This window comes from Mammaliicoccus sciuri, assembly GCF_002901825.1.
GTDB lineage: Bacteria > Bacillota > Bacilli > Staphylococcales > Staphylococcaceae > Mammaliicoccus > Mammaliicoccus sciuri.
In genome coordinates, this window is the sequence record NZ_PPQD01000018.1 from 240,894 (window position 1) to 298,564 (window position 57,671).

General features: G+C 32.8%; 55 protein-coding genes (1 of these 55 only partly in view). 15 read left to right on the forward strand and 40 right to left on the reverse strand.

What is annotated here, in order from left to right; translation table 11 throughout:
- Window position 1 precedes the first annotated feature (1 nt).
- From CD035_RS05690 to CD035_RS05710, 5 genes are all read right to left on the reverse strand, one after another.
- Window positions 2-1,021: a DUF418 domain-containing protein gene (locus CD035_RS05690; protein WP_048541705.1), complete on the reverse strand. Its 1,020-nt coding sequence runs from the start codon at window positions 1,019-1,021 to the stop codon at window positions 2-4.
- A 135-nt stretch (window positions 1,022-1,156) separates the two neighbouring features.
- Complete coding sequence (locus CD035_RS05695) at window positions 1,157-1,840, reverse strand: hypothetical protein (RefSeq protein ID WP_048541704.1); 684 nt, start codon at window positions 1,838-1,840, stop codon at window positions 1,157-1,159.
- The gene (locus tag CD035_RS05700) at window positions 1,833-2,714 is read right to left on the reverse strand and encodes an ATP-binding cassette domain-containing protein (RefSeq protein WP_048541702.1); all 882 of its coding nucleotides are present in this window, start codon (window positions 2,712-2,714) and stop codon (window positions 1,833-1,835) included. Before CD035_RS05700 ends, CD035_RS05695 begins: the two co-directional genes overlap by 8 nt.
- The gene (locus CD035_RS05705) at window positions 2,701-3,072 is read right to left on the reverse strand and encodes a GntR family transcriptional regulator (RefSeq protein ID WP_025905784.1); all 372 of its coding nucleotides are present in this window, start codon (window positions 3,070-3,072) and stop codon (window positions 2,701-2,703) included. Before CD035_RS05705 ends, CD035_RS05700 begins: the two co-directional genes overlap by 14 nt.
- 221 nt (window positions 3,073-3,293) lie before the next feature.
- Complete coding sequence (locus tag CD035_RS05710; RefSeq protein ID WP_048541700.1) at window positions 3,294-3,995, reverse strand: alpha/beta hydrolase; 702 nt, start codon at window positions 3,993-3,995, stop codon at window positions 3,294-3,296.
- Between the two features lie 157 nt (window positions 3,996-4,152).
- Here CD035_RS05710 and CD035_RS05715 point away from each other — a divergent pair, with 157 nt between their 5' ends.
- Window positions 4,153-4,755 carry a DJ-1/PfpI family protein gene (locus CD035_RS05715; RefSeq protein WP_048541698.1) on the forward strand — a complete coding sequence of 201 codons (603 nt, stop codon included), beginning with the start codon at window positions 4,153-4,155 and terminating at the stop codon, window positions 4,753-4,755.
- Window positions 4,756-4,797: 42 nt separating this feature from the next.
- Window positions 4,798-5,697, forward strand: a complete 900-nt coding sequence (locus CD035_RS05720) for a macrolide 2'-phosphotransferase (RefSeq protein WP_048541696.1) — start codon at window positions 4,798-4,800, stop codon at window positions 5,695-5,697.
- 223 nt (window positions 5,698-5,920) lie between these two features.
- On the opposite strand, the gene CD035_RS05725 is transcribed toward CD035_RS05720, so the two are convergent.
- The 5 genes from CD035_RS05725 to CD035_RS05745 all read right to left on the reverse strand — a co-directional run bounded on the left by CD035_RS05725 (window position 5,921) and on the right by CD035_RS05745 (window position 12,906).
- Entirely contained in the window at window positions 5,921-8,527 is a 2,607-nt protein-coding gene (locus CD035_RS05725; protein WP_053076877.1) for a CDP-glycerol glycerophosphotransferase family protein, read from the reverse strand.
- Between the two features lie 222 nt (window positions 8,528-8,749).
- A complete protein-coding gene (locus tag CD035_RS05730; RefSeq protein ID WP_048541694.1) occupies window positions 8,750-9,100 on the reverse strand; it encodes a hypothetical protein in 351 nt (116 codons plus the stop codon).
- A 241-nt stretch (window positions 9,101-9,341) separates the two neighbouring features.
- Window positions 9,342-10,988: a phospho-sugar mutase gene (locus tag CD035_RS05735; protein WP_048541692.1), complete on the reverse strand. Its 1,647-nt coding sequence runs from the start codon at window positions 10,986-10,988 to the stop codon at window positions 9,342-9,344.
- Between the two features lie 16 nt (window positions 10,989-11,004).
- A complete protein-coding gene (gene galU, locus CD035_RS05740) occupies window positions 11,005-11,877 on the reverse strand; it encodes a UTP--glucose-1-phosphate uridylyltransferase GalU (protein WP_048541690.1) in 873 nt (290 codons plus the stop codon).
- A gap of 156 nt (window positions 11,878-12,033) precedes the next feature.
- Window positions 12,034-12,906 carry a MurR/RpiR family transcriptional regulator gene (locus CD035_RS05745; protein ID WP_048541689.1) on the reverse strand — a complete coding sequence of 291 codons (873 nt, stop codon included), beginning with the start codon at window positions 12,904-12,906 and terminating at the stop codon, window positions 12,034-12,036.
- A 157-nt stretch (window positions 12,907-13,063) separates the two neighbouring features.
- On the opposite strand from CD035_RS05745, the gene CD035_RS05750 reads away from it, so the two are divergent.
- The gene (locus CD035_RS05750) at window positions 13,064-14,470 is read left to right on the forward strand and encodes a 6-phospho-beta-glucosidase (protein WP_048541685.1); all 1,407 of its coding nucleotides are present in this window, start codon (window positions 13,064-13,066) and stop codon (window positions 14,468-14,470) included.
- A gap of 329 nt (window positions 14,471-14,799) precedes the next feature.
- On the opposite strand, the gene panC is transcribed toward CD035_RS05750, so the two are convergent.
- Together panC and panB are read right to left on the reverse strand one after the other, a co-directional pair.
- A complete protein-coding gene (gene panC, locus CD035_RS05755) occupies window positions 14,800-15,642 on the reverse strand; it encodes a pantoate--beta-alanine ligase (RefSeq protein WP_048541683.1) in 843 nt (280 codons plus the stop codon).
- Window positions 15,642-16,448, reverse strand: a complete 807-nt coding sequence (gene panB / locus CD035_RS05760) for a 3-methyl-2-oxobutanoate hydroxymethyltransferase (protein WP_048541681.1) — start codon at window positions 16,446-16,448, stop codon at window positions 15,642-15,644. The genes panC and panB overlap by 1 nt, the downstream gene beginning before the upstream one ends.
- Window positions 16,449-16,509: 61 nt before the next feature.
- On the opposite strand from panB, the gene CD035_RS05765 reads away from it, so the two are divergent.
- The 5 genes from CD035_RS05765 to CD035_RS05785 all read left to right on the forward strand — a co-directional run bounded on the left by CD035_RS05765 (window position 16,510) and on the right by CD035_RS05785 (window position 21,366).
- On the forward strand, window positions 16,510-17,358 hold the full coding sequence (locus CD035_RS05765; RefSeq protein WP_048541680.1) for an oxidoreductase: 849 nt from the start codon (window positions 16,510-16,512) through the stop codon (window positions 17,356-17,358).
- 84 nt (window positions 17,359-17,442) lie between these two features.
- On the forward strand, window positions 17,443-18,315 hold the full coding sequence (locus tag CD035_RS05770) for an SDR family oxidoreductase (RefSeq protein ID WP_048541679.1): 873 nt from the start codon (window positions 17,443-17,445) through the stop codon (window positions 18,313-18,315).
- A gap of 288 nt (window positions 18,316-18,603) precedes the next feature.
- The gene (locus CD035_RS05775; protein WP_048541678.1) at window positions 18,604-19,641 is read left to right on the forward strand and encodes a quaternary amine ABC transporter ATP-binding protein; all 1,038 of its coding nucleotides are present in this window, start codon (window positions 18,604-18,606) and stop codon (window positions 19,639-19,641) included.
- Window positions 19,634-20,470, forward strand: a complete 837-nt coding sequence (locus CD035_RS05780; RefSeq protein ID WP_048541676.1) for an ABC transporter permease — start codon at window positions 19,634-19,636, stop codon at window positions 20,468-20,470. Before CD035_RS05775 ends, CD035_RS05780 begins: the two co-directional genes overlap by 8 nt.
- Window positions 20,471-20,487: 17 nt before the next feature.
- The gene (locus tag CD035_RS05785) at window positions 20,488-21,366 is read left to right on the forward strand and encodes a glycine betaine ABC transporter substrate-binding protein (protein WP_048541674.1); all 879 of its coding nucleotides are present in this window, start codon (window positions 20,488-20,490) and stop codon (window positions 21,364-21,366) included.
- Window positions 21,367-21,421: 55 nt separating this feature from the next.
- Here the strand turns inward: CD035_RS05785 and CD035_RS05790 are convergent, their stop codons facing one another.
- The gene (locus tag CD035_RS05790) at window positions 21,422-21,976 is read right to left on the reverse strand and encodes a GNAT family N-acetyltransferase (protein WP_048541672.1); all 555 of its coding nucleotides are present in this window, start codon (window positions 21,974-21,976) and stop codon (window positions 21,422-21,424) included.
- Window positions 21,977-22,188: 212 nt separating this feature from the next.
- Between CD035_RS05790 and CD035_RS05795 the strand changes: the two genes are divergently transcribed.
- The 3 genes from CD035_RS05795 to CD035_RS05805 all read left to right on the forward strand — a co-directional run bounded on the left by CD035_RS05795 (window position 22,189) and on the right by CD035_RS05805 (window position 23,874).
- The gene (locus tag CD035_RS05795; protein ID WP_048541671.1) at window positions 22,189-22,629 is read left to right on the forward strand and encodes an aggregation-promoting factor C-terminal-like domain-containing protein; all 441 of its coding nucleotides are present in this window, start codon (window positions 22,189-22,191) and stop codon (window positions 22,627-22,629) included.
- A gap of 132 nt (window positions 22,630-22,761) precedes the next feature.
- Window positions 22,762-23,391: an NAD(P)-dependent oxidoreductase gene (locus CD035_RS05800; RefSeq protein WP_048541669.1), complete on the forward strand. Its 630-nt coding sequence runs from the start codon at window positions 22,762-22,764 to the stop codon at window positions 23,389-23,391.
- Window positions 23,392-23,460: 69 nt separating this feature from the next.
- The gene (locus CD035_RS05805) at window positions 23,461-23,874 is read left to right on the forward strand and encodes an Rrf2 family transcriptional regulator (RefSeq protein ID WP_048541667.1); all 414 of its coding nucleotides are present in this window, start codon (window positions 23,461-23,463) and stop codon (window positions 23,872-23,874) included.
- 190 nt (window positions 23,875-24,064) lie between these two features.
- On the opposite strand, the gene CD035_RS05810 is transcribed toward CD035_RS05805, so the two are convergent.
- On the reverse strand, window positions 24,065-24,718 hold the full coding sequence (locus tag CD035_RS05810) for a CPBP family intramembrane glutamic endopeptidase (RefSeq protein WP_048541665.1): 654 nt from the start codon (window positions 24,716-24,718) through the stop codon (window positions 24,065-24,067).
- Between the two features lie 208 nt (window positions 24,719-24,926).
- Here CD035_RS05810 and CD035_RS05815 point away from each other — a divergent pair, with 208 nt between their 5' ends.
- Window positions 24,927-26,429: a glycosyltransferase gene (locus CD035_RS05815; protein WP_048541663.1), complete on the forward strand. Its 1,503-nt coding sequence runs from the start codon at window positions 24,927-24,929 to the stop codon at window positions 26,427-26,429.
- 53 nt (window positions 26,430-26,482) lie between these two features.
- Here the strand turns inward: CD035_RS05815 and CD035_RS05820 are convergent, their stop codons facing one another.
- From CD035_RS05820 to CD035_RS05925, 22 genes are all read right to left on the reverse strand, one after another.
- A complete protein-coding gene (locus CD035_RS05820; RefSeq protein WP_048541661.1) occupies window positions 26,483-27,523 on the reverse strand; it encodes a HAMP domain-containing sensor histidine kinase in 1,041 nt (346 codons plus the stop codon).
- Window positions 27,524-28,204, reverse strand: a complete 681-nt coding sequence (locus tag CD035_RS05825; protein WP_048541659.1) for a response regulator transcription factor — start codon at window positions 28,202-28,204, stop codon at window positions 27,524-27,526. It lies immediately after the preceding gene.
- 5 nt (window positions 28,205-28,209) lie between these two features.
- Window positions 28,210-28,647 (reverse strand): DoxX family protein, encoded by a 438-nt coding sequence (locus CD035_RS05830; RefSeq protein ID WP_048541657.1) that lies wholly within the window; start codon window positions 28,645-28,647, stop codon window positions 28,210-28,212.
- 71 nt (window positions 28,648-28,718) lie between these two features.
- Window positions 28,719-29,165 carry a DM13 domain-containing protein gene (locus tag CD035_RS05835; RefSeq protein ID WP_048541656.1) on the reverse strand — a complete coding sequence of 149 codons (447 nt, stop codon included), beginning with the start codon at window positions 29,163-29,165 and terminating at the stop codon, window positions 28,719-28,721.
- A gap of 92 nt (window positions 29,166-29,257) precedes the next feature.
- Window positions 29,258-29,938: a ribose-5-phosphate isomerase RpiA gene (gene rpiA, locus CD035_RS05840; RefSeq protein ID WP_080964679.1), complete on the reverse strand. Its 681-nt coding sequence runs from the start codon at window positions 29,936-29,938 to the stop codon at window positions 29,258-29,260.
- Between the two features lie 131 nt (window positions 29,939-30,069).
- Entirely contained in the window at window positions 30,070-31,212 is a 1,143-nt protein-coding gene (locus CD035_RS05845; RefSeq protein WP_048541654.1) for an NADH-dependent flavin oxidoreductase, read from the reverse strand.
- A gap of 197 nt (window positions 31,213-31,409) precedes the next feature.
- Window positions 31,410-32,768 carry a PTS ascorbate transporter subunit IIC gene (locus CD035_RS05850; RefSeq protein ID WP_048541652.1) on the reverse strand — a complete coding sequence of 453 codons (1,359 nt, stop codon included), beginning with the start codon at window positions 32,766-32,768 and terminating at the stop codon, window positions 31,410-31,412.
- 19 nt (window positions 32,769-32,787) lie between these two features.
- Entirely contained in the window at window positions 32,788-33,072 is a 285-nt protein-coding gene (locus CD035_RS05855; RefSeq protein WP_025906341.1) for a PTS sugar transporter subunit IIB, read from the reverse strand.
- Window position 33,073: 1 nt separating this feature from the next.
- The gene (locus CD035_RS05860; protein ID WP_048541650.1) at window positions 33,074-33,514 is read right to left on the reverse strand and encodes a PTS sugar transporter subunit IIA; all 441 of its coding nucleotides are present in this window, start codon (window positions 33,512-33,514) and stop codon (window positions 33,074-33,076) included.
- Window positions 33,515-33,516: 2 nt separating this feature from the next.
- Complete coding sequence (locus CD035_RS05865) at window positions 33,517-35,460, reverse strand: BglG family transcription antiterminator (protein WP_048541648.1); 1,944 nt, start codon at window positions 35,458-35,460, stop codon at window positions 33,517-33,519.
- Between the two features lie 193 nt (window positions 35,461-35,653).
- Window positions 35,654-37,108 (reverse strand): glycoside hydrolase family 1 protein, encoded by a 1,455-nt coding sequence (locus CD035_RS05870; RefSeq protein WP_048541646.1) that lies wholly within the window; start codon window positions 37,106-37,108, stop codon window positions 35,654-35,656.
- 27 nt (window positions 37,109-37,135) lie between these two features.
- Window positions 37,136-38,563 (reverse strand): 6-phospho-beta-glucosidase, encoded by a 1,428-nt coding sequence (locus CD035_RS05875; protein ID WP_048541644.1) that lies wholly within the window; start codon window positions 38,561-38,563, stop codon window positions 37,136-37,138.
- 13 nt (window positions 38,564-38,576) lie between these two features.
- A complete protein-coding gene (locus CD035_RS05880; protein WP_048541642.1) occupies window positions 38,577-40,487 on the reverse strand; it encodes a beta-glucoside-specific PTS transporter subunit IIABC in 1,911 nt (636 codons plus the stop codon).
- 188 nt (window positions 40,488-40,675) lie between these two features.
- A complete protein-coding gene (licT, locus tag CD035_RS05885; protein ID WP_048541640.1) occupies window positions 40,676-41,506 on the reverse strand; it encodes a BglG family transcription antiterminator LicT in 831 nt (276 codons plus the stop codon).
- Between the two features lie 511 nt (window positions 41,507-42,017).
- Complete coding sequence (desA, locus tag CD035_RS05890) at window positions 42,018-42,995, reverse strand: Delta(5) desaturase DesA (RefSeq protein ID WP_153653649.1); 978 nt, start codon at window positions 42,993-42,995, stop codon at window positions 42,018-42,020.
- A 244-nt stretch (window positions 42,996-43,239) separates the two neighbouring features.
- Window positions 43,240-43,797 carry a histidine phosphatase family protein gene (locus CD035_RS05895; RefSeq protein ID WP_048541638.1) on the reverse strand — a complete coding sequence of 186 codons (558 nt, stop codon included), beginning with the start codon at window positions 43,795-43,797 and terminating at the stop codon, window positions 43,240-43,242.
- Between the two features lie 104 nt (window positions 43,798-43,901).
- On the reverse strand, window positions 43,902-44,978 hold the full coding sequence (locus CD035_RS05900; protein WP_048541635.1) for a M42 family metallopeptidase: 1,077 nt from the start codon (window positions 44,976-44,978) through the stop codon (window positions 43,902-43,904).
- 72 nt (window positions 44,979-45,050) lie between these two features.
- Window positions 45,051-45,716 carry a uridine kinase family protein gene (locus CD035_RS05905; RefSeq protein ID WP_229412523.1) on the reverse strand — a complete coding sequence of 222 codons (666 nt, stop codon included), beginning with the start codon at window positions 45,714-45,716 and terminating at the stop codon, window positions 45,051-45,053.
- Window positions 45,709-46,296, reverse strand: a complete 588-nt coding sequence (locus CD035_RS05910; RefSeq protein ID WP_048541632.1) for a YdeI/OmpD-associated family protein — start codon at window positions 46,294-46,296, stop codon at window positions 45,709-45,711. The genes CD035_RS05905 and CD035_RS05910 overlap by 8 nt, the downstream gene beginning before the upstream one ends.
- A 117-nt stretch (window positions 46,297-46,413) precedes the next feature.
- Window positions 46,414-47,154 (reverse strand): GTP pyrophosphokinase, encoded by a 741-nt coding sequence (locus tag CD035_RS05915; RefSeq protein ID WP_048541628.1) that lies wholly within the window; start codon window positions 47,152-47,154, stop codon window positions 46,414-46,416.
- 184 nt (window positions 47,155-47,338) lie between these two features.
- A complete protein-coding gene (locus tag CD035_RS05920) occupies window positions 47,339-48,664 on the reverse strand; it encodes a 6-phospho-alpha-glucosidase (protein WP_048541626.1) in 1,326 nt (441 codons plus the stop codon).
- A gap of 20 nt (window positions 48,665-48,684) precedes the next feature.
- Entirely contained in the window at window positions 48,685-50,262 is a 1,578-nt protein-coding gene (locus CD035_RS05925) for an alpha-glucoside-specific PTS transporter subunit IIBC (protein ID WP_048541624.1), read from the reverse strand.
- A gap of 150 nt (window positions 50,263-50,412) precedes the next feature.
- On the opposite strand from CD035_RS05925, the gene CD035_RS05930 reads away from it, so the two are divergent.
- A complete protein-coding gene (locus tag CD035_RS05930) occupies window positions 50,413-51,162 on the forward strand; it encodes a MurR/RpiR family transcriptional regulator (protein ID WP_048541622.1) in 750 nt (249 codons plus the stop codon).
- Between the two features lie 48 nt (window positions 51,163-51,210).
- A complete protein-coding gene (locus CD035_RS05935) occupies window positions 51,211-52,167 on the forward strand; it encodes a 2-hydroxyacid dehydrogenase family protein (protein ID WP_048541621.1) in 957 nt (318 codons plus the stop codon).
- 23 nt (window positions 52,168-52,190) lie between these two features.
- Here CD035_RS05935 and CD035_RS05940 read toward each other — a convergent pair whose 3' ends face one another.
- The gene (locus CD035_RS05940; protein ID WP_048541618.1) at window positions 52,191-53,630 is read right to left on the reverse strand and encodes an aminotransferase-like domain-containing protein; all 1,440 of its coding nucleotides are present in this window, start codon (window positions 53,628-53,630) and stop codon (window positions 52,191-52,193) included.
- A gap of 96 nt (window positions 53,631-53,726) precedes the next feature.
- On the opposite strand from CD035_RS05940, the gene CD035_RS05945 reads away from it, so the two are divergent.
- A complete protein-coding gene (locus tag CD035_RS05945; RefSeq protein ID WP_048541616.1) occupies window positions 53,727-54,338 on the forward strand; it encodes a LysE/ArgO family amino acid transporter in 612 nt (203 codons plus the stop codon).
- Window positions 54,339-54,519: 181 nt separating this feature from the next.
- Here CD035_RS05945 and fba read toward each other — a convergent pair whose 3' ends face one another.
- The 3 genes in view from fba to CD035_RS05960 are tightly spaced (at most 24 nt apart) and all read right to left on the reverse strand, a layout consistent with a single transcriptional unit that may run on beyond the window.
- Window positions 54,520-55,359, reverse strand: coding sequence for a class II fructose-1,6-bisphosphate aldolase (fba, locus tag CD035_RS05950; protein WP_048541615.1), 840 nt, complete (start codon window positions 55,357-55,359; stop codon window positions 54,520-54,522).
- Window positions 55,360-55,383: 24 nt separating this feature from the next.
- The gene (gene iolG / locus CD035_RS05955; RefSeq protein ID WP_048541614.1) at window positions 55,384-56,403 is read right to left on the reverse strand and encodes an inositol 2-dehydrogenase; all 1,020 of its coding nucleotides are present in this window, start codon (window positions 56,401-56,403) and stop codon (window positions 55,384-55,386) included.
- A gap of 13 nt (window positions 56,404-56,416) precedes the next feature.
- Window positions 56,417-57,671, reverse strand: the 3' portion of a protein-coding gene (locus CD035_RS05960; RefSeq protein WP_048541613.1) for a solute:sodium symporter family transporter. The gene runs 335 nt beyond the window's last position; 1,255 of the gene's 1,590 nt are visible here — the last part of the coding sequence; its start codon lies off the right edge, out of view; it ends in the stop codon at window positions 56,417-56,419.

The following is a 57,671-nucleotide window of genomic DNA, read 5'->3' on the forward strand; positions in this document are numbered from 1 at the left end:
ATTATTTTATCGGAAACATCTTGAAATAAGTACCGATTTTCCACAAGTATTCTAACGGACCATATTTAAAGTAACTTAGCCATAAACTTGAGAATATTAACTGTATCACAAGAATGATTAAACAAAGATTCGCCGTATGGATTAAACGACAATTTGATAATCCTAATCCATAGCTAAATAATAATATCAATAACGTCTGCCCGATATAATTCGTAAGTGCCATTTGCCCATACGTTCTTAACGGTTTCAATAATTGTTGCACGACTTTATATTGTAACAACGTGACGAGTACACTAAAGTAACATATCGTCATAATTGGACTCAAAATTAAAATCAATTGATTCGTTAAAGCATATTGTTTCAAATATTGTGCTTCAGTAATACCTGTATATTTAATCGCTTGGTAAGAAGCGCCAACGTAGATTTGATTTAAGTAATAGATGCCGATTACCGAAATGATCATCGTCAATAGCGCAATAATGGCATAATACTGTCTATGTTGGTACATTTTTTGATGTAGACCAAATTGGGCAAATGTTAAACCTAAAGTGAACAGTGGAAGCGGCATTAATATTTTACCGCCCAATCCAATCGCTACAGATAAGAGTATCATACCGATTGCGAAATTCACCCATTTATTCACTTTAAACAGTGGTAGCAATACTAAACCAAATATAGCGTAAACAAGCAATACCTCTCCCGGTTGGAGTTGCATATGTCCTAAACCTAACAGTGCCAATATTACAATTCTTCTCAAATAAATTACATATGGTTGCTCACTTTTTTCTTTCGCACGATTGATAAAAATATAAAAACCAACACCAAACAAAAATGAAAAAATCGACATAAACTTTGATTCAATAAATATATCTAAAAACTTCTGATAACGAACTTCTAATAATGAAAAATCAAATGGTACTTGTATAATGCTCGAAACATTAAGAAAAATAATACCTAATAAAGCAAATCCTCTAATATAATCTAATTCATAAATACGATGATTCGATGCAGTTGGATTCATAACAAATGCCTCCCTTAATTCCTTGTTATAATTTATCATTTATACAAAGAAATACAACGAACAATATTGTCACATGCCCTGTCACATCGCATTATAAAAGGCTAGGACAATTCAAGTTGTCCTAGCCTTTTACTCCTATGCCTTCAATCTTGCTTGAATCATAATTGGATATATACATAATGCTGATATGATTCCAATTGCGCCTAATATATGAAACATTTCATAAATATGTTGATATACCCATTTGAAGAATGGCGTGAAATCACCGAGTACAAACCAGATAAATACGATGACACCTAGAAATAGTACACCGATCATTGTTGGGATAACACCTATGCGATAAATAATCGCACCGAGTAAGAAACAAATTCCTGCGATAAACAATATAGCTAAGAAATCCACCCACATACTATCCAATCCACTAGCGTTAGGCAGTATATCCGATATTCTCATAAGTGTTACGTCGCTATTTGTCACACTTGCTACACGTTCTAATATAAAGCTAATCACTTCTTGAATGATAAGCATCATAACTATAAATATAATGTAACTTAGCCATAAACTTACGATATACTGTCTTCTTGTCGCACCAAGTTCAATTGATGATTTAAGTGGATCACCAAACATGAATAATGGTAAGAAACCTAATATACCGTATACCGGTCCAGATAATAAAGGATTAAATGAATCTGATGGTTCAATATAAAATCCAATTACAAAGTATATCGCGGCTAAAACGACAAGTACGATACTAAACGTATATAATTGTACTTTTAGTTCTTTAAAGATAATCGAGAAAGACCCTTTTAAATCACCCATGATTAGCCTCCTTTGTCATTGTCATATTTACTAAATAATCTTGAATACTTGCTTTATCAACTTTCACATTCAACGCTCTACACTGTTCTTGTAATGCTGCATCATAAGGGATATCCGCCATCACTTTATGCTGACTCATAATCGTTGATTGCTCGATAATAGCATCCTTAGAAGTAATTTGATGGATATCCTCTAATTTACCAACTAATATCGCACCTCTAGATTGAAAGTATTCAATCGGTTCATGTAACTTCACACGATGATCAGATATAACAATGAGCTTTTCACATATCTTCTCAATTTCTTTAATATGATGAGAAGCTATCATAATATATCTCGGATCCGCTTCGAACGATTCTCTCAACGCTTGTGTAAACAACTTTCTCATATAAGCATCTAATCCGTTTGTCGGTTCATCTAACATTGTCACAGGTGCATGACTTGCAAGCCCAATTACACTTTGAACCATTGACTTCATACCTTTAGAAAAGTTTCGAATCTTCTTCTTTCGTGGTAGTTCAAATAAATCTATTAAATAATCCGCTTCTTCTTGATCCCAATTGTCATTGAACATCGCTGCAAATTTCATCGCGTCATTTACATTCCATGACTTTCCAAAGAAGTGATTCTCTCTTAAATACGTAATTTGCTTTGAAGCTTCTGCATTGTTATAAGGTTTATAGTTTAATATCGCTATGTCACCTGAATTTTGTTTTTCTTGACCTGACATGAGTTTCATTAACGTCGTCTTACCAGAACCATTTCGTCCCCATAAACCAATAATCATTGGTTCATCATCTTGAAGTGTTAAATCTTGAAGTACATATTCATCTTTATACTTAAACGACATGTTCTGAATATCAATGATTGTCATAGTCTTGTTCCACCCTTCTTATGAGTTCTTCCTTACTTATATTAAGTCTCTTAGCTTCTTTAACCATGTTTTGGATATAAGAGTTTGAGAAGTCTTGCATTCTTGTATTTACGAGCTTGTCGCGCGCATCTTCAGCTATAAATACACCAATCCCTCTCTTCTTAGCTACAATGCCTTCATCCATCAACAGTGCAATACCTTTTTGAGCCGTCGCTCTATTAATATTGTAAAAGTTTGAAAGTTCCGTTGTGGAAGGTATTTGTTCGCCTTCTGACAAAAGTCCTTCAACTAAATCATCTTTAATCATATCTGCAATTTGCAAAAATATAGGTGTATCTTCATTTAAAGTAGGTTTCATTTTTATTCTCCTTATCCTATAACATGATTGGTTGATTAGTTGTGTAATCAACTATAATATCATTCACGTTATTTGTCAAACATTCTTCATTTATTTCATTCGTCCTAAACGATGTTAACCCTTATTATATCAGCAATTCACGTACGTTAAATTTAATTATTTAAACAATAAAAAAGACTTAGACACCCCATCATGTCTAAGTCCCATATAGTTATATACATCTAAAACAACGTATGAATCGCTTTGTCGAAATATTTTTCAAAGTATTCATGTCTATGGATGCCTTCTTTATCTGTTATAAACGTTAAAGTTGACGCATCATTAACCAGCTTCTCTTTCACTAACTCAACCGCTTCATACGTATTCGGTACCATCCATTTTAAAATATTAGGATATTCTACCCCTTCTTGCTCACCTACATACCAATAAATATGACGTGGATACTCTATAGATTTACTATTTTTAATGAAATCTAAAAAGTTCGGATACCACATAGAAGCAGACATTAAGATATAGCTACCAAATAAGTGTGGACGTGTTAATAAAGCATATAATGACACTAACGCGCCGAAAGAGCCACCACCGATTGCTAAATATTCCGCTTCATCAAAGATATGATAATGTTCTTTAAGAAATGGTATTAATTCAAATTCCAACATATCTAAATATTGATTAGCATTTCCCGCATAATGTGCTTGATCAACTTTCTCTTCCCATGGTGTATACTCCCTATTTCTATCAACCGGTTCAATACCAACATACATAATATTTCTTGGCTTGTCTTCAATCAGTTTATTAAATATATATTCCCCATCTTGAACGATTACTGTCTTAAATGGTTTAGGATTTTGTTCATCATAACCAACTGGCATTGCCACCGTTACGAATCGATCATTCCATAAAAATTTTTGTACAACTTGCATAACTTTTCACTCCCGTTATATTCCCTTTTACAATTGAGAAACGTTATCATTTATTACATCATACCATAAATACCGTTAGTTATCATTTGCATATAAGATGTCTTTGTATCATGATAAAAATAATCTATAAATAAATTTAACAAGGGGTGTTATTTTTATGAAAAAAGCGCTAATCGTTCTTACAGAAGCATATGCAGATTGGGAAGTCAGTTACGTTGCTGCAGAACTCGCTATGTCGCACGGATTTGAAATCGATACAGTATCATTAGGTGAATCAACTGTGACATCTATCGGCCAATTGAAGACAATTGTTGACTATACAATAGATGACATTAAAGAGCCTTACGATGCTTTAATTATCATTGGCGGTAACAATTGGTCACAAATTGAAAATGAACAACTCGTACAACTCATTAAGACGTCATTAGACAACAATATTGTTGTAGGCGCAATATGTGCGGCCGTTGACTTTTTTGCACGAAATAGTTTACTTACGGGATATAAACATACAGGAAATGATTTAAACCGATGGACGACAGAAGAGAACTACAAAGCCTATACAAACGCATTAGACTTTATGAATGAAGATAGTGTTATTGATAAGAACCTCGTCACAGCAAACGGATCCAGTGCAGTAGACTTTGCTTTTAATGTGATTCTTGCATTAGGACTTGTGGATTACAAAGAAGCTGAAAAACAAAAATACTTTTATAAATCAGGTTATGTATCTTATAAGATGAAATACGGAGAAATTGGATAAGAAACGAAGAAATATAAAAATAACCTTTAAGGAGCGCTCAATATGACACAACATGAAAACATTGTCACGATTGCCGCAGAATGTGGTTTAGATATTCAACCTGAATCCATTACAATAAACGAATCAGGACTTGATTTTCAAGTAGCATTTGCTGAAGATAGACATGGTGTTGAATGGGTATTACGTATACCTAGAAGACCAGAAGTGTATGAGCGAACAGATTCAGAAAAAGAAACCGTAGACTTCATACAACAACATGTATCATTTGAAGTACCTAATTGGCAAATTCATAAAGAAACTTTAATTGCGTATCCTAAACTAACAGGCGTACCTGCAGCTACAATTGATCCTGAATTACAACAATACGTATGGGAAATAGAACATAAACCCGTGCCTCAGAACTTTGTTGATACCTTGGCAGAAGTACTTGTTGATTTGCATCGAATAACAGACGAAGAACTCGTTTCAAGTGAAATTAAGACGACAACGATTCAACAAATTAAACAAGATTATCAAGAGCGTATGCATAAAGTGAAAGAAACGTTCGGAGTCTCCCCTGATTTATGGAATAGATGGCAAAAATGGTTAGATAGAGATGAGCTCTGGCCAAATCATGTCACGATGATACACGGAGACTTGCACCCAGGACATATTATGGTGGATAAAGAAGCAAATGTGACAGGTCTTATAGATTGGACAGAAGCCAGTCACGCAGACCCCTCCAATGATTTCATGGGACATCACCGTGTATTTGGCGATGAAGGACTAGATGATTTAATAGAAGCTTATGATAAAGCAGGCGGTAAGACATGGCCACATATGAAAGAACATATTATTGAATTAAATGCAGTATTCCCAATGTTTATCGCTGAATTTGCAATTGTCTCAGGAGAAGCGGCATATGAGAAGATGGCTAAGAAAGAATTAGGTGTTGAGGAATAAAATAGAAAAGATTTATCCCGATTCTTCTTAATAAACCTCCCTTTATCAAACAATTAATCCATAAATATCCCACTCCTAAATTTAGTATTAAGCGCTACTTCCTTCACGTCGAGCTAAAAAAGAAATGTTTGTTATTGGGGATATCTTATAAAAAGAATTACAATTTTATAACGTGAAATAAAAAAGGTTAGGACAAAAATGATGTCCTAACCTTTGAATTATTTTATTTGAAATTTTTAATAATACTATTATAAATTCTTTCATTATTAGATTTATCAATATGTTTAAAGATACTGTCTTTTTCTAATTCTATATTTTTAAATGAATCATTAATAACATAGTCATATATCTGATTTACTAGTTTCTTTTCATCATAGAAGATGTCACCTAAGAAAGTCTCATGAATAGGTCTTAAAATACCTTTTCTAAAGAATCTTTCGACATCAAAATGATAAAATATAACCGGTTTATTCATATAAGTAAAATCAAAACTTACACTACTATAGTCAGTTATTAATAAATCATGTTCTATAAGTAAAGATTGAACCGTTTTTTCGCCTAGTTCTATATATTGAACTTTTATTTCATTATTCATTAAGAATAACTTAAAGTAACTTTGCGCTCTATAGTGTGGATAGAAATTAATTTCAATATTATTTTCAATTATCTGATTAAGTTTTTTATTCTTAATTAAACTTAAATATCGTTCTAAATATTCACTATTTTCAAATGCAAAATCACTGTTCAACCAATCTCGCCATGTAGGCATTATCAATATTTTTTTAATCTTTTTGTTGTCATTTGCAATTGGTAAGTTATCAAAGCGAGACAATCCAGAAATATAGACATTTTCTTTGTCATATCCCATTTCATTAACGACGACATCATATTTTTCACTCATACTACTCACATTAAAAATATCAAATGGTAAATCATAGTAATTTTTGTGATATTCTACACTCTTTCTACCAAGAACCCCATGCTGTAAGAAGACTTTCAATGTGTCCTCATATCCAAAGAATCCTTTTGCTGGTTTATAAGGAAGTATATTTTCAAAATCGTGTGTACTGGCAAGGACCTTTGCTTTACTAGCAATTTTAAAATGCTCTAAAGACCCAAATTTCAAAACCTTTTTATTATGTTTTATATTTTGATAATCTAATGCATTTTCATCTATAACATAATAAGCATCGATTGAAGTATTTTCCCTTAACCAATTAAAGAAGACGATTCCATTATCTTGAGCTGTATCGAATCTCTCACCAATTAACCAGATATTAGGATCCTTTTCATTATTACTCATAACTTTCAATTGATTTCCAGTTATAGAAAATCTCTCGAGTTTAATATTTTTAAATGGTGTAATTGTGCTAAGATAGTATATTTTTTGATTACTTTCTTCAATAATTTTACTAGAAAAATACGTGTCTTTTTTATATTTAGCAGTTCTATATCTGATTTTTTCTCTTCTTACAATATCATTTTGTTCTCTTATCGTTATAAATAAATCTACTACAGTTTTTGGTTTAGATATTATTTTTCCAATTTCATCATAATTTATATCAAATAATGTTTCGCCAGGATTAATGTAATATTCTAAAGTTTCCTTACTATAACGTTCTTCAAAAGCTAAAGTAAAGGTACAATGATTATAAATTTCATCAACTTTAACAAAGAAATTGATTTTATTATCATTTATATAATTAACACCATTCTTAAAAAATGGCTTCCTATATTTAATGAAAATACCGTTATTTGATGTAAAGCTCATATAAAAATATTGATTATTGATGCTTACAGGAACTTCATGAATTAATCGTTCTTTTTCTTGTTCTTTAATACTATAGATAACTTTACGATCAGTATCTTTTTCTATAGCTTCAATATATAGATTTTTATTAGCTCTTGTTTCTGTAAAAACGCCATACGGTATCTTAGAAATTATTTTATTACCATATTTTTTAATAGGAAACTTACCGATAATTTCATTATCATCATTTATTAAAACAAAGTTATTATATTCCTTAATTTGATCATTACCTTTATTCTTCAAATTAAGAATGAAGCCATACTTATCCGGAGTCTCTCTTATTATAATATCTGTTGCCTTAAAAATTTTATGGAATACAAAAAAGTTATTTCTATTAATTTCTATATAATAATGGTATAAATTAAAGCTATACTTATTATCAAACTTCGCTCTATAAGCAAAGTTATTACTCACTAAATACATGGCCTTATACTTTTCCATAGCCAATGATTCTATTTCATTTATTGGAATTGTGTAGTTTGACTTACCTACAGCTTGTAGAGGAATTTCTGTCTTATTAGACCCATTTATTAATAGCAGTTTAGTATAATTCTCATTACTATCAGTTTGAAAATTGAAATTTGATTCATTAAGGAAAGGTGTTAACTGAACTTTTTCATTCACAAATGAATATTCATCATTTAAACTTTTTATATACATATTTTTTGTACATTCAAATTCACACAATTGATTATTTAATGTTAGATAGATAGTTCCTTTAGTTTTGTTTCTAATCCATAATTTCTTACCATTATAAAAGCAATTGATTTTAATAAATGGCTCGTTAGACTCAAAATTTAATAACGCTTTGTCAATTTCAACTCTAACTCGATTAGTACCTATTTTCTTAACTACAGTTGGAACAGTTTTATTTTGAATACGCAACGAAAAGAGATCAATATTAAACATTAAATAGTTCTTGTATTTAAATTCAACAAAAACTTTATCTGTCTTATCCTTTGCAGAAATACAGTCAAATCTCCTTACAAGCATGTTTTTCAATCTATATAAAGCACTCATATATTTACCTCATTTTTATTTAAATTTCTACTTAATCACTTAATACAAAAAATAAAATTACACTACTAAACATTTTATATTTGTTTAGTAGACAATTACAAGATATACATAATTATATAAAATTATGTATTTTAATTAAATATCAATAATAACAAACAAGAATTAAATGTCTATATTATATTTAAACCATATTATATAAATAACATCTTGAAACTTAGAAATTTAATTTCCATCATTTCTAGAAAGTAACACTGACTCTTCATATGCATAAACTGCTTCTTGATAATTATGACTACGTGGCAATATGCCTTTTTTAATTGCTTCATTATATGCGTTCATCTTTGTTTGCTCGTCTTGTTTGCTATACATAATCTCAGCCAAATCTTCTTTTGTCTTTATATTGAACTCTTTTTCATGTTTCTTTTGAGTTTTTTCTTTTTTCTTAGCTACTTGATGTGTATTTTCTTGTTTATTATCTTTACCATCATTTGAATCATTATCTGTTGTAATCATTAGTATTGCTGACATAATAGTTAAACAAAATATAATAATTACGAGAATTATATTTTTCAATCTTTTGTCTCTCCCCTGTAAAACATCAATATTATTATTAAACTACAAATTATTACATTTGTAAATTTGATTTTTATATTCTTAATTTTAATTTTATATTCCTACATCATTATATCAATTACACTATACATTTTAACTATATTACCAGTATATTTATTACCAATCTACTTTTACCAAATTTAATCGCACACAAAAAAAGCAACCTTTCATTATCTTGAAAGGTTGCTTTTTGCTATACTTCTTATTTCAAATTAAACTTTCCTTCAAACTCCTCAATTACATCGTCTAAATTCTCTACATTTAATGAGAAGTACAGTTTCATTTTAGGTTCTGTCCCTGATGGTCGGACTGCTATAAATCCTTCTTCAAATATGAACTTAATGAGATCTGTTTGTGGTAAGTGAATGGTTTGTGTCTTACCTGTTTTAACATTAAGTGATTCTTTTGTAATATAATTTTCTATAAACAATGTTGTTAAATGCTCTATATCAATTGTTTCTAACTGTTTAAAGTCATTCATAATTTGTTTTATTTTCTCTCGCCCTTCTGCACCTTCAAATGTTGGTGAGAGGGTCTTATCTTTATAATGACCGAGTTCTTGATAAATATTATTTAATACGTCTTTGAAAGTCTTGTTTTCTTGTGCCAGTTTTTCTTTATATTTAATCAATAATGCTGCTGTTTGTATGGCGTCTTTATCTCTTGAGAAGTCGTCTACTAAATAGCCGTGACTTTCTTCATATGCTAAGACTAGTTGTAATGCGTTATCTTCTAAATTCTTTAATTGCTCTGATATATATTTGAAACCTGTTAGCACATTAATGACACCAATATTTAATGATTTAGCTAGTTTCTCACTTAGTGCACTTGTCACAACTGATTTAATGATATATTTATGTTGGTCACCTGATAATTGTTGATTTCTCAGTTTCATCAACAATAACCCTATCTCATTACCATTGAAATATCTTGTTGATCCGTCTTGATATCTTTCAACAATACCTATTCTATCTGCATCTGGATCTGTCGCTAATATAAGTTGTGCTTGCTCTTGTTCAGCGAGTTGTTTACCTAAGTCAAATGTATCTTCCGCTTCTGGATTCGCAATATTAACAGTTGGAAAGTCTCCATTCGGCTTTGATTGTGCTTCTTCTACTACATAGTTTCTATACGACAAATCTTCAAGTACATCTGACAATAGAGGCAAACTTGTTCCGTGTAAACTTGTTAACACTGTTTTTGTTTGCGATGTTTCAAATGAACCGACAAGTTCTTTAACCGCATCTTTATATGCTTTAGTTGTTTCTTCTTTAAATGGCAGAATCAATCCACGTTCCTGCAATGTTTCCAAGTCATCTGTTTGTATATTTAATGGATCTTCCACTGTATCAATATAATGACTTAACTCTAATGAAGGCTCTGTTAATAACTGACCTCCATCAGGACCGTATACTTTAATGCCGTTATAGTTCTTAGGATTATGACTTGCTGTAATCATAATACCTGCTGTTGTTTTTAAGTTTCTCACTGCAAATGACAGTTCTGGTGTCGATTTATATGTTTCTGGCAAGATAACTTCAATACCATTTGTACCAAGTACTTTTGCGATTTCCATCGCAAATTCTTGAGATAAGTGTCTTGTATCAAAATGAATTACAATTTTAGGGTCATTCGTTATGTTTCTTAAATATTTAGTTAGTCCTAAAGCAAACTTTTGAATCGTGAATTTATTTAATCGACCTGGACCGATTCCGAATGTACTTCTTATGCCTGCTGTTCCAAATGATAATACATCCGTAAATCCCGCTTCAATCTCTTCTTCTGTTTGAACGTTATGAAACTGTTCAACTAAACTTTCAGATATTCTTTGTTCCCATTGTGCTCTCAAAGTTCTAGCTCCTTTACTAAATATCTAATGATTGTAGATAACGTATAATTTCGTCACGCATTTCTTGATCTTTCAATGCATATTCTATCGTCGTCTTCACAAATCCTATTTTCTCTCCGACGTCATAACGTTGACCTTCAAAGTCATATGCGTAAACTTTATCATCTTTATTTAAACGTTCGATGGCATCTGTTAATTGAATCTCTCCACCGCTTCCTTCTGTTTGTGTTTCTAAATAATCAAAGATTCTTGGAGATAACACGTATCTACCCATAATTGCTAGGTTTGATGGTGCAGTACCTTGTTCTGGTTTCTCAACAAATCGATTTACTTCATATAAGCGTTCGTCTTGTGATTTAGGTTCGATAATACCGTAACGATGTGTTTCTGTTTCAGGCACTGTCTGCACGCCAATTACAGATTTGCCTGTCGTTTCATATTGTTCCATTAATTGTTTAATGGCCGGATTATCAGATTCCACGATATCATCACCTAAAAGTACGGCAAATGGTTCATTCCCGATGAATTGTTTCGCTGTGTAAATCGCATGTCCTAATCCCTTTTGTTCTTTCTGTCTGACATAGAAGATATTCGCTAATTCTGTTGAATATTGAACTCTATCGAGCAGTTCAAGCTTACCCTTTTCGTACAATGTTGTTTCAAGTTCTTTTTGAATATCGAAATGATCTTCAATCGCACGTTTATGTTTACCCGTCACAATAATAATATCTTCAATTCCAGCACGTGCTGCTTCTTCGACAATATATTGAATCGTCGGTTTATCTAATATTGGTAACATTTCTTTAGGCATTGCTTTAGTAGCAGGTAAGAATCTTGTTCCTAATCCTGCTGCAGGTATAATTGCTTTTTTTATTTTATTGTTATCCATTTTAAGTTCCCTCACTAACAAGCTTTTTAAACTATCTATATTAATCGTCACTTTTTATTACATCATTACACATTATAAATTACATTTACATAATTCGCGAGTAATGACATAAATAATGACGCTTTTAAATCCCATATTATTCAATATTATCGTCAATCACTTATTCTCCTGTATCATCTTATTATACGTCACACGATTATCAAAATTCTTAGCGATATTAATCTTATAATCTGTATGTTTGTCATAATCGGTTCCATACACGCAAGCATACAAGATATCCATTAAGAAACTGATGGAATCTCGTGTTGTGAAGTTACTGATTTTGGAATACAACTTTTCTCTTGTTGAAATGCGTAATGTACTGTCTGCGTATTTGGTTACTGTATTTTCACCAATACTTGTCAGTCCGATAATTGGAATATGCTTTTTCTTTAACATCGGTAATAATTTCAAGATGCTTTGATTTTCACCACTATATGAAATGAAGATGGCACATGTATGTTTCGACGACTTTTCTATTTCAAAATGGGGTTCGAGTGCGCAGAGCTTAACGGTCTTGCCAATTTGATTCATTCTCATTTCAAAGTCTTCGCATATCATTAAATTATGATACAGTCCAAAGATTTTGATGGTTTCCGCTTCGTTTAAATACGCGACTGCTTTATCCAATTCTTGATGATCGATCAAATGCACGGTGTCGTCTATCGTTGTTTGATTGAGTCGTGCTAATTTATGGCTAATGGACATGTTATTATCTGATGCATCAAATGGGAAGTTTGCGTCTATTGATTCATAATGTCGGTTTAAGTATTCTACTTCTTCTAAATAATGATCCTTTAACTCTAACCAACCGTCATATCCTAACTTTTTAGCTATGCGAATACCAGTAGAAGGATGTGTATATGTTTCTTTAGAAATTTGATTTAACGTCTTGGACTTAATCTTCTCTCTTTCTTCAAACAAATATTGAATGATACTTTGTTCTGCTTGCGAAAATATATCTTCTTTCATTCTTTCTGTTAAAAGCATATAAATATCTCCTTTTGTAAAAAGTCATTACAAAAATCCCATTTATTTTCAGGAAATTTGTAAATGTCATTTGATAATGCCCGATTTGCCTTTTTAATGATTACTTCTATTTTATACTTAACGTGCATAAGAAAGAAAATATTAGGAGGTCATTATAATGGAAAAAGGGATAAAAATTGTAACTATCGGTGGCGGCAGCAGTTATACGCCTGAATTGATGGAAGGTTTTATTAAACGTTATGAATCTTTACCTTTAAGTGAAATTTGGTTGGTAGACATTCCTGAAGGTAAAGAGAAATTAGAAACTGTCGGCAAAATGGCGCAAAGAATGTGGGATGCTTCTCCATATGATGTCACAGTACATTTATCATTAGATAGACGTGAAGCTTTAAAAGATGCTGATTTCGTTACGACTCAATTTAGAGTGGGTTTATTAGATGCTAGAATTAAAGATGAACGCATTCCTTTATCGCATGGCTTCTTAGGTCAAGAAACGAATGGTCCAGGTGGTATTTTCAAAGCGTTAAGAACAATTCCTATCTTATTAGATATTGTCGAAGATATGAAAGAACTTTGTCCAAATGCATGGTTAATTAATTTTACAAACCCAAGTGGTATGGTTACAGATGCTATCGTACGATACGGCAAATGGGAAAAAGTACTTGGTCTATGTAATGTACCTGTGAATAGTTTAATTAATGAGCCGGAAATGCTGAATGTTGGTGATGGAGAACTTACGCATCACTTTGCAGGGTTAAACCATTTTCACTGGCATCGAGTTAAAGACGCAAACGGTCATGACGTGACTGATCAATTAAATAAACAATTATTTGAAGATGCATCATCGTTACCTTCTAATATCTTTGATGTACCATTTTTCGAAGAACAATTACAACAAATGCAGCTCATTCCATGTGGTTACCATAGATATTACTACCGTGCAGAAGAAATGCTTGAACATGCACTTAAAGAATACAATGATCCAGAAATCGGTACGCGTGCTGAACAAGTTAGACAAACTGAAAAAGAATTATTTGAACTTTATAAAGATGAACATCTCGATCATAAACCAGAACAATTAAGCGAGCGTGGCGGCACACATTATTCAGATGTCGCATGTGAGACAATTGCATCTATCGCTTCAAATAAAAATACACATGTAGTTGTATCTACTGTTAATAAAGGGGCAGTACCAGATTTAGCACCTGATGATGTTGTAGAAGTGTCAGCATATATCAACTCGACAGGTGCTCAACCAATCGCATTCGGTTCCCTACATCCAGCAGAACGCGGATGGTTACAAGTGATGAAGAATATGGAATTATGTGTAGAAGAAGCAGCCGTTACAGGAGATTACGGATTACTATTACAAGCATTTATTATCAATCCATTAATTCAAAGTGGAGAATCTGCGAAACAAGTGATGAATGAATTACTTATTGCTCATAAAGCATACTTACCACAATTTGCAGAAACAATCGCTCAATTAGAAGCACAAGGTGTCACAATTAAAGATGACAAAGCAAGAGCATTGAGCGCTGAAGCAACATTGAAGGAAGTGTAAATATGAAGATAGGAGTCGTGGATGAAGCGTGAGGCAGAATGATGTCTCACGTTTTTTGTGTATGTGTGTGAGTGTGAATGTCGTGCGCTAACGATCTTGTTTGCGATTCTTGAACGTTAGAATTTCTAATGATCTTGTTTTTCAGTCTTGAGCGTTAGCGTCTCGGTTCCTCTCATTTTTTAAAATTTATTTCCCACTAACAATCTTGTTTATGTTTCTTGGACGTTAGAATTTCTAACGATCTTGTTTTGCACTCTTGATCGTTAGCGACCACCCTCTATATACAAAAAAGCCGATTGTACTCGTGCACAATCGGCTTCAATACTTTCTTATATAATAATATTATCTATTAATCTTGCTTGGCTAAATTTAACGGCTAGTGAGATAAAGATTTGTCCTTCTATTGTATGTTGTTCTTCTAATTCTGGATAACTATAAATTGCGACTTCTACGATATCTCCGCTCACGTTACTTTCTAAATATTGCGTGATGGTTTGTATTAAGACATCACTATTTCTTTCACCTTCGTCATATTTCTTCTTAGCTAATGCTAAACTTTTAGATAAATGTACGGCTTCTTTTCTTTCTTCTTCTGTTAAATAGATATTTCTTGAACTTTTTGCTAATCCGTCTGCTTCTCGCACGATATCTATTGGTACAATTTGAATTGAGTGGTTAAAGTCTTCTACCATTTTTTCTATTATAGCGAGTTGTTGTGCGTCTTTTTTACCAAAGTACGCGTGTGTTGGTTGAATAATATTAAACAGCTTGTTAACGACTGTTACAACGCCATCAAAGTGACCTGGTCTCTTCTTACCTTCAAGCACTTGTGCTAAACGACCTACTGTAATCGTCATCTCTAGTTCTCCTGGATACATTTCTTCAACTGTTGGATGAAATACATAATCTACGCCAATTTGTTTAAGCTTCTCTAAATCAGATTCAAATGGTCTTGGGTAATCATCAAAGTCTTCATTAGGTCCAAATTGTAATGGATTTACAAAAATACTCACTGTAGTTACATCATTTTCTTCTATTGATTGTTTCATCATTTTTAAATGGCCATCATGCAATGCACCCATGGTTGGTACGAGTCCTATTGTTTTACCTTGAGATTTAAATTGAGATACGATTGAATTCATATCTTTAATTCGTTCTACTACTTGCGTCACTACTCTGTCTCCCCCATCACTTTCTTCTTATATGTGTGTGCTTCTGAAGGGAATGCACCACTTTTAACTTCTTCATGATATGCTTTTAGTGCGTCTATACCATTTGAAAAATCACCGTATTGTTTCACAAATTTAGCAATATGTTCTGAACCGTAATTTAATAAATCATGATATACGAGTACTTGACCATCTGTACCTTTTCCTGCGCCTATACCGATAACTGGAATTGTCAGTTGTTCTGTAATCACTTCTGCTAAATCACTTGGAATCGCTTCTAATACGAGCATCACTGCACCTGCTTGTTCAACTGCTTTCGCATCTTCTATGAGTTGTTCAGCTTCTCTTTTTGAACTTGCTTGTAATTTATAACCTGTAATGCCGACGCTTTGAGGTGTTAAGCCTAAATGAGATACGACTGGCACACCAATTTGAGTACAACCTTGAATCAATGTCGTATGCATACCTTCGATTTTTACAGCGTTTGCTTTAGTATCTTTATATAATTGAATCGCGTTTTTCATATCGGTTGTATGGTCGATACCGACTGCTCCAAAAGGTACATCAACGATTACGTAACTATCTGGTGCACCTCTTCTAACAGCTTTCGCATGATGTGTCATATCTTCCATAGTCACTTCGACTGTACTATCGTAGCCCAACACAACCATTCCTAAAGAATCACCTACTAAAATAGTGTCTATACCTGCTGCTTCTGCTTGTTTAGCACTTGGATAATCGTATGCTGTAATCATGGATATTTTTTCTTTTTGTTCTTTCATGGTCAACAATTGTTTAATGGTTTTCATCCCGTACCACCCTCTTATATTTGTTATTATGTATATATTAACATTGAAAGGAAAATAATAAATGAAAAAGTTTGGAATAATCGGTCCTGGTGCTGTGGGTACAGCCATTACATTTGCTTTAACACAATCAAACCTTGATGTTACGCTGTTTGGAAGATCAAACGCTACAGTCTATTTCCAAGAATACAATCAAGATGTGCAACATTCATTTCCCGTTCACTCTTTAGAAGATGCACATGAAAAAGTAGATATTTTATTTATCGCTGTTAAAGCAACGCAACTCGACGCAATCATCCCATATCTTCATCATATCCTCCATGCTAATAGCGTTATTATTTTAACTCAAAATGGCTATGGACAGTTAGAAAAAATTGATCACCCGCACAAATTTCATGCTGTCGTATATATAAGCGGACAAAAAGAAGGCAACGTCGTAACGCATTTTAGAGATTGGACTTTAAGATTACCTATTCATGCGTACACATTAGACATTAAAAATTTAACTAAAGATAGTTTACTCAATATTGAATGCCTCCAAAATTACGATCAACACGTTTGGTATAAATTAATCGTCAATTTAGGTATTAATACGGTAACTGCACTAACGAGACAACCTGCTCGTGTACTTAAGCATGATCAAATACATGCACTTTGTTACAACTTATTAGTTGAAGGTAATCGTGTTGCTAAAGCTGAAGGTATTTATTTTGATGATGATTTTGAAAAAAGCATTATGAAAATTTATGAAGGATATCCAGATGATATGGGTACAAGTATGTATTACGACATAATAAGTGAAAAACCTTTAGAAACGGCGTTTATACAAGGCTATATCTACAAAATTAGCAAAAAACATCATTTAACAACACCTTATATAGATAGTACTTATGCAGTTTTAAGTACATTTTAATGCATAAATTTGCAATCCAATTCGTTTCATTTTACTTTTTTAGGGTAAAGTATATTATCATTTTAACAAGAGGTGATTAACTTTATGAAAGATAAATTCGAACAAAAGCACGAAGAAATAGAAGGATACACTCAAGACGTACAACCTGGTATAGAGCACGAGATGGAACCAAAGCCTATTATTGAAGATGAAGATTATAAAGCTGGTGGTAAATTGAAAGGAAAAGTTGCACTGATTACTGGTGGTGATTCTGGTATAGGTGAAGCAACTGCCATCTTATTTGCTAAAGAAGGTGCAAATGTAGCTATCGCTTATTATGATGAAGACAAAGATGCTAAATATGCATTAACAAGACTTGAAGAACTAGGTATCAAAGCAAAGGCATATAAACACGACTTAAAAATAGAAAATCACGCCAAAGAACTTGTAAACAAAGTCATTGATGACTTCGGGCAAATCAATATATTAGTTAATAATGGTGGTATCCAACATCCACAAGATAATTTCGAAGATATTACTAAGGAACAATTACAAGAAACTTTTGAAACCAATTTCTTTGGAATGTTTTACTTATGCCAAGCTGTATTACCTCACTTAAGTAAAGGAGACACAATTATTAATACGACTAGTGTAACAGCTTATCGTGGTTCAGCCCATTTAATTGATTATTCATCTACTAAAGGCGCCATTGTATCATTCACGCGTTCTCTTGCGGCTTCGTTAGCTAGTAAAGGGATTCGTGTTAATGCAGTTGCACCAGGACCGATATATACACCATTAATCCCCGCAACTTTCGATAAAGACAAAGTAGAAAATGCTGGATCAGATACACCACTAGGTAGACGAGGGCAACCAAGTGAAAATGCACCTGCTTTTGTTTATTTAGCTTCCCAAGATTCTACTTATGTTACCGGACAAGTCATTCACATCAATGGCGGAGACTTTATGACAACTTAATATGATATTAAAAAAGATTTTAAAAATTTTTTCTGTAATTCTAGAAATTTTAAAGCGCTAATTTAAATATGAAGATTCTCGATATTTTCTATTTAAGTAAGCGCTTACTTTGTATTCATTATAGGAACAATTGTTATTATTTATTTTTTAAAATTAAATGCAAAACTGTAAAATTTAATCATAAGAATTATACCCTTAATGTTAAAATATTGTGCGATATCAATTTGACTATTAAAATTTCGTATGATAGCGTTATAGAAGTCAATAAATCGATAAGGACTGGTTATTTTGAGTAATATACAAATCAAAGACGTTACTAAAGTATTCGGCAATTACAATGACCAGGTTAAGTCACTTTTACAGGATGATAAAACGAAAGAAGAAATCCTTAAGGAAACTGGTTCGACAGTAGCTGTCAAAAATGCAAATTTCACAATTGAAGATGGAGAGATATTTGTTGTAATGGGTCTTTCCGGGAGCGGTAAATCAACACTGATTCGTTTGATTAATCGTTTAATTGATCCAACTGATGGAGATATCTTAATTAACGATAAGAACATTTCTTCGTTAAATAAAGAAGACTTACGTAACTTTAGACGTGAGAATTTAAGTATGGTATTCCAAAGTTTCGCATTATTTCCCTTCAAAACAGTTGTTGAGAATGTCGCATTTGGCTTAGAAATTAAAAACGTTTCAAAAAAAGAGCGTTTAAAAAAAGCAGAAGATGCTTTAAATTTAGTTGGTCTAGCGGGATATAAAGATCAATTACCAAAACAATTATCTGGTGGTATGCAGCAACGTGTAGGTTTAGCAAGAGCACTTGCTAATGACACAGATATTTTATTAATGGATGAAGCCTTCTCAGCATTAGATCCACTGATTCGTAAAGAAATGCAGAATGAGCTTTTACAACTACAACAAGACATGCAAAAAACAATCATATTTATTACACATGATTTAGATGAAGCCCTTCATATTGGTGATAGAATTGCTTTAATGAAAGATGGCGAAATCGCTCAAGTTGGTACACCGGAAGAGATTGTTATTAATCCTGGTGACGACTACGTTAAAGACTTTGTTAAAGATATTGATCGTTCTAAAGTATTAAAAGTTAAACATATTATGGAGAAAGTTGAGAATGTTGAATTAGTAGATGGCATGTCATTTATAGATGCCGAGTCGCTACTTTATCAAACATTCCCTCACTTCAAATCTGGCACACACGAACTTTGGATTAAGAAAGACAATAAAATTGTCGGGAAACTTAATTTCCAAGATGTATTCGATGTATTAGCACAGGGAAATGAGGTGATGAATCATGCTTAATATGTTGCCTATTTTACCTGTTTCAGATTGGGCTAACGCATTTGTAGAATGGTTAACAGAAACTTTTAGTTTTATTTTTGAACCGATTAAGACGTATCTTGGTGACTTTATGCAACTTATCATTTCATTACTAGAGTTGTTACATCCGTTTGTCTTTATCATTATCATCATGGTTCTTGCTTACTTTGTTATGAATAAGAAAATTGTTGCCCCTATTTTAGTAGGTATTGGTTTATTCTTCATTTATAACCAAGATTTATGGGATCAATTACTGAACACGATGACACTTGTTATTATCAGTAGTTTGCTATCTGTTATTATCGGTGTTCCGCTCGGTATTTTAATGTCTAGAAGCGATCGTTTCCAAGCAGTTATGAAACCTATTTTAGACTTTATGCAAACAATGCCAGCATTCGTATATTTAATTCCAGCAGTCGCATTCTTCGGAATTGGTATGGTTCCAGGTGTATTCGCATCTATTATATTTGCAACTCCACCAACAATACGTTTAACAAACTTAGGTATTAGACAAATATCTGCTGAATTAATAGAAGCAAGTGATTCATTTGGTACAACATCCATGCAAAAATTAATTAAAGTACAACTCCCTCTTGCTAAAGCATCTATCATGGCAGGTGTAAACCAAACTGTAATGTTAGCTTTATCAATGGTTGTAATAGCATCAATGATTGGTGCACCGGGATTAGGTAGAGATGTGTTAAGTTCTCTACAACGTGCAGAAGTCGGTTCAGGTTTCGTAGCAGGTTTAAGTATCGTTATCCTTGCTATTATCATCGACCGCTTTACACAATCATCTAAAAACAAATAATCTAGGAGGAATTACTTATGAAGAACAAATGGCGTGTACTCGTACTTATGCTTTCTTTAGCACTAGTGTTAGCAGCATGTGGCAATGGTGGCTCAAGTGAAGATGGAGACTTAGGTAAAAAAGATATTAACTTATCTTACGTTGAATGGGATTCAGAAATTGCTTCAACACATGTTATGCAAAAAGTTTTAGAAGATGAAGGTTACAATGTTGAAATCACACCTTTAGATAATGCCGTAATGTGGGAATCAGTTGCTTCTGGTGAAACAGATGCAATGGTTAGTGCTTGGTTACCAGGTACACACGGAGATTTATACAAAAAACATAAGAAAAATCTTGATGACTTAGGTCCAAACCTTAAAGGGGCTAAAATCGGACTTGTTGTAAATAAAGATTTCGATGGCGATTCAATTTCTGACTTGAAAGACCAAGCTGGTAAGAAAATCGTTGGTATCGAACCAGGTGCTGGTGTTGTAAAAGCATCTGAAAAAGCAGTTAAAGATTATAACTTAGATGGATGGAAAGTTGAAACTTCTTCATCAGGTGCAATGGCTACAACATTAGGTCAAGCTATGAAAAAAGGTGACGACATCGTTGTAACTGGTTGGTCACCACACTGGAAATTCCAAAAATATGACTTGAAATACTTGAAAGACCCTAAAGGCTCATTTGGTAAAGCTGAGCACATTAATACAATGGCTCGTAAAGACTTGAAAAAAGACAGCCCTAAAGCATATGAAACTTTAGATAACTTCAATTGGACTACTAAAGACATGGAATCTGTTATGTTAGATATCCAAGAAGGTACATCTCCTAAGAAAGCTGCAGAAAAATGGGTAGATGATAACCAAGATAAAGTAAAAGAATGGACGAAAGATTCTAAGAAAGATAAATAATCCATCTTTTATAAAATGCCCCTATACCATGGGAATAATGGTATAGGGGCATTTTTTATACGTTTAACTTCCTATTTAATATATCTTCCATCATCAACCAACCTTTTTGATCCGAGTTGTCTGGGTCATATGGTTCGAAACCATAATTTAAATACATATTAATAGCTGGATAACTGGTTGTTTGTGTCGTTAAATACACTTCTTTATGACCAAGCTCAATTATTTTGTTAAGTGCTACACTTAATAATGGCTTTGATAATTTCTTACCTTGATATTCCGGTTTAATGGCTACGAAATGTATTCTACCTATATGTGAGTCTGTTAAAGGTAATTGACCGAACCATGCTGTTGTCGTCCCTATTACGTCACCTGAATTATTCTCAATAAATAAACATCTATATTTCATTTCTTCTATATGAGAGCCAAATTCTTTATGAAACCTTTGCAATGCTTCATCTATATTTGAAAATTCCCCTGCAGCAGTTTCAACTTCTGCCCAAAGACGTTCGTCCCCTTCTTCAAACATTCTAATTGAGTAGCCTTCTGGTAATTCATATTCAGGTATGTTATCTAAATGATTTCTAATCATCTTAAGCTTAATTCTTTCCATAATAATACACCTCTATTTCTATAAAGTTACTGTAAACGTTTCAAATTACAACTTGTCATATACCTATTATCTTTTTAATCTGACTGTCATAAAAGAAATTTTATTTTTATTCTCCTGTAACCTATGATATCAAAAATGATGTTAGAGTGTATGAAGTAATAAAGATACAAAATATATAAATGCTTTATATAGCTCATGGAGGAAATTTATTTATGAAGAAATTATTATTTGCAACAACAGCTGCAGCAGGGATTATTGCTTCAGGATTTGGCGCTCAAGCAGATGCAAGTGAATATACAAACTACTCTAATCAAAATACAAACTATAACTATACAACTACACAAGTCGCTCAACCGACTCAAGCAACTCAAACTACAGAATCAACTGATTCATCTAATACAAGTGAAGTATATAAAGAGTTTATCGCTGCTGGCGGTACAAAAGCATTATGGGATAACATCGTAATGCCTGAATCTAGTGGTAACCCAAATGCCGTAAATGAACTTGGCTACAGAGGTCTTGGTCAAACTAAAGAATCTTGGGGTACAGGTAGTGTCGCTGAACAAACTAAAGGCATGATAAACTATGCTAAAGAACGTTACGGTTCAATCGAAGCTGCAATTGCTTTCCGTCAAGCTAACAACTGGTGGTAAGATATAAATAAACATCTGCTATGTGGATTTCCACATAGCAGTTTTTTTATACACAAAACCTTTGACAAAACCAGATATACATATTATACTCAACTTGTATCTAAAATAAATACAAGAAAGAGGTTATGTAAAATGAAAATAGGTGTTATAGCAGCAAACGGTAAAGCAGGTAAACTCATTACAGAAGAAGCCATTAACAGAGGATTAGATGTAACAGCCATCGTTCGTAACGAAAATAAAACAGTGGCAACACAATCTATTATTAAAGATATTTTTGATTTAACAACTGAAGACTTAACACAATTCGATGTTGTTGTAGATGCTTTCGGTGAAATTAGAGAAGATAAACTTCATTTACACCAAGACTCTATTCAACATTTAAGTGATATTTTATCAAACACAAACACACGATTAATCATTATCGGAGGCGCTGGTAGTTTATTCGTTGATGATCAATTAGAAAATCAACTATTCGATACACCTGATTTTCCAGAAGTATTTAAACCACTTGCAAAAGCTCAAGGAAAAGCACTTGTAGACCTTCGTAAAAGAGATGACGTACGCTGGACATTTATAAGTCCTGCAGCAGAATTCATAGCTGATGGAGAAAGAACTGGAGAATACATTTTAGCTGGGGAAGTCTTCACTTTAAATGATAAAGGTGAAAGTAAAATAAGCTATGCTGATTACGCCATTGCCTTAGTAGATGAAGCAACTGAAGGTAACCATATCCAAGAAAGAATTTCAGTATTATCAAAATAATTCGCATTTACTATCGCAATTCTCATCTCTCAAAGTTATAATAAATAAGGAATCTAAGAGGTGAAAAGCGTGAATACACAAATATCAGTAGCAATTCATATATTATCATTATTATCTGTTAATAAAGAACCTATATCCAGTAAATTTATAGCAGGTAGCATTAATAGTAACCCTACACTTGTAAGAAAAATATGTAAATATTTAAGAAATGGTAACTTAATCGAAAGCCAACAAGGTAAATCTGGCTATCGACTCGCTCAATCAGCAGATCAAATCTTATTAGGCGAAGTTTATAAACTTATTCAAGATGAAGAGCATTTCGCTAAAATTCATCAAGACACAAATCCAGATTGTATCATCGGTCAAAATATACAGTCTGCATTAGATGATGTTTACAAACAAGTGGATCAACAAATTATTGATACACTCAATCAAACATCCATATTAGATTTAACATCTAAAATGACCGAAACCGTACAGTAAATTTAATCATATAGAAAAAGCTGGAGACATCTTTAACAACAGATGTCTCCAGCTTTATTTTTTGTATAAAATGAGGAGCGCACGATATCTCTCAGTCTTCGTGCGATACACCCTTATTTTGTGCCTTAGCGCACGATATCTCTCAGTCTTCGTGCGATACACCCCTATTTTGTGCCTTAGCGCACGATATCTAATTAAAAAACACCAAATATATAAGAATATGTATGAAATTATTTAATCCATGCGCTACTATGGTTACTTCTAATCGGTTGGTCTTTAAATAAAGTGCACCAAATAATAATCCTAATCCAAAGTAAATGATAAACTCACCTATACTTGATGGTCCATGTAACAATCCAAATAGTACGCTAGATATGATATATCCTATTAATAGATGTCCTTTAAACACCCCTTTTAGAATGAAACCTCGAAATATAAGTTCTTCGAAAAATGGTCCTAGTATCACAAATATAATAATAGAGATGTATAGAGGTAATGTGTTTAAATCTTTATATACTTCCATTTGATTTTGTGGTTGTCCTATTACTGCTGATACAGACCAATACATGATAAGTGCGATACCTAATGTACTAATGGTATAAATGATGTCTGTTTTCTTTAAAGGTTCCAATTTAATGAGTTGTAATTGGAATCTATGTATTAAATAAAATAACAGGCTAAATAATAAACATCCTATAAATACAATGAACCAATTGCTAGCTAACGCAATCGATGTATATGTACCCATACATATTATAATGAGCAAACATGACTTCAAGGTCACATACTTCGCTTGATTTTGAAAAATCGGCTCATTATCTTCGAATATTTGTTTCATACTCATTTATTTATCCTCATTTCAATAAATTAACAGATTATTTTTATAAATAAATGTATTTCATTTATTATAACAAAAATTTCGAACTAATAGCGGTTTATAGTTTCTTTAAAATCGAACTGTTTGTAAATTTTTAACAAACTATACTAACATTACCAAGAAAAATGACGTATATTATATGTATATAAAATTTTATTTTGTAGGTGATTTCAAAGTGAACTATTTTATTGTAAATAATATCAATCATAAAATAACAGGTATTGAAAAGTCTGTCATGAACAGGCTAAAATTATTTAATGATTTCAACTTGGAAGCTAAAATTATCACGTTAGCTTGGAATTCAAGTTTACATAAAAATGCCCATACATTCGGCGTAAGTAAACAAGTCTTTTCAATGTATGATTTTTTCCAGGAATCGATCAACGTTCAAATTAATACGGTTAGAGACTGGATAGCATTTTGGGAAGATGACCTTAATTATGAGATTAAATATGTACCTAATACAAATGATTTAAGAGTTTATCAAAATGGTATAAGAATTATATATGCAAGTTTCCGTGATTCGGACTATAAATTATTAGACTATGTTAACTACTTTGATACGAGAAATGTAAAAATGAAACGAGAATATTATGATTCTAGAGGCTTCTTAAGTCGGGTTAGATATATGCGTACTAAAGAAATGCCTGTATGTGATACGTATTTAACACCGAGTGGAAAAATAAAGCTTGAAGTTTACTTCGATCCATATCAAGAAAAAGAAGTTGTCACTCGAATAATGCTCTTTGATTATAACGCTAAAGATTATACATTTGATAATACAAATGAACTAACAGCATTCTTCTATGAACAGTTATACAAAGACGGTGACTTGTTCTTTAGCGATAAGACAGCCATCACTTCTCCACCATTTTTAATCACAGACAAAAAAGTGCCGGTTATTTCTGTATTACATAGTACACATGTGAAAAACAACAATGATATTGAAGGTTCAGATATTAAAAATATTTATAACTGTGTCTTTAATCATTTAGACCGTTTTTCTGGTATTTTAGTATCAACTGTTCAACAAAAGAAAGATGTAGAGAAACGTATTCAATCGAAAATACCTGTCTTCAATATTCCAGTTGGATATGCTCAACAAAAAGAACCGAATTTTACACCTGTTGTGCCTGATGGTCCTCTGAAATTAATGTCCATTGCACGATATGCTCCTGAGAAACAACTTGATCATCAAATTCGACTCGTCAATAAACTGAAAGACGATTTCGACGAAATTGAACTGCATTTATTTGGATTTGGTGGCGAATTGAAAAAACTAAAAGAATTAACTGATTCATTAAATTTAGAAAAACATATTAAATTCCGTGGATTTATACCTAACATTACTAATGAAATGCATCATTTTCATGCAAGCATGATTACAAGTAATATGGAAGGATTTTCGTTGGCATTACTAGAATCTTTATCAAATGGGTTACCTGCAATCAGTTATGATATTCCCTATGGACCTAGCGAACTGATAGTTAATGGTAAAAATGGTTATCTTGTGCCTAGAAATGATGAAGACAAACTTTATGAAACCGTTAAGTCTTATTTAAATAATCCTGACCTGCAAAAAACATTCCGAGACAACTGTATGACAGAATCACAAAAATATGCACAAAGTGAAATTATTAAGAAATGGCTTCATTTATTAGGTGAAGTGACATCATAAATTCAAATAAGAACCCCCAATTCAGAATGATGAATTGGGGATTCTTGTTTAAGTTATTTCATAGGTACTGTTAAATAAAATGTTGTACCGACGTCCTCTTTACTTTCTACCTTTAGCTGACCATCCATTTGTTCAGCCAAATTCTTCGCAATATATAAACCTAAACCTGATCCACCCGTATCTTTGTTTCTAGATGCTTCAACACGATAAGTTCGGTCAAATATACGATGTAAATGTTGCTCGGCGATACCTGGACCATCATCGGAAACAGCAATGCATATATCACTGTCTTCTTTCGTAACTTTAATTTCAATCCTCGAGCCAAGTTGTGTATATTTAAATGCATTATCTAAAATATTCATGAGTATACGTTCTAATGGTACTTTATATTGTTTGAAGTAAGTAATATCTTCACATAAATTAACGTCTATCGTGCGATTTTCACTAACTATTTGTTGTTCATAAGATTGTAAAAGTGTCACAAAGAGTTTATCTAAATAAATCGTTTCTAATGGATAATTATGTTTGTGATCATGACTAATTTCCATCACACTAGTCAGCTCATCAAACATCATAGAAATTCTTTGAGATTGTTTAATTAGGACACTATATGCTTTTTGTTGTTCATCTGATTGATTGATAATCCCCTCTTTTAAACCTTCTGCATAGGACGCAATACTCGATAATGGTGTCTTTAAGTCATGTGTTAAATTTTGTACCATTTCACTTTTTTCTTGTTGTTCATATTGAACTTGTTGTATTTGCGCTTCAATATTACGAGCCATAGTCTTAAAGGCTTCACTTAACTCTTTCATTTCTTTCGGACTATCTATTTTTATAGCTGTTTCACTATATTGTCTATTGGCTATTAATTTTGTTTGCTTATTCAACAGTCTAATCCGTTTAACTAATGGATTAATAAACAACATACAAATAACTGTCGTTAAACAACTTGAAATGATCGCGCTAATCGTCAAAAGTAATGTTGTATGTGCATCAAACCACATCCATTTATATGCAATTGCTAGAATAATTGTCGTTAATACAATGCTACTGATAAATGCAGTGATAATTTGTGTTCGAATTGTAAGCATTTATTTCGCCCTTTCAAATTTATAACCTAATCCCCAAACGGTTTTAATAACATATTCATCATATTGATGCTGTTCTAACTTTTCTCTTATACGACGTATATGTACATTTACTGTGTTGGCATCTTCGTAATAGTCGTATCCCCATACTTTTTCGAGTAGTTCTGATTTAGAAATAACCATTTTCTCGTGATCTGCTAAATACCAAAGTAAATCAAATTCTTTTACTCTCAATGATACTTCTTGATCATTTACTTTAATGATTTTTTCTTGTTTACATAATTGTAAAGATCCGAATGTTAAGTAATCTTGTTTATGATACTTTTGTGTACGATTTAATAAGTTATGCGCTCTTAGCACGAGTTCACGTGGGCTGAATGGTTTCTTTATATAATCGTCTGCACCTAACGTCAATGCATAAAGCGTATCGTGTTCTTGCGTCTTAGCTGTTAAATAGATAAACGGAATGTCTAGTTCTTGTGTTTTCATTTCTTTTACGACATCATAACCGTTTTTTTTAGGCATCATAATATCTAATATCATTAAATCAATTGTGTCATTCAACTGATGAATGGCTTGTTGTCCATCAGATGCTGTCACAACTTGATGCCCTTCATATTCAAAGTAAGTCTTACAAATATCTAGAATATCTTGTTCGTCATCTACAATTAATATATGCGCCATAATCTCTATCCCGCTTCCTTCTTCATAAACTTCTTAACAATAGCAGCTGCTGATAATTTACGTAAACTTCTGATATTTAATACAATTAATATAAAACCAACAAGTTGCAGTGGATACGTAAAAATCATATCTGCTAAAATGTAATTTATCATTATAAATATACCAAAAAGTGCTGCGTAATACTCCAGAAATCCGATAATTAAAGCTAATCCTAAAAATATTTCACCTAAAGGAATAACCCATTCCCATAAAGTAGTATAAGGTGCAATAATATGCTCAAAGAACCACTTGTACCACATTGGAGAATCTTGATTCTGAGCGATTACTTGCGTTAATCCTTGTAAACTGAAACCACCAGTTAATTTTTCATAACCTTGCATATAGATTAAATAGCCACTATAAACGCGTATGATTAAACATATGAATGTACATATCTTTGTCATGACATGCTTTCTCCTTCTATAAAGTTTAAGGGAAACTCAGAATTACTGAATTCCCCCTTAGTGAAACGTATTTATTTTAATTTAGCACTACCAAATTCAACATGTGCTTTATCACAATAAATTGTCACTTCATTATATTTAGACGTGTCCATGTCTTTTAAATCAAATGTTTGTTCCATCTTATCGTAGTCTACTTTATCAATTTTCATACCGTTTTTAACATCGCCATCTTTAGTTAAATAAACATGTAAGTCAGGTCCTTTTGATGATTTGAAATCTGATAGCATTAATTTACCATCTTTAATCATTGCTTTACCTTCTACTTTTTCACCATTCATAGATTCAAACATACCAGACATCTCCATGTCTTTCATGTTTTCTTTACTCATGTCTTTATCTTTCATTTCAGTTTTAGTATCCATCTTATCATCTTTATGCATGTCATTATTACCACATGCACCTAATAATATTGTTGTTGTTAATGCAAATGCTCCAAATGTTGTTTTAGTTAAGTTCATTTAACACATCTCCTCTTTAGTTGATATGTTAAGTTTATGCCCTATGACATCAATAAACCATTAACTGTTTATTAACTTCTATGAACTCATTATTAATTCTCGATTTTAATGACACTTTGCGTTTCAGAACGACTCATGAATACTTTTTTCGTCATATTGATAAATAATCCGGTCTCTACAACGCCAATAATAGAAATTAAATCTTGATTTAATTGTTCTGGTTTATGAATCTCTTCAAACTCACAATCTAATATGTAATGATCGTTGTCCGTCATATATACATTTGAATCTTTCATTCGTAATGTCGCTTGGCAACCTAAACTTTCTATTGCACGTGCTGTGATTTCCCATCCAAAAGGCACAACTTCTACTGGTAACTTAAACTTACCTAATGTCTTAACGTATTTCGTTTCATCTACAATCACAATGAATTTATCCGTTGCATTCGCAACAATCTTTTCACGTAGTAGTGCACCACCACCACCTTTAATCAATTGAAGATTTTCATCAACTTCATCAGCACCATCTATAACCAAATCTAAATGAGTCACTTCTGAAAAATCAGTAAGCGGAATATGATGAATACGTGCTAATTCAGCAGTATCTTCAGATGTTGGTACACCTTTAATTTGAAGACCATTTTTAACACGCTCACCTATCTTCTCTATTGCATAACGCATAGTTGAACCTGTACCAATTCCTATCGTCATACCATCTTGTATATCGTTAACCGCTTCATAAGCAACTTGTCTCTTAAGACCATCTTGATTCACATTGAACACCTCATTCGATTTTTTCAATTATTGTTTCAAGTTTAACACACCAAAAATATATGTTCAGAATACATAAAAAGCTGAGGCAAATTAATGCCCCAGCTTATCAAAACTATATATATAATTATGGATTATATAGTTTGAGAAGTTTCTTGATCAGTTCTTGGTAATGGGTAGAAACCTGCTACAAACTGTTTCCATAATGGGTCTGGTAAATCATGTTTATCTTCTCTTTCAGGATCGAACACAGAAACGATTTCGTCTTCTTTTCCTTGTTCGATTTTTGATACGAATTGGTAATCAAGTAATAATTCTCTACCAAGTGCAATGAGTGGTGCACCCGTTTCAAATGCTGATAATGCATCATCAGCAGTAAAGATTGAACCAATTCCTATTAATGGCACGCGACCATTTATCCATTCTAATAATAATTTAATACGTTCTTCACCTTTATATTGACCTTCTCTTGTTGTTGAATGAATATCCATTAATGACACATGTAAGTAATCAAGTGGTTTTTCAGATAAAGTCTTAACAAGTTGTTCTGTTAATTCCATAGAAATACCTGGAGATTCTACTTCTTCAGGAGAGAAGCGATAGCCTACGATAAAGTCAGGTGTTGCATGTTCACGTACAACTTTAAGCACAGCATCAATAACTGCTAAAGGATATTTCAGATGTTCGCCCCATTCATCATCTCTTCTGTTGTAATAAGGTGAGAAGAATTGATGAATTAAATAATGGTTAGCACCATGAATTTCAACACCGTCAAAGCCAGCATCGATTGCTATTTTAGTAGCGTTAGCAAAAGATTCAATAGTATGTTCAATTTCTTCTACAGTTAATGCTCTCGCAACATGTGTTTCTTGTTGTCCGAAGCCCTTCACTTCAACTTCACTAGGAGCAGCTGCTTCACCAGTTGGCGTTAATCCAGGTAATGACATCGCACCACCATGATGGATTTGAATTAAAGCTTTCGCACCATTTTTCTTCATAACTTCAGCTTGTTTCTTAAGCCCAGCAAGATCCGCTTCTTTAGATACAGAAGGCTGTCCAGGAAAAGCTTGGCCAAGCGGTTCAACATAACTCGCAGCAGTAATAGAAATACCTACATCTTGAGAACGTTTTTCTATATATGGGATTTCAATATCAGAAATTGTACCATCTTCATTTGATGAAATATGTGTTAATGGCGCAAGCACAAATCTATTCTTAACTTCCACACCATTCGGCAATTTTAAAGATTTAAATAAAGGTTCATATTTTTTGTTCATTTTCAATAACTCCTCCTTATGAAATAACACTATACCACCATCAGAAAATAACATGCCAATTTAATGCTTATAGAAATGGTATGAAATAGAAATTTTTTGTTAGCTGTGAGTTTATCCCCCCTTTAACTCCCAGTACACGAAAAAACTGAACTTAATTTAATAAGTTCAGTTTTTCCTAATATATCCTAAGCCTTTTTCTACTTTTCTTCGGATAGTTTTTTATTTGAACGTTGTTGTAATAATACAGCAACTGCTCCAATGATAACAATGATTGCAATAACACCTGCGATTCCTAGGAATTTCGCGATATAACCGACTACAATTCCGACTGCTAAGAAGTCTGTGTCTGAGAATGTAGTGGATGCTGCGCCTAAATCACCCATGAATGGTAATAGTAATAATGGTAAGAATGTTACTAAGATACCATTTAACGCTGAACCTGCGATTGCACCTTTAATACCACCTCTTGCATTACCGAACACACCTGCTGTTGCACCTAAGAAGAAGTGTGGGACAACGCCTGGTAATATAACGACGCCACCAATTAAGAACATAATAAACATACCGATGACACCTGTAATGAAACTTACAAAGAATCCAATTAATACTGCATTTTGTGCATAAGGAAATACGATAGGACAGTCTAATGCTGGTTTCGTATTTGGTACAAGCTTTTCAGAAATACCTTTAAATGCTGGTACAATTTCAGCTAAGATCAGTCTAACACCTGTTAAAATGATAAACACACCTGCAGCAAATGTCACGCCTTGAATAACAGAGAAGACAATAAAGTTAGTGCCATCACTTAATTCAGAATGAACGAAACTTGGACCTGCAAATAAAGCTGCTATGATATATAGAACAATCATTGTTAGTGAGATACTAATTGTACTTTCTCTTAAGAAACTCAATCCTTTAGGGAAGTTAATATCTTCTGTTGATTTTGATTTCCCAGAAAATAATTTACCAACTTCTCCTGCTGCCCAATAACTAACTGTTCCAAAGTGACCAATTGCTACTTGATCAGAACCTGTAATTTTCTTCATTGTAGATTGACCAAGTGCAGGTAATACAGCCATAATCAATCCTAAAATAATGGATCCAATGACAACTGTCATCGTACCTGTAATGTTACCAACAGTTAGAAGAATCGCTAGAAACGCTGCCATGTAAAATGTATGATGCCCTGTTAAGAAAATGTATTTCAAGTTTGTAAATCTTGCTATAAAGATATTAACTAGCATACCGAACATCATAATTAATGCTGCTGTTGTACCATAATCTTTCAGCGCAATTGATATAATGGCTTCGTTATTTGGCACGACGCCTTGAACACCAAATGCTTCTTGAAACATTTTCCCAAATGGTTCTAGTGAATTTGTTACGACGCCTGCCCCAGCACTTAAGACTAGGAAGCCGAGTATCGTTTTAATTGTGCCTGACGTAATGTCTGCTGCTGATTTCTTTTGTACAATTAAACCGATTAACGCGATAAGCGCTACGAGTATAGCTGGTTGACTAAATACATCTACAAAAAATCCTAAAATTGAATTCATGTTGGTGTCTCCCCTTTGCTTATAATATGTTCAATCCTTTTAATTTTTCTTCTAGTTTGTTTTGTAATTCTTCTTTGTCTAAAATGTTATCTAACACGACTACTTCACCTAAACGTTGCGCATTCTCTTCTAAGTCTCTTCCACAAATAAATATATCTGCCATATCTGGACTAGCTGTCATAATATCACTGTGTTCTACTTCTATATCAGATGGTGCTTGTAAATTCTTCAAAGCTTCTTGTGCATTCATTTCTACCATGAAACTACTTCCTAAACCGTGTCCACATACTACTAAAATTTTCATATTAATCATTCTCCTTAAATATATTGATAATTTCTGATTTACTGTTTGCGTCAATCAATGATTGAACTGTTTCTTTGTCGCTTAAAATAGTTGCTAATTTCCTTAAAATTTCAAGATGTGCTTCGTTATCAATTGCGCTTAAGACAAATATTAACGATGCATAATGGCTATTATCCGAGAAATTAATATGTTCATTTAATTTAAGTAAGCTTAATCCTACTTTATGAACATCATCATTCGGTCTTGCATGTGCAATCGCAATCTCTGGCGCAATAACAATGTATGGTCCCATATCATGCACACTTTGAATCATTGAATTGATATAAGCTTGATTAAAATAACCCACTTCCAATAACGGCTGAGCTGCAATTTGAATACTCTCTTCCCAATTGGATACTTTTTCTTTAATTTGAATGTGTTCTTCTTTTATAATCAAGGTCAAATTTAGACACTCTCCTCACTTTGGCTTGCTTTTTTTATGAGTTGTCGTATTACTGCTTTTTCGCCTTTCATTAATTCTGCCCTTGCGTCTTCATCCATAATGATTTGACTCAACTGACCAAGTGCATTCAAATGTATTTGTGGTTGGCTCGTCGCAAGTGTAATCACAACTTTTACAGGATCAAATCTATCATGTCCGAAGTCTATACCATCCTCGAAATGTGTAATAGCCATGCTGACCGGTACATTTACATTTTCAAAATTCGAATGCAGTAAAGCAATATTCGGACCAATGACCATATACGGTCCAAATTTATCTAAATGCTTCATAATATCGGTACCATATTGAGCATTTACATGTTTTGAATTCACCAGCACTTCAACACTCTTTTGGATGGCTTTATTTCTACTTCCAGCTTTCACGTGTGTTTCGATATGTTCTTTTGGAATGACGTCTTCTAAACTCGGACCGACCGTTTTGAAACTGGATATATATCGTTCTCTATAATCATTAATCATTTCATTGATTTTGTTTCTATCATCTTTATTTAAGAATGGTGACACTTCTATCGTAGGCACTGAAAAACCTTCTACTGGAACAGTTGACAGTATATAATCTACACCGTGAGATTTCAAAAAGCTTTCTGAAATGTCATATATTGAAAAAGCATCTAATATTTCTAACTCTGGGTAAATATTTTTTATTCGACTTTTCAACAATTGTGATGTCCCAACGCCAGAACCACATAATAAGATGACTTTAATATGTGTCGTTTCCTCGTTAGACATGCGTTCTATTGAAGATGCAATATGAAGTGCTAAATATGCAATTTCATCTTCGTTAAATTTAACGTGATAGGCTTCTTCAAATATCCAAACTTGTTGTTTAATCGCTAAAACGACTTCATAATACTCTCGTAATATCTCTTGCTTTAGTGGGTTTTCATGTTGCATATTGAATGACATACGATGAATTGCCGGTTGTAAATGTGTGACGAGGCCAGTGATCAATTTATGATCATGCATTAGTGGAACACCTATTTGAGCACTGACCTTTTGAATAAATAATTTAGATAGTTCCGTAATATTCTGTTGTGATTGTTCTTGATGATACTTGTTTACACGTGCACCTAATAAATGCAAAGTTATAAATGCCGCTTCACTTTTAGGAAATACGATATCAAATAACTTTTCTAACTCGGCAGTTATTTGAATGGCAATTTCAAATGCCTCTGTCTTACGTAGCCGCTTATACTCTTCATCAGGGATTTCAAATACAAATTCTGCTTTGGCACGATGAATGGCGATAATAATGTGATATATTAAGCCATCAATACCAACTTGAACTAATTGAAAATCTTGATTATTAATGGTCGTAATCACAGCTCGTCGTATTTTCTCAAGCTCTTCTTTCGAGAATACTTCAATACCAATTTGTGCAGTAGATTTCTTAAAGTATTCATTCACCACATGCGCATACGCTTCTCTGAGTTGCTTTTCATTACCTTCTATTACAAATCCTTTATTCTTTTTATATTCAAGCATAAGGGCATACGTTTCTAACCAAGCTTGAACACTTTTCAAATCATCTACAACCGTTCGGCGTGATACATTTAACAAATCTGCTAAACTTTGAGAACTGATTGGATGTGTTGATTCAAATAATCTTAGAATAATCTGTTCTTTTCTTTCATTCTTGGAATAATGAATATCTAACTCAACATCATTTGATGCCATGTAGCTTTCTTTATGTGACAATTTGACGCCTAAACTTTTATTTCTTTCAACATCAATATTCAATTTGTCTTTAAACGATTCGATATACTCTAAATCATATTGAATCGTACGTTCACTCACTTGAAATAAAGATGCCAATTCAGAAATCGTGACGAAGTTGTTCTCAGATGATAAATAAGACAATATATTTCTCTGTCGTTTACTAAGCAATCAAATAACCTCCCTGCATTTATTGTAAGCGTTTACTGATTGTTATAGATGTGTAATCTACTTCGTTATATAATCCGAAACATTTCACATCAATGCAACTGATTGCATTATTGCATAAAAAAAACACATAATCTGATTGTGGCCAGATTATGCGAATTTTTATTAAATCATCTATTTAGTTGTTCACACAATTCTATAATTGCGCGCCGTTTGTTAAGATAACCTCTTTGTACCATTCGAAAGAATCTTTTTTAGATCTATTACCCGTTCCGTTACCATCATCATCTTTATCGACATATATAAATCCGTAACGCTTACTCATCTCACTAGTAGACATTGATACTAAATCGATTGGGCCCCATGCTAAGTATCCCATTAAATCTACACCGTCTTGTACGGCTTTTTTCATTTCTTGTATATGTTTTTGTAAATAATCTATTCTATAAGTATCGTGAATGCTTCCATCTTCTTCTACGACGTCTTTCGCACCTAATCCATTTTCTACAATGAATAATGGTTTATGATATCTATCCCAGAATTCATTTAGCACGATACGGAGTCCTATTGGATCTATTTGCCAACCCCAATCTGATGCTTCTAAGTATGGATTTTTCAAACTATTCATCAAGTTTCCTTCTGTTACTTCTCCTTCTTCACTGTTTGCGGATAGTAACGACATATAATAACTAAATGAAATATAATCAACTGTATATGCTTTAAGTATTTCTAAGTCACCATCTTCAATTTTTAATGAAAAATCATTTTCTTTTAAAAATTGTTTATAGTAGTTCGGATATTCTCCTAACGCGTGAACATCTGTATAAAGTAGATTCATTTGATCTTCTTGCATAGCTTTTAATACATCTTCTGGATTACATGTATATGGATAATGTTTCATTCTCGCTAACATACAACCAATTTGTGCATCTGCATCAATTTCTCTAAGAGCTTTTGTTGCTAAACTAGATGCTAATAATTGATGATGTAGCGCTTGATAAGATGCTTCTGTCGGATTCTCTAATTTATCTGAAATGATACCGCCACCTGTAAATGGTGAAATATTAATAATATTGATTTCGTTAAATGTCATCCAATATTTAACTAAACCTTTATATCGATTAAACACAGTCTTAGCATAATGCTCGAAGTGTCCAACAACTGCGCGATCTACCCATCCATTATATCGCTCCGTTAAACCATATGGCGTTTCATAGTGACTCAAAGTGACAACAGGTTCGATATTATATGATTTTAATGTTTTGAACACTTTCTCATAAAATGCTAATCCCGCTTCATTTGGTTCTGCTTCATATCCTTTAGGGAAAATTCTAGACCAATGAATAGATAATCTAAATGCTTTAAATCCCATTTCAGCTAATAATTGAATATCTTCTTCATAACGGTGATAAAAATCAATACCTTCTCTTTTAGGGAATCGACCGGTATGTTCACCACTCAACACTTTCTGAATATGTTCAGTTGTCACTTCCATATGATTATCTTTCGTTCTTTGATCTTTCGGAATATACTCTACAAAGTCCGCGCTTGATAAACCTTTACCATCTTCATCAAATGCACCTTCTATTTGATTGGCTGCAGTTGCGCCACCCCATAAAAAGCCATCTTTAAATCCAGTGTTCGTCTCCATATTCATTACTCCTTTGATAGTTAATATTTAATAACTTAAGTCTTCACCATTTGTTTGAATCACTTTTTGATACCAATAGAATGAATCTTTAGGTGTACGGTCTAAAGTACCGTTACCTCGATTATCACGATCAACATAGATAAAGCCATAACGTTTCTTCATTTCTCCGCTACCTGCTGAAACAAGGTCAATACAACCCCAAGATGTATAGCCTAATAATTCAACACCGTCTTTAACGGCTTCAATCATTTGATCTAAATGTTCACTTAAATATTTAATTCGATATTCATCGTGAATTTTACCGTCTTCAGTTACTTCGTCTTTCGCACCAAGTCCATTTTCTACAATAAATAATGGTTTTTGGTAGCGATCATATATTTGATTCATTGTAACGCGTAAACCTACTGGGTCAATTTGCCAGCCCCAATCAGAAGCTTCTAAGTAAGGATTCTTTAATGATGCAAATGCGTTACCGGCACCTTTTTGTTTATTAACTTCTTCATCTCCACTTTCTAATCTGCTTGAATAGTACGAGAATGAAATAAAATCGACAGTATGTGCTTTTAATATTTCTGCATCGCCTTGTTTTTGTTGAATCTCTACACCTAATTCTTCAAACATGCGTTTACTATAACTTGGATATTCACCTCTTGATTGCACATCAATAAAGATATATTGTTCCCTATTTTTCTGAAGTGCTGCTAACATATCTTGAGGATGACAAGTATTTGGATAAACTTCTCCGGCAGCTAACATACAGCCAATTTGGAAATCTGGATTAATTTCTTTACCGACTTTAGTAGCGAGACTTGAACCAACTAATAAATGATGTGCAGCTTGATATTTAATTTGTTCAGCATTAGCTTCATCTTCAATAATGAGCCCACCACCAATATAAGGTATGTGTAAAATCATGTTGATCTCGTTATGTGTTAACCAATATTTCACTTTATCTTTGTAACGTTCAAATACAACTCGACTGTAGTTCACGAAGAAATCAATCGTTTTTCTGTTATACCATCCACCGTATTCTTGAGCTAAATAAAGTGGTGTATCAAAATGATTTAATGTTACTAAAGGTTCAATGTCGTAAGCTTTTAAAGTGTCGAACACTTTATCATAAAAAGCTAAGCCTTGTTCATTCGGTTCAACTTCGTCACCTTTCGGGAAAATTCTTGGCCATGAAATTGACATTCTCAACACTTTATAGCCCATTTCTGCAAATAGTTTAATATCTTCTTCATAACGATGATAAAAATCAATCGATTCATGACTTGGATAGTAATCGAATGTTTCTTTTAAACCTTTTGCTGGATTGAATAATGGAATTTGTCTTTCTTCTCCTGCTGGTAGTACATCCACTAAACTTAATCCTTTACCATCTACATCATAGGCACCTTCACATTGATTGGCTGCTACTGCGCCACCCCATAAGAAATCTTTACTTAAACTCATTTCAAATCCTCCTCTATAAAATAACCGTTAATATATGTTTACCTGTTTCAATCGTTTTGTGATCTTCAAGAACGACATCTTTTGCTAAATTAGAATTTGTAACAACAACCGGAATAACTGTATCGTATCCTTCTTGCTTAATTGCTTCTCTATCGAATTCAATTAAAGGTTGTCCGATTTCAACTGTTTCTCCTTGTGATACAAGCGGTTTAAAATACTTGCCTTCTAATTTAACTGTATCAATTCCAATATGAATCAATACTTCAGCACCGTTGTCTGATTTTAATCCAATTGCATGACCAGTCGGGAATAAACTTTCGACAACACCATTAAATGTTGCCACAACAACATTGCTATCCGGTTCAATCGCAATACCTTTACCCATTGCTAAAGATGAAAAGACTGGATCTTGAATCGTTGTTAAATCTACAACATTACCTGATACTGGCGATTCTACTAATACATCATTTACGACTGATTCTTGTGCTGTTTCTCCAGCGTTAGCACCTTTATCAATTGTTGCTTCTTTCTTATCACTATGCGTTAAATAACCGACAATTAAACCAAGTATCACTGCTGAACCCGTTGCGATTAATGACATCCAGAATGCCATATCTAAACCTGCTTTGCCTATAAATGTTGTATATCCGAAAATACCAAGTCCACCCATAAAGAACATTTTCGTACCTGCCCAACCGATCATAGCGCCAGTTATACCTGCCACTATACAGCTATAAATAAATGGTTTCTTTCTAGGTAAAGTAATACCATAAATAGCAGGCTCTGTTACGCCAAAGATACCTGACACAAATGCTGGAATACTTAAAGATTTAAGTTGCTTATTCTTTGTTCTAAAGAATATACCTAATACAATACCTGTTTGTGCAAATGAAGCTGCAAATGTTAAAGGTATAATAATATCGAAGCCTGATGTTGAAACATTATTAATGGCTATGGCTACTAGTCCCCAATGTAAACCGAAGATAACAAGGACTTGCCAGAATGCGCCAACCAATAGCCCCGCAAATAATGGACTAAAGTTATATAAACCTAATGCGCCTGCACCAATTAAATTGGCTGCCCATGTAGAGATAGGTCCAATAATTAAGAATGTTAATGGCACAATAATGATTAATGTGAAGAATGGTACTAAGAACGTCTTCACGACATCTGGTATAACTTTCTTCAAGAATTTCTCTAATTTAGATGCGAAGAATACTGAGAACACAATTGGAATAACACTTTGTGTATAAGTCATCGATATGACTGGTATGCCTAAAAATGTTAAAGCACTTTCTGATTCAAAGAATGTCCCGCTAAAGAGCATCGTTGCATTTTCATTACCTAACGCCATTGCACTTACAAGCGTTGGATAAACAAGTGCTGCACCTAATGCCATACCAATAAACTGATTAGAGCCAAATTTTTTCGCTGCTGTTAAACCTAAGAATATTGGGAAGAAGTAGAATAATGCATCACCAATTGCATGCATAATTTGATATGTTCCCGACTTCTCTGTAAGCCAACCAACTGCTAAAAATAGTGCTGCAAAACCTTTGATCATCCCCGCTGCAGCTAACACGCCTAAAATTGGTTGGAATATACCTGAAATCAAATCAATAAAGCGATTAAATAATGATCCGTTACTTGATGAACTACTACTAGAAGCACCATCACTAATATTCGCTTCTTTACGAACTGCATCGTACACATCTGGAACGTGATTACCAATTACAACTTGATATTGGCCACCTGATTCCATAACCGTCACAATACCTTCCTTATTCTTTAAATATTCTGTATCAGCTTTTCCCGTATCTTTCAGCTGAAATCTTAATCTTGTAATACAATGTGTTAAAGAATTGATATTTTCTTTGCCACCGACTTTCTCTACGATATCTTTTGCTAACGCTTCATACTTCATTTAAATCCCTCCATTTTCATAGAAAAAAACCCAGAATAATACATACGAATCCCAATGTTCGTTATGCATTACTCTGGGTTTTGCCTACTTAAAGTTACAATCCCAAACAGCAAATTCACTTGCCGTTTAAAGTAATTGTTTATTAATTTAAACTTATTATAACGCTTACATTTTATTTGTCAACGCTTTCATGAAGATTTTAATAATCTTGCGATATGTAAAATAAGATAAACCCTTTCGTCATTAGATAAATCGTGATTATAATTTCTTTTTAGAAAATCACCAATTTTATCGACACAACGATTGGATTCACTATATTTTTTCTGTAACGATGACAATAAAGATATATCCATCACTTCTTCTAAACTTTCAGAATTAATTAATCTCTGACTGAAGAATTTTAAATGTGTTATAAAACGCGCGTAGCTTAATTCTTCTTCAGAGATATCTAAATTAAAGTGATATCTTACTAAATTTACAATACTCTGGGTGATTTTTGTAATTTCATAAACGTTTGAGATAGACTCGTTCATATTCGCATTGACAATATGCATCGCGATAAAGCCAGCTTCGTCTTTAGGCATATCAAGATTAAAATGTTTAGCTACTCTATCAATACCGAACAAACCAATTTTATATTCATCTGGATATAATCGCTTAATTTCGTAAAGCAAAGGATTATTAATAACAGTACCTTCTTTATGACGTTTAATTGCATAATTAATATGATCCGTTAACGCAATATAAATAGATTCAGACAGTGGTTCCTTATAAAGTTTATTCGCTTCAACAATAATTTCCTGAGAAATTAGTAACACATCATCATCTAATTCTTTAATTAAAGTAAGCATTCTCTCTTGTTCATCACTCGTCATTCTAAAAATCTTATCAATTTTATCTTTCTCAATAGCCTGGCCATTCTTCTTCCCAAAAGCAATACCAGCCCCCATAACAATACGCTCTTCCCCATTAATCTTGGAAATCACAACATTGTTATTTAAGATTTTCGTAATCTTCACGACATTCACCCTTCCAATAAATGTACTGATTTTTCAATTAATTATCATTATAACAAGAATTAAAAATAATGAAATAATTTATATAGTTGTTTTAATTCAGTTCTTATATTTTTTTGTGAGTCGGAAGTTTATGGCATGGGGAGTTGTAGAGCCTTCGTAGTGAACACTTTCATCCAAACTTGTTCATAACGGGGGTGTTAGTTACAAAAGTCAGCCGAAGTGTTACTATGGACCACCTTAATTACAAAACTCGGTCGAAGTGTTACTATGGACCTCCTTAATTACAAAACTCGGTCGAAATGTTACTATGGACCGCCTTAATTACAAAACTCGGTCGAAGTGTTACTAACACACTCGTTATTTGCACCTTCAGCCCAAACTGCTAATAACGGTATCAGTATTTGCATTTCTCATCAAAACTGCTAATAACGGTATCAGTATTTGCACTTCTAGCCAAACTTGCTCATAAAAAAACAGGACATGCTCAATGTCCCGTTTCAATTATTAACTTTTACGCATGTGTTCTCTTAAATCTTAAAGTATATTCTTTAAAAGTAATGAAGCATTTATTTTTCTCGTCATATAATTTATATTTCAGAGATTCTAAACTTTCTTTAATTGTTATGGTTGTTGCGTGATGTAATGGTGGTGTCTTTTCATGTGCTTGTTCTAATTGATAGTTTGGAATTCTTGGACTTAAATGATGAACATGATGATACCCGATGTTCCCTGTCATCCATTGAAATACTTTTGGTAATTTATAATATGAACTGCCTTCTATAGCGGCTTTCACATAATCCCACTCTGATGATTCTTCGAAATATGAATCTTCAAATGTATGTTGAATATAAAATAACCAAATACCTAACATACCTGCAATAAATAACATTGGTAGAAATACAAGTACAAATGGAACTGCACCTACAATAAAGAAAATACCTACATAAAGAACTAGCAATATTATATTATGCAACCAAGTGTTACGTTTTTCTTTAGCTTTTGCATCTTTAGCATTCATTCTGTTTGAAATAAACATAAGGAATATTGGTCCTAATATAAACATCACAAACGGGTGTCTATACATTCTATATTTAAATTGAGTGAATTTTGAAGCTTCATGATATTCTTCAATAGTCATGACCCAAATATCACCAATACCACGTTTTTCTAAATTTCCGCTACTTGTATGATGAATAATATGCTCTCTTCTCCATTTTTCATATGGAAAGAATGTTAATAGCCCAGTTATATTTCCTAATAAATCATTGTTCTTTTTCTTACTCAAAAATGATCCGTGGCAACAATCGTGAAAAATAATAAATGTTCTAATAATGAAACCGGATGCCAATACACCACATAGGATCGATAATGACCAATGTAATTGATAACTTACCAAGCCACCAACAATAAGCGCAATTAATGGGATGATTGTGTTTATAATTTGAATTGTACTTTTCTTCAAGTTGTTATTTTCAAATGGTTTAACCATTTTTCGAAGTAACTTTTTCTTTTCTTTTTCGATGATTTACACTTCCTTTTTATTCAATAAATATAAAAAAAGAAGCACTTGAATGAATCAAGTACTTCCATCTCTATTAACCATGATAAAGCATATTTATAAGCTTTACAAACAAAAAACAAACCTAATAAAACGATTACTATACTACTAAAATTTATTTTATTATAATAATAAATTATAACTTGGTCATAACAGTTGACAACAATGACTTTTACTAAAAATTCATTTCTACTTTTTTGAAAGAAATATTATTTTGATGGTCATAATCAAATTGATAAATGTCAGGCATTTTCATGTTTTTCCAATCTTCATATGTAAATGATCCAGTTAATTCATTAAATAATACTGCTAAAGCTGTACCATGACCTGTTATGATCAAATTACCTTCATATTGACTCAACACTTTTTGATAAGAAGGTACTATACGGTTTCTAACATCTTCAAGACTTTCTCCGTTTGGTAACCTATAATCTGTTTGACTCCATTGTCTCAAAGAAAATTCATCAAAATTTTCTACCCATTCACCTATTATTCGTTCTTTAAATGGCTCGATTTCTTTAATTTTAAGATTCAATAGCTCAGCAGTAGGTTTAATTGTATCAATCGTCCGTTTATAAGGACTTGATAATATATGTTGAATATTTTTATATTGAAAGAATCCCGACATCTGCATTGCATACTGTTTACCTAATTCAGTAAGAGGTGCTGATTCATCCTCTTTTATACGAGTATCCCTGATAGAATGCCTCACAAAATAAATTGTTCTATTCAAAATTTCACCTCATTCACTACGTAAACAAGAGACAAACCAAATTGTTATTCAACTTGATTTATCTCTTGTTTAAGTCATATTTTTTTAATCATTTTTTCGATTTCTTACCACATAATATTTTTAACTGTTTCATCGTTTAATGCTTTTACGATTTCAGCTACTAATTTTACTGCGTTTAAGTAGTCTTCTTTATGAAGGATTGATACGTTTGAATGCATATAACGTAATGGAACGCCTATTGAGATTGTTGGTGTACCTTCGTTTGCTACGTGAATACTACCTGCATCTGTTCCGCCACCTGTTATATTATCCCATTGAACATCAATGCCTTTATCTTTTGCTACGTTTTTGATGAATTTTCTAAATCCAACGTGACCGATATTCGTACCGTCCATTAACAATACAAGTGGTCCATTACCTAATTTCGTTTCGTGATCTTGCCCTTTCATACCTGGTGTATCATAAGCAATACCGACATCCACTGCGATAGATAAATCTGGCTTAATTTTGTTTGCAGCAACTTTCGCACCACGTAAACCTACTTCTTCTTGTACAGTCGCACCTGAAACCAAGTTAATACCAAGCTCATCGTTTTTAAGTTCATTTAATACATCAACACTTAACGCACAACCGAATCTGTTATCGAATGCTTTTGCAGTTAAGTAGTTACCGTCACCTAAAGTTTCAAACTCAGAATAAGGTGTCACCATATTTCCGATTTCAATACCTAGACCTTCAACCGCTTCTTTATTATCAACACCTATATCAATAAACATCTCTTTAACGTCGACAGGTTTTTTACGTTCTTCTGGACTTAACACATGAGGAGGTTTAGAACCAATAATACCTCTAATTTCTTTGCCTTCATCTGTTGTAATGGTTACTTTTTGTGAAAGCATAACTTGGTTCCACCATCCACCAATTGTTGTGAATTTGATGTAACCATCTTCATCGATACGTGTAACCATAAATCCGATTTCATCTAAGTGACCCGCTATTAAAATTGTTTTAGAACCATTTTTAGCGTTCTTTTTCCCGAAAATACCACCTAGATTATCTTCAATAATTTCATCACTTACAGGTTCTAAGTATTCTTTCATTTTAGATTTAACATTATACTCAAATCCCGAAATACCATTAATATCTGTAAGTGTTTTTAATAATTTTACTGAATCTGCCACAAAAAATCCCCCTTAAAATTAATTAACACTTTTACTATATCATTCTATTTCCAAAATGTATCAAACAAAGGTTTAATTTAATTGATTTTTCAGTATTTTAAACAAATCATTTGAATGATCAATGACAATATCAAAATTTTCAAGAAGAGGATGCATGAACAATTCATATTGAATACGTCTTTCATCTTGAGATGCCTTTAAATATTCTATATCTATTCCTCTTACATGAACATCACGGTCAAATCTTCTTTGCAACTCAGTTTCATTATCCGTATAGATGTAGATAGATAAATCAATCCATTTTGAATCTATAAATGTGGTAGTCATACCTTCTAAAATCGTGACTTTCTTTGTGGCGTCTAAACGTTCAGATTGTTGCCATGGTGTTTCAATAGTCATGATATCTATACCATTATGTAAAGCACGTATATCGCGTTCTAGAATATCAACATTATGCGCTTCAGGCATACAAGCAGTTACTTTCGCTTCGTGCTCTATTCCGTTATACATATATTTCGCCTTTGTATGTTTTCTTAAATTCGAGTTTACTATATAAGTATCTGTGCTGATCATGTTGTAGTCTTTTGGATCTAGACATTTTATTAATTCCTGACAAAATGTACTTTTTCCTGAACCACCATGTCCACCAATTCTAATCATGATTTGATGGTTAGAACGCTTAATAAATTCCACGATTTCTTCAATCACAGCATTCATATTTTCATTACCTTTACTCATCATTTAACCCTTTGCCGTCCAATATATGATCAATATATTTTTCTACTCGACTAACGCGTGTTGCTGGGCGCTTTGCTTGGCTAATATAGTAAATATATTGTCGTTGTCTTCCTGGGGTCAAATTATAAAAAGCTTCTTTTAAGTTACTATTTTGATCTAGTTGTTCTTGTAGTTCAACTGGCATTTCATATTCTTCTGTTTTCTTTAATTCTACTTTAGCACCTGACTTTTCAAGCTCGATTGCTTCTTCAACATATGCTTTAATAATATCTCGTTGTTCTTTTATTTGATCTACATTGGTGAATCTCAATTGTCTTGCTGCTTGAACATTTTTCGTTTGTTGAATGAGTAATTTTTCAGGATCTTTAAGTAATGAACCTTTATGAAATAAAAGTGCACAATATTCTTTAAATCCATGTATCAATACAACATTTTTACCTTTCAATGTATAACATGGGTGCATCCATTTATAATCTTCTTCTAAATCACATTCATGTATAATTTCTCTTAATAGTTCAAATTCATCTTTCCACTTTTTTTCACGTTGCATAAAAGCTTCAACTTTAAGGTTTTTCTCCATTTTTTCACTCCTCAATATTATTACCTGAATGATTTTAATTTATTATATACTAAATCATTAAAAAGAGCAGATATCCTTAAATCTAAGAAATTTCTGCTCTACTTTGTGCCTAATGTATTAATTTTCGTCTACTTTTATCATACTTTTATTCGTATCATGATAAATTTCATCATTCATTTCTTGCATTTTACGTTCTACATTTGTTATTTCTATTGAACATTCTTTTAACTTTTCTTCATATTGTTCTGTAGATACATGAGAATTCTTATATCTTAATTTATGTTCTAAACTCGCCCACATATCCATTCCAATTGTTCGAATTTGAATTTCAACAGGTATTACTTGAACACTTTCTGCTAAAAATACAGGAATAGATACAACTAAATGTAAACTTTTATATCCATTCATTTTAGGATTTTCTATATAGTCTTTTCTTTTTAATAATTTTACGTCAGCTTGTCTAAGTAATAATTTTTCAATTGTATAGACATCTTCTAGATAATTACAAATAACTCTTATTCCCGCGATATCTTGAATATTCTCTTTTGCTGAGTTCGCATTTAAAGGAAATCCTTTTCGTCTTAATTTCTTAATGAGACTTGGAAATTCTTTAACACGCTTTTCCATATGATGAATTGGATTATGTTTATAAGCAACTTGGAATTCATCGTCCAATATTTTCAACTTTGTCCCGATTTCTTCTAATGCTGCAGCATATTGATGTTGTAGTTCTACAAAATTAAACAACTCTTCTAGCGCTTGTTCAGAAGACTGCGCATATTCAATTTCACCTAAATTATTCGTAAATTCCTTCTTTAATTCTGCTAAATTGATTGTTGGTTTTCTTTCTATATACATAGATATGCTCCCTTATATTTTTAAATAAAAAATATATATCATTTCAGCTAATTATATCATTTAAAAGTTTGCGATTAAAGAAAGTCGATATACGATATATTGTTCTTAAACAGATATAAGACAAAGAAAAACGTGCAAGGCTCGTAAGCCTTGCACGCTTATAAATAGTAATTCAATTATCATTCTACTTCAATTCTGGCCAGTATTCTTTATTTGCTTCAATGAGGTCATCTAATATATTTTTAGCTACTGATGCACTCGGAACTGTACGAGATAACGTCAGTGCTTGCCATAGTTTTTGATAAGATTGGTCTTCATAAGCTTCAACTGTTAATTTCTCAACACCCACTTGTTGTTCCATTAAACTTTTTTGGAATCTTGGTATTTCACCAACTGATAAAGGTTCTGGTCCTTCGCTACCAACTAAACATGGAATTTCAACCATAGCTGTTGGTTCAAAGTTTGAAATGGCACCATTATTCTCAACAATCATTAACATTCTTTCTTTCGTATTAAAAGCAATGGCTCTTGCTAAGTCTACGATATAAGATGCATGTTCATCTATTGTTAATTCCGTTCCTTCAGCAGTACCTTGATCAATGATTTTTTGACATTCACCGAACACAAATTTTTCTCGTCCTGCCATCACTTCATTCGCTCTTGTATAGTCCTTATTCGAATGTTCCACAACGTAATCAGGGAAGAAGTAATATTTTAAATATGTGTTAGGTAATGTATCTTTATCAAGTGCTTGTACATCACGCGCTTTCTTGAACGTATCATTCCAACTTGCTTCCTGTTCAATATCACTGCCCGTGTCAGTAGAATACCCAAATTGTTCAACGTGTTTAATGATACTTGGCATTAAATCATTACCAGACTTATCTCTTATATCTGTCCACCAACCGAAGTGATTCAAACCATAATATTTAACGACCATTTCTTTTCTAGATTTCAGCCCAATATTTGTTGCCATTAGTTCTTCAATACCAATAGGCATATCGCAAATATTTAAAATTTTAGAATGAGGTCTTAATTTTCGAGTTGCTTCAGCTACAATTGCAGCAGGATTTGAATAATTTAACATCCAAGCATCTGGTGAATATTGTTCCATGTAATCTACAATTTCTAGTACGCCTGTAATAGAACGCATACCATATGATATACCACCAGGTCCACACGTTTCTTGTCCAACGACACCGTGTTTCAACGGGATCTTCTCGTCTTGTTCTCTCATCGCATATTTACCAACACGTATGTGTGCCATAACGAAATCTACATTTTCAAAAGCTGTTTTAGGGTCCGTACTCGCCTGTAACTTAACACCAGGCGCTCTTTCATGAAGTAATATTTCACAAGCATCCGCAATGGTTTGTTGTCTATCACCATCATTGTCGTATAGTTTAATCGTATCAATCGGAAAATCTTCTAAATGATCCAGTAACATTAATATAATGCCTGGCGTAAATGTACTTCCGCCACCTGCTATTGTTATGTTAAATTTCTTCATTATTTATGACCTCCATATTTTTATATCATCGTTTCAAATGAATCTCTTACTTGAGGTACACTAAGTCCCACTATTACTTGAACATTTGTACCACTTTTCGCTACACCATGTGCCATTTGATTATGTGTGAAATAGTCGTTATCTTTCACTAAACTTGGATCTTTAACCGTTACTCTTAATCGTGTCGCACAATTTGTAACGTCTTTAATATTGTCTTTACCACCTAATCCTTCTAAGAAATAAATAGCTTTCGTATCATATTCTGATGCATTGTCATCCATTTGTGTATCAGCACTTGCTTTCTTAGACTTATAATCTTGTTTCGTATAAAGCTTAGCATCGCCATCATCAGCTACACGTCCAGGTAATGGTACATTAAACTTCTCAATAATAAACTTAAATACAAAGAAGTAAATCACAACAAAGATGATACCAATGATAAATTGTGCAACGTAAGTCATGCCGTGATTAGAGAATAATGGAATCCAGTTTATTGCCGCGATTTCTATCGCGCCACCACCTTGAATACCTACTACTCCAAATAGGTACATAATTGTAACCATTGTTGCACCTAATAATGCATGAATTAAGAATAAGTAAGGTGCGATAAACAAGAATGTAAATTCTAATGGTTCTGTAATACCTGCGAAAATTGCTGTTAATCCTGCTGGTAATACTAATGCTAATACCTTTTTCTTGTTCTCTTTTGGTGTTGAAGCGTACATCGCTAACGCAATACCTAAACAACCAAATATTTTAATGTTACCTTGTAACAAGAATCCATATGGATAAAGGTCTTTAAGAGATTTAGCAGAATTAGAGAATTCTGTTAAGTGTTGAATCCAATAAGGTTTCAATCCACCATTGACCGCTGCAGGTCCATATTCAAATGGTGTGTATATGAAATGATGTAATCCTGTAGGAATCAATATTCTTTCTAAGAAGTGGAATAGCCAAACTCCTACAAATCCTGATTTCAACATGACACCTTGTAATGAACCGATACCTGCTTGTACTGTTGGCCATACCGCACATACGATAAAAGCGATTGGGATCATAACAAAGAATCCAATGATAACAACGTATGGTAGACCTTGGAAAATCCCGACCATTTCAGGTAATTTCTTATCATAGAAACGATTATGTATCCAAATAACGATTGCTGATATGAAGATTGCACCAATGATACTTGTGTCTAATGTTGGAATACCAGCTATTTCTTTTACGCCCGTTAAATTTTCAACACCCTTTGATAAATCTACTCCGAACGTCTTTGGCCAAAGGGTTAAAATTGCATTAATAAAATTGTTAAATACTAAATAAATCATTAAAGCTGCTAGTGTTGCTCTACCTTGAGCTTTTTTAGCAAGTGAGATTGGAAGTCCAATCACAAACGCTAGTTCCATATGGTTGAATATTGTCCAACCACCCGCTTCAATTAAACTCCAAATTTTAAACCACATTGTGCCATCTTCAGCTATTGAACCCATAATATTTGGATTTTTAAATAATGTTGCAAATCCTACAACAATACCGAAAAATGCAAATAGTAATACCGGAACAATCATAGCACTACCAAATCGTTTAATTGCATTCATATTTTAACCCCTTTTCCTCATCAATTTATCTTCACAATATAGGAAGCGCTTACATTTGCCAATAGGTTTGACGTAAATAGAAATCACATAGTAAACTTAGATTATATTTTCATAACATGAAAATTTTTTCACTTCGAATGGAGGATTATAATGATTTTGGATAAACTGATTAATGAACATTATCAACAACTTAATGACAATGATATACATATCATACAAATGATTAATCAAAATATTCACTTGATTCATCGATTAAAAATACAAGAAATAGCCGATATATCACACACTTCAATTTCTTCTATTCACCGACTCGCTCGTAAACTTGGCTTTGATGGTTATAGTGATTTTAAAGCATACATTAAATTAAATAGACAAACATCTAACCCATCGACAGATATCATTGAAAGTTTAGAGCAAGATTTACAACAAACTATGAAACATTTAAAAATGATCGACTATGACTATATAAGTGAACAAATCAATCAAGCGCCTTACATCTACATATATGGTACAGGTGTCGCTCAACTAAACGTCGCCCGTGATGCTCAACGACACTTTCTTTCTATCAATAAAAGAGTAATGGTTATTAACGACGAGAATGAACTTAAAATCGCTATGAATCAAATGAATAAAGACGATTTAATTTTCATCATTTCATTATCAGGCGAAACATCACACTTAAGAGAGAACGTCGAGATTATGCATACACGAAATATTAGTTATATTTCTATTACAACATTGAAAGATAACTATTTAGCTCAGAATGCAAGCTACAATATATACGTTAATAGTTCACCGATAGAACTATTTAACCAAACTTCTTATTCCAGCTTCTTACCGTATCACATTGCTTTTGAAGTCATCGTACGTAAATTCAGTGAATGGAAACTTGCTCATTAGGGTATAATTATCATATAAACGATTAAAAGTTTTATAGGAGGTTACATCATGAATAAAGTATTCATAACTGGAGAAATTCCAACAGAAGGATTAGAAATGTTACAAGAACATTTTGAAGTAGAAGTCTTTGAAGGGGATCAATTAATTACGAAAGATACTTTACTTCAAAAAGTAACAGATGTAGATGCGATTATTAGTCCACTATCTACAAATATCGATAAAGAAATTATTGATCAAGCACCAAACTTAAAAATCATTGCAAATTATGGTGCTGGTTTCAATAACATTGATGTTAAACATGCTAGAGAAAAAGGGATTGATGTTACAAATACACCGAAAGCCTCAACAAATGCTACAGCAGATTTAACGATTGGTATATTACTTGCCGTATCTAGAAGAATTGCTGAAGGCGACCAGCTTTGTAGAACAACAGGATTCAACGGTTGGGCACCATTATTCTTTAGAGGTAGGGAAGTCTCCGGTAAGACTATCGGCATAGTTGGACTTGGTGAAATAGGTTCTGCTGTTGCTAGACGTGCCAAAGGTTTCGACATGAACATCCTATATACCGGACCACATAGAAAGCCAGAACAAGAAGCTTCATTAGGGGCTACTTATGTCAGTCTTGATGAGATGTTAGAACAAGCAGATTTCATTACAATTAATGCTGCCTATTCTGATGATTTACATCATTTATTCAATAAAGAAACTTTTGAAAAAATGAAAGATACTGCATATATTATTAACGCATCACGCGGACCTATTGTAGATGAACAAGCTTTAGTTGAAGCTTTACAATCTAAAACAATCGAAGGTGCTGCATTAGATGTATTTGAATTTGAACCAGAAATTACAGATGCACTTAAAACAATGGATAATGTCGTGATAACACCGCACATCGGAAATGCTACATTTGAAGCACGTGATGAAATGGCAAGAATCGTCGCAAATAATACGATTAAGAAACTACAAGGTGATACACCGAGCTATATTGTGAACAAATAATAAAATCAATCCTCGCACTCATATTAAGAGTTCGAGGATTTTCTTTTATTTAACAAGTTTTCTCTATCGATGATCGTTCTTAATTTATAAATACTTTCCTTTATATCATGTTCATCAATATATGAATAAGAAAATCTTAAACTATGCTTTTCTTTTTCTGAATATATCTCCCCTGGATGAATGAGCAACCCTTCCTCTAAAGCAAGTTTGAATAACCTTTTTAAATCAATACTTTCATTAAATCTGAACCAAATATAGAAAGACCCTTCTACTTTAGACCATCTACCAATATCTGAGAAAGATTCTGTTAAAGCATCTTCCATCATATCTTTGCGCCTTTTTAAATTGCGTTTAATTTCTCCAATATGCGTTTCATGGTAATGTGCCAACCATTTAGTAGCTATAAATTGAGAAATCGAACTTGCACCATAGTCATTTTGCATTTTTAAGTCTGCTAAATGATTAATGACTCGTTCGTTACCAATTAACCAGCCTATTCTGAGACCCGGACTAACTGTTTTAGATAGACTTCCTAAATACAGCACATTATGACTTGTATCAAGCTCTTTCATAGATTTAGGAATCGGACCTTCAAACCACAGCTCACTATAAATATCATCTTCCACAACAGGAATACCCTTCGCTTTACATTGTTCAAGAATTTGCTCCTTCTCTTTCACTGTATATGTGTGTGATGTAGGATTATGCAAAGTAGGATTACAATAAAATATGCTATTACTGTAATCTTCATCTTCTTTAAAAATCGCATGAATATTATTCCTTATATAATCAATTGATAAAGGTATCATTTTGGAATGGATTTTGTGCCAAGTTCTAATTGAATTAATATAAGAAGGTGTTTCAACGATAATTTTGGATTTGGGGATTAATAATCCATCAGCTATCAACTTCAAACCTTGTAACGCACCAGAAGTGATACAAATTTCTTCTACACTACACTCAATACCTCTTTTTTTAACAAGTTCTTTAACTTGTTGTCTCAACTGAATATTTCCTTTAGGTGCTTCATAATTTGAAGTCAATTGACGGCTTAAATCTTTAGAAATAATTTCATGAAATGCATCATTAGGTATTAATTTTGGCGAAAGTTCGCCCGTCCCTAATCTCACCATATCAGGTATAAATTCGCATCTATTAATTTCTCTAATATAATATTGGTTGTTCTGGTTAATACTATTCCCTATATAATCTTGCCAATTTAAATTATTACTCACATACTCATTCCATTTATTTTTCGAAACGTATATCCCTTTTCTTTCCTTACTTTCAAGCACGCCATAACTTTTCAAAATATCAATGACATGTACAATTGTTGATCTATTCACACCATACTTTTGCGTTAAAGCTCTTTGCGAAGGTATTTTCATACCAACTTCTAAATGACCATTATTAATATCTCTTAACATATCATCTATAATTTTTTGGTAGATAGGTTTTTCCATAAATGTAACTCCAATCTGGTTGGGCATAAATTTAATTCTGGATGATTTCATTGTAGCTTATTTCTTTTATACTATACAAAAAGGAGGTTAAATCAAATGTTTCAAGCAGTCATCCACGGTCTTTTATTAGCACTCGGTTTAATTTTACCATTAGGTGCTCAAAATATATTTGTTTTTAATCAAGGCGTAAATCATAAAAGCTTAAATAAAGCTTTACCCGTTGTTATTACAGCTAGTCTATGTGACACATTACTTATATTACTTGCAGTGTTTGGCGTATCACTTATCTTAAATCACTATCCATCACTGCAATTAATCATATATATCGTCGGATTAATTTTTCTATTGTATATGGCTTGGACGTTATGGAACGAAAAATCATCAAGCAATGGTTCAGACTTAGCAATATCAGCTAAAAAACAAATCAGCTTTGCACTATCTGTATCATTACTGAATCCACACGCCATTATGGATACAGTCGGTGTTATCGGTACAAGTGCATCACTATATTCAGGGTACGAAAAAGTCGGATTTACAGTAGCAACAATCTTTATCTCTTGGTTCTGGTTCTTCGGTCTCGCTATAGCCGGTAAGCAAGTTGGTATGTTTGATAAATCAGGTAAATTTATCATCATATTGAATAGAGTATCAAGTATCATCATCTTATTCGTCGCAGCACTCATTATTAAAAATATAATCAATATGTAGAATGAGGTAAAAATGTTTTGGTTGGGATTTAAGTTGGATTTTGGGGCGCTAACGATCTTGTTTTCGACTCTTGAGCGTTAGAAGCAAGTGCACATCTCTCATCTCAATCTTTTAAATTACAAAAAGCTAGGACGATTGATTATTCACGTCCTAGCTTCTTACTAATATTGTATTTTATTAACTATGCTTTGCCGTTGGATTGGCATTTATAAATAATTGATTCGATAGTTTGTTCGATTGCTTTTTTACTTGGGTTCAAGATTTGCTGTGGATTAAATAAACTCGTATCATTAGTTAATACTTCTCTAAGTTCATTACTCCACGCAATATTAATTTCGGTATTAAAATTAATTTTTGCGTGACCTAATTTTATGGCTTTTACTAAATCTTCGTCTGATATACCTGATGCACCGTGTAATACTAAAGGTATATCAATCGTTTCTTGAATTTCTTTCATTTCTTCAAATCCTAAATTAGGTTCACCTTTATATTTACCGTGTACTGACCCGAGTGCTGGTGCCAATGTGTCTATATGTGCTTTTTGTGCTAAGTTTATACAATCATCTAACTTCGCATATTGTACATTTCCTATGACACCGTCTTCGTTTCCACCAATTGCTCCAACTTCACCTTCTACAATCACATTATTTTTATGTGCATAATCTACTACTTGTTTGGTAAGTTCTATATTTTCTTCAATTGGTAATTTAGACCCATCAAACATAACTGAATCATAACCAGCATCTACTGCTTTCTTACATCCTTCAACAGTTAAACCGTGATCTAGATGTATAATTACTGGTACTGTTATATTCATTGACTCTATTTTATTTCTGATTGTTTTACAGATAAAATCATACCCACCTAAAAAGTCTATAATTTTATCTGTCGTTCCTAAAATAATGGGGGAACGTGTTTTCTCAGCAACTTTTAAAATACATTCAATCCATATTAATCCGTTAATATTAATTTGTGGAATAGCATAATGTTCTGTCTTTGCTTTGTGTATAAATGTATTCATTCTATAACGTTCCACCTTCCTTTTTTAAAGTGTCTTTGATTGTTTATTTACTAATGACTTAGGTTCATTCGAAAGTAGCGACTCTTTACATTTCACAGCAATTTCTTGAGCTTTATAGCCGTCTTCTATTGAGCAAATTACATCAGTGTCATTTAAGATAGCTTCAATAAATCCATCCATTTCTACTTTATAAGCGTCACTATAACGTTCTAAGAAGAAATATGGCGGATTGTCTTTAGATATTCCTTCAGCTCGATGATAATTTAATGTTGTCGTTTGTTCATTACCTACATCAATTGCACCTTTATCACCCAATACTTCAACTCGTTGATCATATCCATATACACTTCTTCTACAGTTTTCAATCATGGCCATTGAGCCATTTTCAAATTTAAGGGTTACAAGTGCTGTATCGATATCATCATATTGAGCAATGTCTGGATTTACCAGCGCTCCACCAGTTGCATACACTTCTGTTATTTCAGATTGCATTAAATATCTTGCCATATCAAAGTCATGAATCATCATATCCATGAAAAGTCCACCTGAACGTTTAATATATTCTACTGGTGGTGGCTCTGGGTCTCTTGAAGTAATCCTTAAAGTTTGAATATTACCGAGTTCACCTTTATTTAAAATATTTCTCAATTCTTTGAAGTTTTTATCAAAGCGTCTATTAAAGCCCATTTGCAGTTTCACATTTGCTTCTTTTACCGCTTCTAATGCAATTTTCGCTTCATCAATAGATAAACTAATCGGTTTCTCGCAGAAGATATGCTTTCCTTTTGCACAAGCTTCTTTAATGATATCTACATGCGTATCGGTAGGTGAACATATTACTACTACATCTACCTCAGGATCATTAATAATATCCATATGGTCCTTAGTTTTATTTTCTATTCCTGCTTTTTTAATCCAATCTTCCATCTTGTCGCAATATAAGTCTGAAATCCACTTAATCTTTACATCTTTATGTGTTCTTAAATAGTTTATATGTAATTGGCCAATTCTACCTGCTCCAATTACGCCAAATGTTAGTGTCATATCTTTCTTCCTCCTATGCTAATCCAAGTGGTGAGAATAATACGTAAGTGCCTATAACTACAAGTACGATAATACCACCTACTAAATATCTATGTTTCCAAGGTGTGATATCTACTTTTGCGTAATTTACACTGAAATCAAACTCATCAGATGGTTTCCATTTATTGAATAACATTACTATAAGTAAATCTACAAAGAATAGTACACTTAATACATATAAGAAATGTATTTCTGTAATTAATACTTTTGAAAGCGCATACAATAAAATGTGTAAAATAAACATCACTTTAGCGCCAAGCTGTGATGTACGTTTAACAAAAAATCCTACCAGTACAAGTACTAAAAGTGGCATATTATAAATACCATTAAACTCTTGTACAACTGCATATAAACCTTGTGGGAACAGAGAAATCATTGGCGCAATTATTACAACAATTACACCTACTAATACTGTTACCAATCTACCAATTCTAGATACTTGTTTATTGCTTGCTTCTTTATTGATAATTGATTTATAAAAGTCCAGTGAGAACAATGTTGCTGTACTATTTAAAGATCCAACAAATGAACTTAGAATAGCACCAAAAATAACTGCTCCAAATAAACCATATGCCCATTCTGGTAATACTTCATTAACAAGCATTGGATAAGCATTATCAGGATTTGTAACTTTATCTCCTAACATATTGAATGCCAACACACCTGGAAATACTAAGAATAAAGCACCAAAAATTTTAAATGTACCAACATACATAGCACCTTTTTGTGCTTCTTTTAAATTTTTACCAGCAAGTGCTTTTTGAACAATCATTTGGTTAGTACACCAGAAGAATAAATTATTGAAGAACATACCAAAGAATAACGTTGGCCATGGTACTATTTTAGAATCAATTGCACCTAGTGAATTAAGCTTTTCTGGCGTGTTCTGAACGACTTTATCAAATCCATGTAAGAAGCTTCCATCTCCGAAAATAATGAGACCTAATGTTGGTATAGCAAGTCCACCTACAATTAAACCGACACCATAGATAGAATCACTATGTGCACTTAAAGATAACCCGCCTATGAACAAATATATAATTCCTACAAGACCTATGACTGTTGATATTAAAATAACTGCAGTCATATCACTTATATTTAACATTTCACTTACGTTGAAAATTTTATTAAATACAAGTGCACCAGAATATAATACAACTGGTAAGAATGAAACTACATAAGTAAATATGAATAATAAAGATACGAGTCGTTTCGTGAATGTATCAAAT

Excerpts from the sequence above, each read along its gene's own strand:
- CD035_RS05935 (WP_048541621.1), top strand. The coding sequence starts at position 51,211 with ATGAATAAAGTATTCATAACTGGAGAAATTCCAACAGAAGGATTAGAA.
- CD035_RS05945 (WP_048541616.1), top strand. The coding sequence starts at position 53,727 with ATGTTTCAAGCAGTCATCCACGGTCTTTTATTAGCACTCGGTTTAATT.
- CD035_RS05720 (WP_048541696.1), top strand. The coding sequence starts at position 4,798 with ATGACACAACATGAAAACATTGTCACGATTGCCGCAGAATGTGGTTTA.
- desA (WP_153653649.1), bottom strand. The coding sequence starts at position 42,995 with ATGGTTAAACCATTTGAAAATAACAACTTGAAGAAAAGTACAATTCAA.
- CD035_RS05790 (WP_048541672.1), bottom strand. The coding sequence starts at position 21,976 with ATGGAAAGAATTAAGCTTAAGATGATTAGAAATCATTTAGATAACATA.
- CD035_RS05905 (WP_229412523.1), bottom strand. The coding sequence starts at position 45,716 with ATGAGTAAAGGTAATGAAAATATGAATGCTGTGATTGAAGAAATCGTG.
- CD035_RS05770 (WP_048541679.1), top strand. The coding sequence starts at position 17,443 with ATGAAAGATAAATTCGAACAAAAGCACGAAGAAATAGAAGGATACACT.
- panB (WP_048541681.1), bottom strand. The coding sequence starts at position 16,448 with ATGAAAACCATTAAACAATTGTTGACCATGAAAGAACAAAAAGAAAAA.
- CD035_RS05705 (WP_025905784.1), bottom strand. The coding sequence starts at position 3,072 with ATGAAACCTACTTTAAATGAAGATACACCTATATTTTTGCAAATTGCA.
- iolG (WP_048541614.1), bottom strand. The coding sequence starts at position 56,403 with ATGACACTAACATTTGGCGTAATTGGAGCAGGTAGAATTGGCCAATTA.
- CD035_RS05795 (WP_048541671.1), top strand. The coding sequence starts at position 22,189 with ATGAAGAAATTATTATTTGCAACAACAGCTGCAGCAGGGATTATTGCT.
- CD035_RS05855 (WP_025906341.1), bottom strand. The coding sequence starts at position 33,072 with ATGAAAATTTTAGTAGTATGTGGACACGGTTTAGGAAGTAGTTTCATG.
- CD035_RS05810 (WP_048541665.1), bottom strand. The coding sequence starts at position 24,718 with ATGAGTATGAAACAAATATTCGAAGATAATGAGCCGATTTTTCAAAAT.
- CD035_RS05820 (WP_048541661.1), bottom strand. The coding sequence starts at position 27,523 with ATGCTTACAATTCGAACACAAATTATCACTGCATTTATCAGTAGCATT.
- CD035_RS05845 (WP_048541654.1), bottom strand. The coding sequence starts at position 31,212 with ATGAACAAAAAATATGAACCTTTATTTAAATCTTTAAAATTGCCGAAT.
- CD035_RS05745 (WP_048541689.1), bottom strand. The coding sequence starts at position 12,906 with ATGCTTTTAACAGAAAGAATGAAAGAAGATATATTTTCGCAAGCAGAA.
- CD035_RS05700 (WP_048541702.1), bottom strand. The coding sequence starts at position 2,714 with ATGACAATCATTGATATTCAGAACATGTCGTTTAAGTATAAAGATGAA.
- CD035_RS05750 (WP_048541685.1), top strand. The coding sequence starts at position 13,064 with ATGGAAAAAGGGATAAAAATTGTAACTATCGGTGGCGGCAGCAGTTAT.
- CD035_RS05710 (WP_048541700.1), bottom strand. The coding sequence starts at position 3,995 with ATGCAAGTTGTACAAAAATTTTTATGGAATGATCGATTCGTAACGGTG.
- CD035_RS05930 (WP_048541622.1), top strand. The coding sequence starts at position 50,413 with ATGATTTTGGATAAACTGATTAATGAACATTATCAACAACTTAATGAC.
- CD035_RS05800 (WP_048541669.1), top strand. The coding sequence starts at position 22,762 with ATGAAAATAGGTGTTATAGCAGCAAACGGTAAAGCAGGTAAACTCATT.
- CD035_RS05695 (WP_048541704.1), bottom strand. The coding sequence starts at position 1,840 with ATGGGTGATTTAAAAGGGTCTTTCTCGATTATCTTTAAAGAACTAAAA.
- CD035_RS05875 (WP_048541644.1), bottom strand. The coding sequence starts at position 38,563 with ATGAGTTTAAGTAAAGATTTCTTATGGGGTGGCGCAGTAGCAGCCAAT.
- CD035_RS05835 (WP_048541656.1), bottom strand. The coding sequence starts at position 29,165 with ATGAACTTAACTAAAACAACATTTGGAGCATTTGCATTAACAACAACA.
- CD035_RS05925 (WP_048541624.1), bottom strand. The coding sequence starts at position 50,262 with ATGAATGCAATTAAACGATTTGGTAGTGCTATGATTGTTCCGGTATTA.
- CD035_RS05850 (WP_048541652.1), bottom strand. The coding sequence starts at position 32,768 with ATGAATTCAATTTTAGGATTTTTTGTAGATGTATTTAGTCAACCAGCT.
- CD035_RS05880 (WP_048541642.1), bottom strand. The coding sequence starts at position 40,487 with ATGAAGTATGAAGCGTTAGCAAAAGATATCGTAGAGAAAGTCGGTGGC.
- CD035_RS05715 (WP_048541698.1), top strand. The coding sequence starts at position 4,153 with ATGAAAAAAGCGCTAATCGTTCTTACAGAAGCATATGCAGATTGGGAA.
- CD035_RS05785 (WP_048541674.1), top strand. The coding sequence starts at position 20,488 with ATGAAGAACAAATGGCGTGTACTCGTACTTATGCTTTCTTTAGCACTA.
- CD035_RS05690 (WP_048541705.1), bottom strand. The coding sequence starts at position 1,021 with ATGAATCCAACTGCATCGAATCATCGTATTTATGAATTAGATTATATT.
- CD035_RS05830 (WP_048541657.1), bottom strand. The coding sequence starts at position 28,647 with ATGACAAAGATATGTACATTCATATGTTTAATCATACGCGTTTATAGT.
- CD035_RS05780 (WP_048541676.1), top strand. The coding sequence starts at position 19,634 with ATGCTTAATATGTTGCCTATTTTACCTGTTTCAGATTGGGCTAACGCA.
- galU (WP_048541690.1), bottom strand. The coding sequence starts at position 11,877 with ATGGATAACAATAAAATAAAAAAAGCAATTATACCTGCAGCAGGATTA.
- CD035_RS05725 (WP_053076877.1), bottom strand. The coding sequence starts at position 8,527 with ATGAGTGCTTTATATAGATTGAAAAACATGCTTGTAAGGAGATTTGAC.
- CD035_RS05915 (WP_048541628.1), bottom strand. The coding sequence starts at position 47,154 with ATGTATATAGAAAGAAAACCAACAATCAATTTAGCAGAATTAAAGAAG.
- CD035_RS05870 (WP_048541646.1), bottom strand. The coding sequence starts at position 37,108 with ATGGAGACGAACACTGGATTTAAAGATGGCTTTTTATGGGGTGGCGCA.
- CD035_RS05765 (WP_048541680.1), top strand. The coding sequence starts at position 16,510 with ATGAAAAAGTTTGGAATAATCGGTCCTGGTGCTGTGGGTACAGCCATT.
- CD035_RS05940 (WP_048541618.1), bottom strand. The coding sequence starts at position 53,630 with ATGGAAAAACCTATCTACCAAAAAATTATAGATGATATGTTAAGAGAT.
- fba (WP_048541615.1), bottom strand. The coding sequence starts at position 55,359 with ATGAATACATTTATACACAAAGCAAAGACAGAACATTATGCTATTCCA.
- CD035_RS05920 (WP_048541626.1), bottom strand. The coding sequence starts at position 48,664 with ATGAAGAAATTTAACATAACAATAGCAGGTGGCGGAAGTACATTTACG.
- CD035_RS05825 (WP_048541659.1), bottom strand. The coding sequence starts at position 28,204 with ATGGCGCATATATTAATTGTAGATGACGAACAAGATATTCTAGATATT.
- CD035_RS05910 (WP_048541632.1), bottom strand. The coding sequence starts at position 46,296 with ATGGAGAAAAACCTTAAAGTTGAAGCTTTTATGCAACGTGAAAAAAAG.